Here is a 57,671-nt window from a genome sequence, read left to right as displayed (position 1 = left end):
TCGATTATAAACAGTCGATGCTCGGCGGCGGATTCACGATCACGAATCCGAATGCCATCGCAACATGCGGTTGCGGGACTTCATTCCGGACGGCAACGAATGCCGGGACACCGGGTGGCTGTTAATGAATCCAATCGTGGACATCGTCCACGATTTTTTTATTGTCCGCATACAGGAGACCTGTTCCGTTGACTCGAAATATTAAGAGAGTGAATGCTACTACGAACAGGGAGGGCTTCAGGATGAGAAAAGTATTGATCTTCGGGGGAACGCGCTATTTCGGACGCCGGCTTGCAATTCGCTTAGCCGATTCGGGGGATGACGTGACAATCGTCACACGCGGCGAGCATACGCCACCAGTCGCGAAGGGCTTGACATTTTTCAAAGGAGACCGGACGTCAAGTAGTACGATGAAGGACTTAAGCCAGCAGCACTGGGATGTCATCTATGACAACATCTGCTTCACGCCGTATCAAGCCAAACTTGCGATTGACGCGTTTGAAGGGAAAGTCGGACGCTACGTGTTGACGTCGACGATGTCTGTCTATGAAGACGGCGGTTCGAACATCACGGAGCGTTCCTATAATCCGTTTCCCGGGAAATATGAGCTTGAGAAGGAACATGGCTATGGCGAAGGGAAACGCCAAGCGGAGAGTTATTTCTTCCAACGGGCGACGTTCCCGGTCGTTGCCGTCCGCTTCCCAGTCGTTCTCGGACCAGATGATTATACGGAACGGCTCGTTTTCCATATTAAACGGGCGCTTGACGGACGCCCGATCGTTGCTGAAAACAGTTATGCGAAGATGGGCTATATCTCCAGTTATGAAGCCGCTGCCTTTCTTGAGTGGTGCGGTCGTTCGGAACTGACAGGACCGATCAACGCTGCGAGTGACGGTGTCTTATCGATTCAAGACCTTATGGATAAAATCGACCGCGTTGCGGGAACGACGAGCCAACTCGTCGCAAAAGGAGAGGATGAATCGCCTCTTGCGCCGGAACGTGATTTTTATATGGATACGACAGCCGCAAAACAAGCGGGCTATCTGTTCCAGCACATCGATGACTGGCTCGATCGCTTGATTGAAGAGGAGGTGCGCAATCACCAATGATGCAGTTGATGAAACCAACCCTCGCATGGGAGACAGAATACCGCGCCTTTTTAGAAGACTGGCGAGAGTCGGGCGAAACGATCGTGCCGGAAGCAGTCGGAGACACATATGAACCACTGGGCGCTTATTTTGCGGAACTGAAGGAAATGGAGACAACAGTCAGACCGGGTCTTGTCACCCATTCGACGTACTGGATGGTCGACGGGCAACGAATCGTCGGTGCGCTGAACTTCCGGCATGACTTGACGGAGAACTTAAAGTTGTACGGCGGACACATCGGATACGGCATCCGACCATCCGAGCGTCAGAGAGGGTATGCGACGACCGGGCTCCGTTTAGCGCTAGAAGAAGCACGGCAACGTGGACTCGATCAAGTGCTGTTGACGTGTGGCGTTGATAATGTAGCATCACGTCGTGTCATCTTAGCGAACGGCGGACGAGAAATTGAGCCGACTGTTCATAATGGACGCGAGACACGTCGCTTCATCATCCCATTATGAGAATTCGTGAAGCACGTCTTGAAGATGCGTCGACCATTGCGCGCGTTCATATCGATGTCTGGCGGGAGACCTATCAAGGGATCATCCCTGATTCTTATTTAGCACAGTTGTCTTACGCGAAACGGACGAAACAATGGGAGCAGGCGTTAATCGATCAGCGCGTGTATGTTGCCGTGTCAGGAGAAGGAGTCGTTGGCTTTGCGCAAGGTGGACCAAATCGAAGGGATGCGCGTGAAGGGGAGTTGTATGCGATTTATGTCTTGCAAGCGTCGCAAGGACAAGGACTCGGAAAAGCGTTGTTTCAACGCATCGCTGAGGACTTAGCGGAATATGAGGCAATGCAGGTTTCTGTCTTGCGAGATAATCCGGCGTGCCAGTTTTACGAACGATTCGGTGGTCAGGTCTTCAAAGAATCGATGATTGAGCGAGGTGGAGTGGAACTCGTGCAACGGGTTTACCGGATACCGGTTAAAAGATCATCTATATGAAATCGGACGTTTTCAACATCTTCGCTTTCCTCAGGCGGGATGTAAGCCGCGCCAGTTCCCATTCCATGTGATCTGTCGGGTCTTACCTATCTCTGACGGAAGCACACATCGTGCTTCCTTTTCCTGTAGGAGTCGAAGATGTGTGGTCACGTCCTATATGTGATGCCATCAAAATAAGAGGTCGGACTCCGGTATGTCATCCGGAATTCGACCTCTTATTTGTTTTCAGCATTCAGTTATCTCAAGAATGATTCGTTACTTTTTCGAACAGACTCGTCGAGTGTTGCGGGTGACGAGCAGATGGATCAACAAGAAGTTTCGCTTGGTTAACGGCGATTGGTGCTTCACCGAAGCCCGTTGCGATCAATTTGACGCGTCCTTCGTAAGTCGCGATATCACCACAAGCGAAGACGCCCGGAATCGCAGTCTCCATCTTCGAATTGACACGAATCGAATTGCGTTCGAATTCGACTTCCCATTCTTTGAGCGGTCCGAGTGACGAGACGAAGCCGAAGTTACAGACGACATCGTCCGCAGCGACGACGACGACTTCACCACTTTCAGCATGTTTGAACGTCAGCGTCTCGATGTGCGTCTCACCTGTAACTGATTCAAGTGTATACGGCGTCATGACGTTGACGGACGAATCGTGTAACAATTCGACCGAATGTTCATGGGCACGGAACTTATCACGACGGTGGACGAGCGTGACGGATTTTGCGATCGGCTCAAGCATCAATGACCAGTCAACTGCTGAGTCACCGCCACCAAGCAGGACGACTTGGCGATCCTTGAAACGTTCCATGTCGTTGACGAAATAGTGTAAGTTCGTTTCTTCGAAGCGTTCTGCGTCAGCGACGCCGAGTGGACGTGCCGCGAACGAGCCGTTTCCTGCCGTCAAGATGACGGTCTTTGTATAATGCTCGCCTTTGTTCGTGACGAGGCGGATGATCCCATCATCCATCCGTTCATAAGCGATGACGGTCTCACCGAGTACATAGGTCGGATCGAATTCGTTCGCTTGTTCAAGCAACCGATCGACCAGTTCCTGAGCTTTTACTTTCGGAAAACCGGCAATATCGTATATATATTTTTCAGGATAAAGCGTAGCGAGTTGACCACCTAATTGAGGTAGACTCTCGATGACCTTCGTCTTCATCTGGCGCATCCCTGAATAAAACGCGGTGAACAGTCCGACTGGACCGCCGCCGATGATCGTGACATCATATGGTTGGTGCATCTGATTCCCTCCTAGCATTGGATAGGTCTATTATATAGGAAGTAGGGGGTTCGGGTGCAAGTACGGAACATCTCACATTTTTTTAAGGGAAATTACATTTTTCTTTTGCAATCATTCTTAAAAAGTGTTTCAATAAGCTTATAGACATGTGAACATTATTTGAACAAAGTTTTTGAACATTCGTCTGTAATTGAATGTGAAGAAAATCACAACAAAACTACGATTCGTAAGGAGTATCAGAACATGAACACACCTAACATTGTTATTCTTGGAGCGGGCTACGGTGGATTGATCACAGCAGTCAACCTTCAAAAGAAACTCGGCGTCGATCAAGCGAACATCACGTTGATTAATAAACACGACTATCATTACCAAACAACTTGGTTGCATGAACCAGCTGCAGGTACGATGTCTGCGGAGCAAGCGCGCATCTACATCAATGATGTCATCAACCCGTCACGCGTCAAACTTGTCAAAGGTATCGTTGAGAAAGTCGACACGGCTGCTAAAACAGTTCTTTTACAAGATGGCGGAACAGTTCCTTACGATTACGTCGTCGTTGCTCTCGGTGGCGTTCCTGAAACATTCGGTATCAAAGGATTGAAGGAACACGCATTAACGATCAGCTCGTTGAACAGCGTCCGTAAAATCAAGGAACATATCGATTACTCATTCGCACAGTACAAAACAACAGGATCACAAGATCGTTCACTCTTGACGATCGTCGTCGGTGGTGCTGGATTCACAGGAATCGAGTTCATGGGTGAGCTCGTCAACCGTATTCCAGAACTGTGCAAACAATATGATATCCCACGCGAACTCGTTCGTGTCGTTAACATCGAGGCAGCGCCAACAGTCCTTCCAGGATTCGATGCTGATCTCGTCAACTACGCACACAAATGGCTTGAGCGCCAAGGCGTCGAGTTCAAACTCGGTAACGGCATCAAGGAATGTGGACCAGGAAGCGTCACATTCGGTCCGCTTCAAGGCGACACGACTGAGACGATCGAAGCGAACACGATCATCTGGACTGGTGGCGTCAGCGGTAACCCTGTCGTTGCAGCATCTGGTTTCGAAGCGATGCGTAACCGTGTCGTCGTCGAAGAAGATCTCCGTGTTCCAGGACACGACAATGTCTTCATGATCGGTGACTGTTCAGCAGTCATGGATCCAAGTTCGAACCGTCCGTACCCACCGACTGCACAAATCGCGACACAACAAGCACACAAAGTCGCTGAGAACATCGCAGCACTCATCGCGGGTCGTCAAACATCGACGTTCACGTACGAGAACAAAGGAACGGTCGCTTCGCTTGGTCACAAAGACGGCATCGGCATGGTCTTTGGTAAGAAGATTTACGGTCGTAATGCATCGTTCATGAAAAAAGTCATCGACAACAAGCACTTCTTCGAACTGAAAAAGCTTGGTCTTGCGATCAAAAAAGGGAAGTTCTAAGTTCACGTTTTAGGCAAATGTACACTCGTGCATTTGCCTTTTTTGTCGGTTATACTAGAAGAGATTCAAAGGGGGAACAGTATGCATATCATTCAAGCCGTGATCGGGAGTGTGCTTTATCTCGTCATGTTCTTTAGTATCGGATTCATTTTAAACATGTTGTTGCGGAGTACATGGGTGATGCTCGTACTCTATCCGATCATCCTCATCATGATGATCGACAATCAATCGACACTCGAATACTTCACGAACGCTCGTGAAGCGATTCCGAATCTCGGGGACCGGATTGCTGGTCTACAGGCAGCGGATATCACGATGTTCGCAGCTGGTTTTGCTGGAATCATCATCGCCGGTCTATCGATTCGATTCTTACGTAAGAGCGGTTACCAAATGTTTTAAAGTCTACTTGAGTAAGTAGGCTTTTTTCGTGCCTGAAAAACCGTTATAATAAAAACAATGTCTTTAAATAAATGTGTAAGAGCAGATTGGGTTGAGAGCGAATGGATAAACAAATGTACCACGTTATCAAGGTATTGAATAATAATGTCGTCATTTGTTCGACTGGTGCGAATCAGGAAGTCATTATCCTCGCGAAAGGGATTGGCTTCGGTCGGAAGCCAGGCGATCAACTGACAGATCTCGATAAGTTGGAAAAAGTCTACACGTTGAAGGATAAAGAAGAACAGGATCAATATAAGGCGCTCGTCGGTCACCTGGATGAAAACTTCATTGCGTTGATGAATGAAATCGTTTCGATGATCGAGACACGCTTCGGAAAAAAGGTCGACGAACATATCCATATCGGATTGACGGATCACTTGACGTTTACGTTCAAGCGACTAGAACAAGGAATGGAAGTCACGAATCCGTTTCTTGCCGAAACGGAAGCCTTGTATCCGGAAGAGTATGCTCTTGCAGAAGAAATCGTCGAGTTCATCAGTGCCGAAATGAATTTTTACCTGCCCCCAGCCGAGACAGGATTCATCGCACTTCATATTCATTCGGCGACGAACTTCAAAGACGTACTTGAAGTCAACCGCCATCATCAGCTCGTCGGTTTAATTGCTAGTCATATCGAACAGCGACTGGAAATTAAAATCGACCGAAAATCGCTTGATTACAAGCGTCTGATTCGGCACCTTCGTTCAGCGATTGAAAGGGTTTCCAATGGGGAGTATCTAGAGGCTCCAGAAAAAGTAGAAAAGCTATTGCGTGAAGAATATCCGCTATGCTATGATACTGCTTGGGAGCTGATGTCCATCATGGAACGTCAGTTGAAGAAAGCGGTACCGCGCGGTGAGGCGACGTATCTTACGATGCATCTGCAACGCTTAGTGCAGTACGATTCAGGTAAATGACCGCACGGACTACGTGTTACTGATACGATCAGGCATGAGTGGGATGTCGGGCAAGAAGCTTTATTTCCGTTATGCAACGGGATAAGTCTATTGTCTACAATCCGCTCGTGCCTGATTTTTTTCTGTAAAAAACGGTCAGATGTCTGACTTTTTTCGTCTCAATCATTGGCATTATTCATCATACTTCGCTCTTAACAGGAAAAGGAGGAAACACACATGTTCAAACAGATTTTTGCTGTTCTTCAACGTGTCGGTAAAGCGTTGATGCTTCCTGTAGCGATTTTGCCAGCTGCCGGTATCCTACTCGGATTCGGTAACGCGATGCAAAATCCGAACTTGACGTCAAAACTCGAGTTCTTGAAAAATGATGCAATCATCAAGGTTGCAAAATTGATGGAAGCAGCTGGGGATATCATCTTCGGTAACTTAGCACTCTTATTCGCGGTCGGTGTCGCGATTGGTCTTGCAGGGGACGGCGCAGCCGGACTTGCGGCAATCGTCGGATTCTTGATCATGAACAAAACAATGAGCGTTTGGCTCGGCGTTACACCAGAAATGGTTGCTAACGGTCAAGGATATGCAAACGTACTCGGTATCCCAACACTTCAAACTGGGGTATTCGGTGGTATCATCATCGGTTTGATCGCAGCTTGGGCGTACGGGAAGTACCATAATCTCGAATTGCCACAGTTCCTTGGATTCTTTGCTGGTAAACGTTTCGTTCCAATCGTCACAGCAGTTGTTTCATTGGTTGCAGGTCTTGTTCTCGTATTCGTCTGGCCGTTTGCGCAAGATGGCTTGAACTCGTTCTCGCACTTCATGATGGAGAAAAACCCAACACTCGCAGCATTCGTCTTCGGTCTCATCGAGCGTTCGTTGATTCCATTCGGTCTTCACCATATCTTCTATGCACCATTCTGGTTCGAATTCGGTTCGTACAAGAATGCAGCAGGAACAGTCGTTCATGGTGACCAAGCAATCTTCTTCGCACAATTGAAAGACAACGCAACATTAACAGCTGGTACGTTCATGACTGGTAAATTCCCGTTCATGATGTTCGGTCTTCCAGCAGCAGCACTCGCAATGTACCACGAAGCTCGCCCTGAGCGTCGTGCAGTCGTTGGTGGTCTTCTTGGATCAGCAGCACTTACAGCATTCTTGACAGGTATCACAGAGCCAATCGAATTCGCATTCTTGTTCGTAGCTCCAATCTTGTTCGCAGTTCACGCTGTCTTCGCAGGTCTCTCGTTCATGACGATGCAATTGTTGAACGTTAAGATCGGTATGACATTCTCTGGTGGTTTGATCGACTTCCTTCTGTTCGGTGTTCTTCCAGGGCGCACACAGTGGTGGCTCGTCATCGTCGTCGGTCTTGCACTTTCTGTCATCTACTATGCTGGATTCCGTTTCGCAATCCGCAAGTTCAACCTGAAAACTCCAGGTCGTGAAGATGCAGCTCAAGAGACTTCATCTGCTCAAGGTTCTGAACTCGCTGAAGGTATCCTTGATGCACTCGGTTCAGAGTCGAACATCAAACACTTGGATGCATGTATCACACGTCTTCGTGTCGAAGTTCTCGACAAATCGAAAGTCAACAAAGATGAGTTGAAAAAATTAGGTGCTGCTGGTGTCCTTGAAGTTGGTAACAACGTTCAAGCGATCTACGGACCGAAATCAGACAACATCAAGTCTGAAATCCAAGCTGTCATCACGTCACGTAAACAAGAAAAAACAGTCTAAAGTTTTTAGAGTGAGTCCTTCTGCGGAAGGGCTCATTTTTTTTGGAAAAATCTTTTAGAATCGTTTTGCGATAGAATATTTTAGGGTATGAATTAAGTAGTTTGTTTAAAAAAGGAGGGAATATGCGCATGTGGAAAAACGTGTTTGGTGTCTTACAGCGGATCGGTAAGGCCTTGATGTTACCGGTAGCGATTTTGCCGGCAGCGGGGCTATTGCTCGCGTTCGGGACAGCGTTTCAAAACCCGAACTTGACGCAATATTTACCGTTTCTCGAGAACGATTCGCTAGTCGTCATCTGGCGGGTCATGCAGGATGCGGGTGATATCATCTTTGCGAACCTCGGGTTACTGTTTGCTGTCGGGGTCGCGATTGGTCTTGCGAATGGGGAAGGGGTCGCCGGTCTAGCAGCGATCGTCGGTTTCTTGATCATGAACAAGGTCATCAGTTCTTTCTTACAGATTACACCAGAAAAAATCACGGAAGCACAGAAAGCGAGTGATTTGTCGTATGCGACGGTCCTCGGGATACCGACCTTGCAAATGGGGGTATTCGGAGGGATCATTGCCGGTTTGATAGCAGCGTACAGTTATAATAAATTCTTTAAAATCAAACTGCCTGATTTCCTCGGATTCTTCGCAGGGAAACGTTTTGTTCCGATTGCAACTGCCTTATTTAGTCTTGTCGCCGGGTTTGCCTTATCGTACATTTGGCCACCGATTGGAACAGGTATCAATACGTTCTCGAAAACGATCATCGAAGCGAACGAACCGTTGTCTGCCTTTATCTTTGGACTCGTCGAACGTTCATTGATTCCGTTTGGTCTTCACCATATCTGGTACTCAAGTTTCTGGTTCCAGTTCGGGGAATATACGGATAAAGCCGGAACGATCATTAACGGGGATCAGCGGATCTTCTTCGCACAGTTGAAGGACGGTGTACCATTTACGGCAGGGACATATATGACTGGGAAATATCCATTCATGATGTTCGGTTTGCCGGCAGCCTGTCTTGCAATGTACCATACTGTCGCAAAAGATCGTCGAAAAGCTGTTGAAGGTCTTTATTTTTCAGCAGCATTGACGTCTTTCCTAACTGGGATCACGGAGCCAGTCGAGTTCTCATTCGTATTCGTTGCACCGCTTTTGTTCGCTGTGCACGCTGTTTTCGCAGGTCTATCGTTCATGATTATGGACTTGCTAAACGTTAAGATTGGGATGACGTTCTCCGGTGGATTGATTGACTACACGTTGTTCGGGATTCTACCGAACCGAACCTCGTGGTGGCTCGTCATTCCAGTCGGTCTTGTCTTCGCCGTCATCTATTACTTCGGATTCCGCTTCGTCATCACGAAATTCGATCTGAAGATTCCAGGACGCGAAGCGATTAAAGAAGGTGCCGCTACCTCAACGGCACAAGCAGGCGATCTACCGTATGAAATTCTACAAGCATTCGGTGGTCCATCAAACATTAAACATTTAGATGCTTGTATCACGCGTCTGCGGATTACGGTCAATGATAAATCAGGCGTCAACAAGGATCGCTTGAAAGAACTAGGTGCTGCTGGTGTTCTTGAAGTCGGAGATAACGTCCAAGCCATCTTTGGACCGAAATCCGATGGGATCAAGTCAGAAATGGCAGATATCATGAAAGATCCAAATTATAAACCGAAAGAGACACCAGAAGCCGATCCGATCCCACAAGTTCCAACGGGAGACGAAGCGCGCACTTCTCGATCGGGTACAACCGATACGGGACCACTCGCTGGAGATCGTGGTGGTGCTTATGTGCCTGAAGATGGATACGTCGCACCACTGAGCGGTATCATTCGTTCTCTGGATGATGTACCGGATCAAGTATTCTCCGGTCGTATGATGGGTGACGGATATGCGATCGAACCGACGGAAGGATATGTCGTCTCTCCCGTCTCTGGTGAGATTACAACCTTCTTCCCGACGAAACACGCGATCGGTATTCTTGCGGATAACGGAGATGAGATCTTGATTCACATCGGTATTGATACGGTGTCACTTGAAGGAAAAGGGTTTGAGGCGTTAGCGAAAGCTGGAGATCGTGTCAAACCGGGGACACCACTTCTCAATGTCGATCTCGAGCAAGTACGACCACTCGTGCCATCGTTACTGACACCGATCATCGTCACGAACAGTGGCGATCGAAAAGTCGACGTCGATGTCGGACAGACGGTCGAAGCCGGAGAAGCGATTTCGTATCGTGTAGAGTAAAGGAAGAAAAGCGACGGATCGTCACGAACGGTCCGTCTTTTTTTGTGTGAAAATATTGTAGAACACATTTGATAGTGAGATTTTGCACATATGATGATACAATGAGCTAGCTATTATAAGAGTTAGCTAATTTTTTAGAAATGAGGTGTGTCGATGTCTTCGACTACAACAAAAACGAATACGACACCTGTCGTCATTGGACTATTGATTGGGATTTTAGTCGCAGCAATGGATAACACGATCGTTGCGACGGCGATGCCGACGATCGTCAGTGAACTGAATGGGTTTGATCAGTACGCTTGGGTCACGTCGGCTTACATGATCGCAACCGTTGCCGGGATGCCGATCTTCGGTAAATTGAGTGACATGTATGGAAGAAAACGCTTCTTCCTCTTTGGGATGCTTATCTTCATGATAGGGAGTATCTTGTGTGGAATGGCAGACTCAATCATTGAATTGTCTGCGTATCGTGCCTTACAAGGGCTTGGTGGCGGTGCGTTGATGCCGATCGCCTTTACGATTATCTTTGATATCTTCCCACCGGAGAAACGTGGGAAAGTCAGTGGATTGTTCGGAGCGGTCTTCGGGATCTCGAGTATTTTCGGACCGTTGCTTGGTGCCGTATTGACGGATTCCCTCGACTGGCGCTGGGTATTTTATATCAACATCCCACTCGGATTGATTGCCCTTGGTCTCGTGACAGTCTTCTATCAGGAATCACCGGTGCACCGGACACAGAAAATCGACTACGTCGGTGCCTTCACGCTTGTTGCAGGATTGGTTTTATTCTTACTCGCGCTTGAAATGGGTGGGAAAGAGTATGCATGGTCTTCACCACAAATTCTTGGTCTGTTCGGAGCAGCACTCGTCGCGTTCGTTGCCTTCGCATTCGCTGAACGACGTGCCGCGGATCCAGTCATTACATTCAGTCTGTTCCGTCGTCGTTTATTTGCGGCAACACAAGGCGTTGCGTTCTTTTATGGATTCGTCTTCATCTCGGCGAGTGTGTTCATTCCAATCTTCGTTCAAGGTGTCTTTGGTGGCAGTGCGACGAACTCCGGTCTGATCCTTATGCCGATGTTAATTGCCTCAGTCATCTCGGCGCAGCTCGGTGGCCAGTTGCCGAATAAGTTTGGTTTCCGAAATGTCATGATCGTCTCGGCTGTCTTTTTCCTACTCGGTGTGTATCTCCTCAGTACAATGACGCTTGAGACATCGCGTACAGCAGTAACAATCTATATGATCATTCTTGGGTTCGGTGTTGGATTTAGCTTCTCGTTGTTGAACCTAGCAAGCATCAATGGGATCGAGATGCAACGTCGTGGTGCTGCGACGTCGATGGGATCGACATTCCGGACGATCGGGATGACGCTTGGTGTCACGGTCCTCGGAATCATTCAATCACGGACGTTCACATCGGCTGTAGCGGATCGATTGCCGCAAGGTGGAGCGCCGTCAGGTGGGCAGTTCCCGACGGCAGCTGCCTTTGCGAAGATGCCACCAGAAGTCGCGACAGCAATCAAGACGTCGCTTGCAGAATCCATCTCTACCGTCTATTTCTGGGCCTTGATTCCAGCAGTACTCGGTGTCATCTTTATCTTCTTGATGGGGAACGAACGTCCGATTTTATCGGAACAAGCGACTCCAGCGAAGAAAAAACAAGCTCAATAATCACGTTTCAACAACGTCTTCTTTCTTATTAAGAGGGGGCGTTGTTTTTTTGTTAATCGGCACAAAAAAAGACGAACCTGGATTACTCCAGATTCGTCTAACAGAAATTACTTTTTGATATCGAATGTCGTGCTGAGGAAGTCGACGACTTCTTCTGCTGTATCCATATCAAGCACTTGCTCGACGATTGCTTCACATTCTGACTTGTTGAGGCGTGTCATCAAGCTACGTGCGCGAAGGACAGATGATGCTGACATCGAGAACTCATCGAGACCAAGACCGAGAAGGATTGGAAGTGCCAATTCTTCTCCTGCCATCTCACCACACATGCCGACCCATTTGCCTGCTTTGTGTGCTTCTGTGATGACGTTGTTCAAGAGGTTCAAGATGGCTGGGTTGAACGGCTGGTACAGGTATGATACTTTTTCGTTCATCCGGTCTGCCGCCATCGTGTATTGAATCAAATCGTTCGTTCCGACAGAGAAGAAGTCGACTTCTTTTGCAAACTGACGAGCCATGACCGCTGTTGCTGGGATCTCGACCATCATACCGACTTCGATGTCTTCTGATACAGTAACACCTTCAGCTTGGAGGTTTGCTTTCTCTTCAAGGAGAAGTGCTTTTGCGGCACGGAACTCTTCGATTGTTGCGATCATTGGGAACATGACAGCGAGTTTACCGTATGCACTCGCACGAAGAAGTGCGCGTAATTGTGTACGGAACAAGTCTGTTTGATCGAGACAGAGACGGATCGCACGGTAACCGAGGAACGGGTTCATCTCGTGTGGGAGATCAAGGTACGACAATTCTTTGTCGCCACCGATATCGAGCGTCCGAATGACGACTTTTTTATCGCCCATTGACTCGAGAACGGTTTTGTATGCTGTGAATTGCTCGTCTTCCGTTGGGAATGTCTCTGCATCCATGTAGAGGAATTCTGTCCGGTAGAGACCGACAGCTTCTGCTCCGTTTTCAAGCACGCCTTTGACATCGTTTGGTGTACCGATGTTTGCGGCGAGCTCGACGTGGTGACCGTCAGCTGTCATTGTTTTTTCGTTCTTAAGTTTTTTCCACTCTTCTTTTTGTGCGATGTATGCTGCACGTTTTGCTTCATACTCAGCGACTTGCTCTTCACTTGGGTTGACGATGACGTCACCTTCCGCACCGTCAAGGATGAGAAGATCGCCGTGTTTAACGTCCGTCAAGACAACTTTTGTTCCGACGACTGCTGGGATTTCGAGTGAACGAGACATAATGGCAGAGTGCGATGTCCGGCCACCAATGTTCGTTGCGAAACCTTTAGCATACTTACGGTTCAATTGTGCCGTATCTGAAGGAGTCAAGTCTTCCGCGATGATGATGACTTCTTCGTTAATTTGAGCTGGAGTGACGAACGTGATACCGAGAAGGTGAGCCATCGTCCGTTTCGTGACGTCGCGGACGTCCGCTGCACGTTCACGCATGTATTCGTTATCCATTGATTCGAAAATCATGACCATCATGTTCGCGACTTCATCGAGTGCTTTCGCAGCATTTGCTTGCTCGTCCTCGATTTTTGCGTTCACCTGACTAACGATTTCCGGATCTTCTAGGATGAGAAGGTGAGCCGAGAAGATCTCCGCTTTATCTGGACCTAATTCTTTTAAGGTATTTTCACGAATGACTTCGAGTTCCGTCTTCGATTTTGCGATCGCTGCTTGGAAACGTTCTTTTTCCGCAGCCGTATCCTCGATTTTGTGCGATGGAATCTCAAAGACCGGTGTTTCCATCACGAATGCCTTTGCAATCGCGATCCCTGCAGAAGCGCCAATTCCTTTGATGTGTTGTGCCATGTGCATTACCCTCTTTTCAGTAAGTTTTTTTAACGCGACGACTTCGTTTCTTAGCTATCTATAGATACCCATAAACGCCTCTCTCTTAACGAGCCTTCTGCGCACTCTCCCTTGAATGAAAACGTAGACATTTCCCGGAACAGCAAACGCATCGTTTCTTGAAGTGTCTCAATTTTTCACCTGTTTAATCCTATCATATTGTGAAACGGGCAACAATTGTTTGAAACCAAGCATTTCGACAAATTGGCAAACAAGAATCATGTAAGCGTTTGCAGTCCGCTGAGAGGCTATCAGTTGGAAAATGACTGAAAACACTTCATACTAGTAGGTATTAGATAAAGGGGGAATTTTTATGCAAACGAATCAACCCGTAGACGTACTGATCGTCGGGATATCAGGGAATCAACCGATTGATGAACGATTACAAGCAATGTATGGTGACAAACTAGATGAGTGGGTCCGTCAAGGTGATATCTCAACGAAACGGGGAGAACTTCGTCTGTTGCCGACGTTATCAGGAGACGTCGCACGTGTGCTGTTCGTCGGACTCGGGAAAGTCGATCAACTCTCGCAAGGCAACTTGCGCCGTTTGCTCGGAAAAGCCGCACAACATGTCAAAGCACGCCGCTTAGAACAGGTGACAGTCGACGCGACGACGTTTCCAGGTCAACCGGTCGAACTGATTGCTGAGACATTCACCCTCACTACATATGAGGTCAAACATTATAAAACATCTCCTTCTAAAGCGTACACGCTTCATCTGACGGTCTTACCTTCTGAAGACGAGGCAGTGCGTCGCGGAAAAGCCTTAGGGGAAGCAACGAACTTGGCGCGACGTCTCGTAACGATGCCGGGAAATCTTTTGACGGCGCCAGCGCTTGCGGACGAAGCACGCTTCATCGCGGAGCGTCATGGACATGATCTCCGAATCATCGATAAGGAAGAGATGGAAGCACTTGGCATGGGTGCCTTGCTTGCCGTCAATCAAGGATCGGTCATCCCGCCGAAGTTGATCGTCCTTGAATACAAAGGCTCAGTAGAAGCACCGATTGCTGTCGTCGGAAAAGGTGTCACGTTCGATACAGGTGGTTATTCGATCAAACCAAAAGACGGGATCGTCGGGATGAAAGGAGATATGGGAGGCGCAGCAGCAGTTCTTGGTCTGTTTGAAGCACTCGGTCAACTCAAACCTGATGTTCACGTCATTGGCGTCATTCCGGCAACGGATAACATGATTTCTGGGGATGCTTTCAAACCAGATGATGTCATCACGTCGATGGCAGGAAAAACGATTGAAGTCTTGAACACGGATGCAGAAGGACGACTTGTCCTCGCAGATGCAGTCACGTACGTGAAAGAGTACCAGCCGAAAGCCATCATCGACCTCGCAACATTGACAGGTGGTGTCCTTGTCGCCCTTGGAACAGAAATCACAGGTGCATTGACGAATGATGCGTCACTTTACGAACGCTTTGAACAGGTGACGAAAGAGACGAACGAGATGGTATGGCAAATGCCATATGTCGATGCGTTCATTAAACAAGTCCGCCGTTCGGATGTCGCAGATTTGAATAACTCACCGGGACGCATGGGACACATGATCTTCGGTGGTGCGTTCGTCGGGGAATTTGTAGGCGACACACCATGGTTGCACCTCGATATCGCGGGAACATCGGAACAGAATCAAGCGTCTGAGATTGGTCCAAAAGGAGCAACGGGTGTCATGGTTCGTAGTCTGTATCGATTCGTCGAGCAAGAAAAATGAGACGTTGGAATCTACTCGGCGTCTTGTTGACGATTCTTACCGTCGTCTGGTACTTGGATGCACGAGATCGTCTATCGCTCGGTCTTGCGACATTTATCGGTATCTTCACGGTCTTATCACTACTGCGTTCTTTCCGGGAGAAGACGAATGCACGTCATCGGGATTGATGCGGCAAAGGCAGGATGGGTCGTCGTCAGGTACGAAAATGAGACGTACTCAGGATCAATCGAACCGACGCTTGGACAGATCCCGCCAGCCGACCGAATTTGGATCGATATGCCGATCGGTTTGATGGAAGGACGACGCGAAACAGATCAGCTGTTACGACAGGCACTACGCCCCGGACGAACGAGTAGTGTCTTTAATGCACCGTTCCTCAGTGCGTTGACAACACCAAGTTATATGGAAGCAAATAATTTAGCGAAACAACATGCTGGTATCGGACTTTCGAAACAAGCGTGGTATCTATTACCGAAAATCCGAGAAGTCCGTCATGCACATCGATCTGAAATGATTGAATCACATCCAGAAGTCTGCTTTGCACGCCTCGCCGGTCATCCGGCACGTTTTTCTAAGAAAACAAGGGAAGGCATCGCGGAACGAATCGAATTACTTGAACAATATGATTGTCCCCCGTTATGGGAACAGCGTCAGCCGAACGTCGCGATTGATGATTGGCTTGATGCTTGTCTGCTTGCGACCGGTGCACGGTTTCCATGCGATTACTTGCCAGCAAGTCAACCAGTGGACACGGAAGGGTATCCTTTATATGCCGCTGTACCCAAAAAATCACCCTCACCGAAATGGTGTGGGTGATCCTTTCACGAAGTCCCAGATATAATGGAAAATCTGTGCATTGTAGAGTGCTTTTAAGATGACGGCAATCAATGGTCCAAGGATTAGCCCGAAGACGCCGAAGAATTTGATCCCGACGAACAACGCAATCAATGCCGTAATCGGTTGAATGCCGATGTTATCGCCGACGATCTTCGGTTCCATGATGTTGCGCTGGAGAATGACGATGGCATACAAAATGCCAAGTCCAATCGCAAGCGTCGTATCTCCGGTGATCACCGAGTAAGCGATCCAAGGCAGGAAGACGGAACCAGTACCGAGATACGGTAAGATGTCGAAGAAGGCAGCGATGAAAGCAACTGCGAATGGATGATCGACACCAATGATGATTAAACCAATCAAGACGATGAAAAACGTGATCGTGATCAACGTGAGTTGCGCTTTAAGATAACCAAATAAGGCAGATCGTAAGCTCAAGAAGACCGACTCGACACGAGCGAACCAAGGAAGCATCTCGTAGCGCTTCAATCGCATTTCGTACTGATGCCAATCCTTTGCGATGAAGAACCAAGCGAGTAAGACGATGACGAAAATCAACGCAATCGATGGTAAAGTCGCAAGAACAGATTGAAGCATCATCGCAACACTTTTTGAGCCTTCTCCAATCGCACTCGCAAGCGAACTACCGAGCGATTGAATACTGTTTTGGACCGTATTTTGTTGGGATGGTTCTAATGAACGTAATGCTTCAGAAGCATCGTTCCAAATCGGTGCCAGTTTTTCGTTATATAGCTTTTGGAAATACAGACTCAACTCCTGGATTTGTGCCGGTAATTGATTGGCGACAAATACGAGACCGCGAATCAACTGCATGATGATCAAGGCAAGCGAACCGATCAATAAACCACTGATCAAAATGATGGACAATAACGCACCCCATCCACGATTGATCCGTAACCGCTTTTGAAAGAAATCGACAAGCGGACGGCTGAAAAGAGCAAGCAGAAACGCAAAGACAAACGGGTACAAAATGGACGAGAGGCGGATGAATAACCATCCAACAGCTACGAAGGCGAAGATCACCGTCAAGAACCGGGCCATTTGCCAAAGACGTTCAGTCGACACAAGCAACACCTCTTACTGGATTATGTAGAATTGATATCATCATATCATGTTTAGGTAGGGAACGAGTCATTCAAAAGGAGGAGAAAACGATGCGTAAAAGAGAAATCGGATTATTTGCTGCATTGATTGCTGCGACATCCGTTGGAATCCGAGAATGGAAGAAAAATCAGGCGTTTGCCAAACGCGTCAAACAAGAGACGGAGGCGCAAGTACGTCAAGCAATCGTGGGGGATCAGACAGATGGAACAGATGAAGACACTGCAACAAAAGGTTGATGCGACGATTCGTTCACTCGGAGGTTATTTTCGACCACTCTCTGGTCTCGCACGCTTGACCGAAGAAATCGGTGAAGTCGGTGAAGCACTCGAACAAAGAGATCAAGAAGCTCTTCGTTCAGAACTTGTAGACGTTTTGATGATCTCGACGTGTCTTGCCAATCAATACGTGACGGATCTTGCGGTGCAACATGAGGCACTCGGAACGGTAAACGATGATCAGGACGGTTCCTTTTATCGACTTGTGCATGAAGCTGGTCAAGTCGCACGCGTCATGAATGGGTACGAAGGGGATAAACCGCCTAAAGCGAAGGATACAATTATTCCAATCGGTCATTCCATCGCACGTCTGCAACGGGAATTATTTCGTTTAGCACGACCGCTACAACTCGATTTACTGTCGGAAATCGATCGGACGAATGAAAAGAATCTCAAGCGGGATAAAACACGCTTTGCGTTGACACGTGACCCTATCACGGAAGAGACGATTGATCACTTCCGGAGTGCGACAGGAAGTGAGGCACGTCTCTGGGGAGCACCTATTTATGAGGATGATCAAACATTAGCGGGTAATATGGAGGCGGCCCTCCCGTCGCTTCGACGATTCCTCCGCTGTGCGCCGATTGAGGGAATCGAGGCGTTCGTCTTCGAGGCACCGATGGAACGATCGCGTAGTTTAGTCGAAGTGAAAGAATTAGCAGATGAAATGGGGCGCTTGATCAAAGAGCGGACACCACTTGATTTCAAGGACTCACCGTATCGGTTAGAAGTTTTTGCGCCACAACTCGGTCCAGTCTCACCGTATCATGCGGAAGACGACTATCGGATGTTTCTTGTCTTCTATGTCGATTAAAAAATAAGCCGCCTGCTCGTTTGAGCAAGCGGCTTATTTTTAGTGTGAGTGAGACGATGTTGTCTCATCCTGAGTCTGCCATTTTTTCATGAAGCGCTGAATGCGCGCGATGGCTTCTTGCAGTTGCTCGATTGAACTCGCGTAACTTGCCCGGACATAGCCTTCACCGCTTGCTCCGAAGACGGATCCTGGAACGACAGCGACGCGCTCAGCGAGCAACAATTGCTCGGCGAACTGCTCACTCGTCAGCCCAGTATGACCAATGTACGGAAAAGCATAAAAGGCACCGCCTGGTAAGTGCGTCGGAAGACCCGCATCATTTAACGCCTTGACGAAGTAATTCCGGCGTTGGCGATAACTTGTCACCATATCAGGGACTGTCTTATGACGAGAACGTAACGCTTCGATACCCGCGAATTGGACGAGTGTTGGTGCACACATCATTCCATATTGGTGGACCTTCAGCATCGATTGCGTGATCGCAGGTGGTGCGCAAGTAAAGCCGAGCCGCCAGCCCGTCATCGCGAAGGCTTTCGAGAAACCATTGATGATGATCGTCCGCTCCCGCATACCAGGAAGGGTCGCAAAACAAATCGCTTCTGTTTCGTAGGATAGCTCCGCATAGATTTCATCACTGATGACATATAAATCATGCTTTTGAACAAGTAACGCGAGGTCCGCTAACTGATCGCGTGTCATCGTCGAGCCTGTCGGATTCGATGGGAAACAGAAAATGATTGCTTTCGTTTTGTCCGTCAGCAACTGTTCGATCGTTTCCGGTTGAATCGCAAAACCGTCTTCTGCGTGACATGCAGCGGCGACAGGAATTCCTCCAGCAAGTTCGATCAAGGGGGCATATGAAACGAACGCCGGTTCAACGACGATGACTTCATCTCCCGGATTGATCAAACTACGAAACGCAAGGTCAAGTCCTTCCGAAGCTCCGGTCGTGACGATGATCTCTTCCGTCGTCGAATAGGAGATGGCGAACTTTTCTTGCATGTAAAGCGCGATTTCCTGACGTAACTCGAGTAAACCGGCGTTAGCGCTGTATGCTGTGTAGCCCTGTTCAAGTGCTGCAAAGCTTGCTTCTCGGACGTTCCATGGCGTGACGAAATCGGGTTCACCGACACCAAGTGAGATGACATCTTCCATCGATCCAGCTAAATCAAAGAAACGACGAATGCCGGATGGAGCTAGCTGTTCGACACGTGTTGATAAAGATTTCATGGAGACACCTTCAATCGTTTGTCGTCATCATCCTGACTGAAGAGAACGCCATCGTGCTTATACGTCTTTAAGCGGAAATGGGTCGTCGTCGAGATGACGGAGTCGAGTGTCGATAATTTTTCAGAAACGAATTGAGACACTTCTTGTAGCGATTTGCCATCAAGTACGACTTGTAAGTCATATGCGCCTGACATCAGATACAGAGATGTCACTTCCGGGAAACGATGGATTCGCTCTGCGACTTCATCAAAGCCGCGTCCCCGTTTTGGTGTGACCTTGACATCGATGAAAGCTGTCACGCCGTGATGGGCATGAATCTTTTGCCAGTCAATGACGGCGGTATAGCCGAGTAGGACACCGTCACGTTTGAATGTTTCAATCGAAGCAGCTACTTCTGACGCTTCCCAATCGAGCATCTGCGCAAGTAAGTTTACGTCCATCGGACCATTTTGTGTTAATAGTGCTAATAATTCGAGTTGTTTTTCGGTGTACATGGAATCACTCACTTTCTGTCAATTGACCATTGAAGGTACGACGTGTCTGTCGCAGTCGTGCGCGTCGTTCTTCCTGAACGATATGGAAGTTCTTCATTTCACGTGTCGGAAGTTGATGTTTTTCGACCAGGCGGTCAAAATAGACGCGTCGCGTTGCGTCTTGTCGTGCCGACTCATGATTGCCGGACGGGTTGAAGGCGTACAGGACGGTTGCTCGTGCCGGATGTAACACTAAATGATCCTTACCGACGCGTAAAATCCAGTCCCAGTCCCAGTAGTTGAAGACGTCTTCATCAAACAGACCGAGTTGATCGTGGAGCGATTTACGGTAGAGCGATCCGGATGGAATGTACGTCGAGTCTTCTCGCATCGTCTCCGGATCATACGGGTACGCGAACGGTTCGGAATGAAGTGCAATCCGGTGACCGTCTTCCCAGCGATACGTAAAGAGCTCCGCGTCCGTATACGTTAGATCCGCGCCGGCTTCGAGATCACCGACCGCTTCTTCGAGATGACTCGGTAATAAGAGGTCATCGTCATCATGAAGTAAGATATACCGACCGGAAGCGAGTATGACACCGTGATTTCGAGCACGGACGTGATGATTTTCAGGTAACTCGACATATGTGATCTGCAGACGATCCTGATAGGCAGAGGTCACTGCTGAGACATCGTCGCCATTATTGTTTAGAACGATGACATCGAAGTCCTGATAGTGTTGACGTGTCAACGCTTCTAGCGCTTCTGCTAGTTCGCGAGGACGATTGTATGTCGGGATGATGATGGATACGGTTGGCATCAGCGATCGCTCCTTGAACAAAGACACCTGTTCAGGAACAGGTGTCTTCTTGTTTTTTTACATGTTTGCTTCGATACGTGGTAGCAGCTCATTCCATTCTGCTTCTGGTTCTTTCGTGACCGTCACGAAGTCGCCGTAAGCGAATAGATTATCAATGCCATCGATAGCGATCAAAGATGCGAGCAACGTATCTTCCGGTGTATCTTCTTTTTTGACACTCGTACTTTTTGCACCGAAGCGCTGTTCCTCGAGCGTGATTTTGACGGAATTCGGGTTTGGTGTGTAATCGACTTGCATAGGTAAGCTCCTTTCAACGTACATACGTATATGCCATATGTCATCTTTTCGTGATAGTTGGATTCAATCCTTCTTCCTCCAAACGGAAGATCGATACGTTCAGTATATCAGAAAATTCGAAGAGAATATTTTTCTTCTGATAGGAGAAATGACTCATCTTTATTTTAAGAGTTCGCGTGAACTTATAATATGTTTTACTCGCTATCTCAATATATCTCAAAAGGCGTCATGATGCCTTTTTCAAATTGTTTGACCTGAATTTCAAAGCAAGGGGTTATTTTTTTAGATTTCAGTGATAACCTATATCTTGTACATTAACAGGTTTAAAAACGTCTAAAACGTCTATATATAGAGTGATACTTGTAGAGTTCTTTCTATATGTAGGACGTCTTTTTTTAGTTTAGCGTATTTCATAGTGTAATGCGAACCTGTTTAACGATAGAGAATGGGAGTGGTTCATAGTGGCATCTCCACTGAATACAGCACGCATCTTTAAGGGTGCAATGACAATAGAAGACGTATATGTCGTGATTCGACAAGCGACGGAAACGTATCCGGAACTTGATATCGACCGCTATACAGAACGTGCCATCCGAGCGCTTGAAGGAAAATCCCTACAAGCTGATCAAGTCTATGAACTGTTAACGATGCACGCACTCGATATGTTAAAGGCAGAAGAGCCGAACTGGACATTCGTAGCGACAGCGACTTACTTAAATCGGTTATATCTAGAAGCGGGTGAAAACCGCGGATATGCAGCGGAAGAACGATATGGTTCGCTGTATACATTGATTGAAAAGCTGACAGAAATCGGCATCTTCACGAAACATTTACTGGATGCGTATTCGAAAGAAGACATCAACGAACTGTCGGCAACGATTGATCCTTCCCGCGACCACCTGTTCACATACATTGGCCTTCGGACACTAGCAGACCGGTATCTTGCACGTGATCACGTTAAAAATTTGTACGAGCTACCGCAAGAACGATTCATGGTCATCGCGATGACGCTGATGCAGAACGAACCGAAGGAACGTCGTTTAGAGCTCGTCAAAGAAGCATACTGGGCATTGTCGAACCTCTACATGACGGTCGCGACACCGACGCTTTCGAACGCCGGTAAATCATATGGTCAACTCTCATCATGCTTCATCGATACAGTCGATGATTCGCTACGCGGCATCTATGACTCGAACACGGATGTAGCGACACTTTCTAAGGGTGGCGGCGGAATCGGTGTCTACATGGGGAAAATTCGCTCACGTGGATCAGACATCAAAGGCTTTAAAGGTGTTTCAAGTGGTGTCATCCCATGGATGAAACAATTGAACAACACGGCAGTCAGCGTCGATCAGCTCGGTATGCGCCAAGGATCAATCGCCGTGTATCTTGACATCTGGCATAAAGACATTCTCGAGTTCTTAGATGCGAAGCTCAACAATGGGGACGAGCGACTTCGGACACATGACTTGTTCACGGGCGTTAACTTACCAGACCGCTTCATGCGTGCTGTAGAAGCACGAGAAGACTGGCACCTGTTTGACCCACACGAAATTCGGACGATTATGGGCTTCAGCCTTGAAGATTATTTCGATGAGACAGAACAAGGCGGTAGCTTCACGGAAAGATACGAAGCATGTGTCAATGAACCGCGTCTCAGCAAAAAAACAGTTCCGGCAATCGATCTCGTCAAACGCTATATGCGTTCACAACTTGAGACAGGGACGCCATACATGTTCTTCCGTGACGCCGTTAACCGTGCGAATCCGAATAAACATGCTGGGATGATCTACTCATCAAACCTGTGCTCGGAAATCATGCAAAACATGAGCCCGACGACCGTGACAGAAGAGTACACGGAAGATGGTAAGATCATCGTCACGAAGACACCAGGGGACTTCGTCGTCTGTAACTTGTCATCGATCGCGCTTGCACGTGCGGTTCGCTCTGACGTCTTAGAACGATTGATTCCAATTCAAATGCGGATGCTTGATAACGTCATCGATCTGAATACGATCGATGTCCCGCAAGCGCAATTGACGAATCAAAAATACCGTGCCGTTGGTCTTGGAACATTCGGTTGGCACCATCTGCTCGCGCTTGAAGGTATCCGTTGGGAATCGGTCGAAGCGGTGCAATACGCAGACCGTCTCTACGAGAAAATCGCTTACTTGACGATCGATGCGTCGATGCAACTTGCGAAAGAGAAAGGCGCGTACCGTCTCTTTGAAGGTTCAGAATGGCAAACAGGAGAGTACATCAAACGTCGCCACTACAAAACGACGGATGAACTCGATTGGGATCGTCTCCAAGCCGACATCACGGAGCACGGGATGCGTAACGCTTACTTGATGGCAGTCGCACCGAACTCATCGACGGCAATCATTGCGGGAAGTACGGCATCGATTGATCCAATCTATAAAAAAGTCTACTCAGAAGAGAAGAAAAACTATAAGATCCCAGTTACCGTTCCGGATTTAACACCGGAAACGAACTGGTTCTATAAATCAGCGTTTGAGATTGACCAGTTATGGAGCATTCGTCAAAATGCTTCGCGCCAGCGTCACATCGACCAAGCGATCAGCTTCAATCTGTACGTGAAAAATAACGTCAAAGCAAAAGAATTACTCGAGATGCACATGGAAGCATGGCAACTTGGGATGAAGACGATCTACTACACGCGTTCGACGACGGTTGAGATCGACGAATGTGAATCGTGTTCATCATAATATAAGGAGGACGATATCATGAAGGCAGCAATCGTATACGCGTCATTGAGTGGAAACACGGAGGAGGTGGCAGAACTCGTCGCGAAGACGTGTTCTGAGATGGGAATCGAGCCGACGATGTTGTTTGCGGACGAAGTGACGACGTATCAGTTAATGCCTTATGATATCGTCTATTTTGGTTCGTATACGTGGGGAGATGGGCAATTACCCGACGATATGCGCGACTGTCTTAGAACGGTTTTGAAGGAGAGCACGCATGCGATTCCGCAGGCAGCTGTTTTTGGAACAGGGGATAAGATGTTCGTGAAATATTGTCGCGCCGTCGATGAGATGGCGTATCACCTCTCGAAATTCGGGATCCCGCTTGCCGGAGAACTGTTGAAAATCGAACAGTCGCCACGCAATCGCCCGCATCTCGTCAAGGAATGGACAAGACGGACCATTCTTCAATTACAGCATGAGGGGGTCGAAGCACATGGAACAGCTACAAAAAATCAAACTGCTTGATGCACGTCATCCAAACCGCGCGACAGCGATCATCGGTGGCGAAACAAGTGCCATCGTCAATTGGAATGATATTGCCTATCCACAGTTTTACTCGATCTACAAACAACTGTTATCGAACTTCTGGATTCCAGATGAGATTTCAATGTCAAAAGACATGCAACAATGGAATCAATTGAGTGAACGGGAACAAGATGCATTCAAACGAATCATTGGGCTACTCTCGATCCTTGACTCGGTTCAGACACGTTATATTTTGGAATCAGCGATGTTCACATCAGACTCATCCGTTCATGCGATTCTCGCCATCATCGCGCAACAGGAAGTCGTTCATAATCAATCGTATAGCTACGTCTTATCCAGCTTAGTTCCATTGGCTGAACAAAACCGGATTTTCGATATCGCAAAAGACGATGACATGGTCATGAAGCGTAATGCATTCATTCTTGATTTATACGAAGATTTCCAAAATAACCGGACTCCAGAGAACTTCGCGAAATCACTCGTTGCTTCAATCGTTCTTGAAGGGATCAACTTCTATTCTGGCTTTGCTTTCTTCTATAACCTAGCACGCCATCAGAAGATGGTCGGAACATCGACGATGATCAGCTATATTCAACGTGATGAATTGCAACACTCGTACTTCATCAGCCAGTTATTACGTGCTGTCTTGTCGGAGCATCCTGAAATTGATGCAGATGGCTCATTCACACAATTCGTCTACGACACGTTTAAGCGTGCCGTGGATCTTGAAATCGAATGGAGCGAATATGTCTTGCGTGATCTAGACGGTCTGGACGTCAGTGAAATGCGTGACTATGTCAAATATCTTGCGAATAAACGCCTTCGCGTCATCGGTTTGTCGGACCTCTACGAAGGACACGACGAAGACGTCATGCCATGGATTCGGGCATATTCAGATGATTCGATGAACGCGACGAAATCGGACTTCTTCGAACAAAAATCACGTTCATATGCGAAAGTAACGGATGCGAATGGATTCGACGATTTGTAAGTGAAATGAAAAGCATGTGGAAGGGACTAACTGATAAAGTTTTGTTTACACTATTCAGTTAGTCCTTTTTCTAATGGTTGAAATAATCGAAAATTCAGATATCAGAGGAGGTGGTCCGAAAAAGTGTACAAAAAAAAGCAGCTGCGAAATCGCAACTGCTTAGTACGGCAGTGAAGAATGACCTTCAACTGCGCGTTGCACTCATGCTGTACGCCAATACAACATGAATAGAGGTAGTGTTTAAATACTTAATTTATACGATACTACATATGCGTATTCGGGTAAAACTTTATTTGATTGATGTTGCGAGTCATTCTTCCCTGCTAAAAGGGAAGGAGGTAACTACAAATGTGTATCCTTACTTCGCATCAACGAGCGGCTCATTTGGTACGTGGACATTTTCGTCGCGATAAATGGATTGAAGAACACTTTCGTTCAGGTTCGTTTGTGAACGGTCATTGTCAATTACGATTTGATTTTTGAGTAATTAATCAACCGTCTTAAATTGTGATTGCTTCACAAAGAGAATTCATATAACCTAGGACAGGTGAGGTTCTGCTCGACTCCTGCGGAAAAACAAGTCATCATGACCCTGGAAGATGCGACGCATCTGAAGCGGCATGAGGGCTTGTCCGCGGAAAGCGAGCAGACCGAGACTGTCCGTTTTTTTTGATAGTCTTATCTGTTATTCGTCTTTCTCGTTTCAAGCATTACTTTTCTTTGTCACTTAGGTCAATTGAGTAAAAGAACAAAAAAAGGGCCGAACTCGGAAAGTTCGGCAGAATCAGGGGGAATACTTGAAGTCTTGCTACTAAAATGTTCCCTTGTGAAATAAAAAATAAACAAATTCCAAAAATATTTTTTACGATACAAGAAAAGTGTGTTATTATAAGTTGATGAATTTAGTTAGGGAGTGTATACATTATGGCAAACTTTGAAAAAGACCAAGTCGTTACTGGTAAAGTAACTGGTATTCAAAACTTCGGTGCTTTCGTAGCACTTGACGAGCAAACACAAGGTCTCGTCCACATTTCAGAAATCTCACACGATTACGTAAAAGACATCAACGATTACGTAAAAGTTGGCGATGAAGTAACTGTTAAAGTTCTCGACATCGACGAAGCTAACAAAAAAATGAAGCTTTCGATCAAAGCAACTCAGGAAGCTCCAAAACGTGAAGCACGCGCGAAAGGTCCACGCAAAAACGCTGGACGTCGCGATGCAGGTCCTGCTTTCAAACAAGAAGAAGCACCTGGATTCAACGTTCTTAAAGGTAAATTGGAAGAATGGATTGAAAAATCAAACTTCCAAAAATAAGCCACATGAGAGAATCGACATCGGTCGGTTCTCTTTTTTTTTGCGATTGTTACATGCAATAAGCATTAAATTAGATGCGAAAGGGGAATGTGTGGATAATGTAAGGTGTTCATTACTTAATGAGGAGGCAACACAGATGGAAAACTTTGAATATCGCAATCCAACAAGACTTATTTTTGGTGACGGTCAAGTCAGCCAACTGAAACCACAACTCGAATCACTTGGTGCGAAGAAAGTCATGCTTGTGTTTGGCGGCGGAAGTATTAAACGTAACGGCGTCTATGATGATGTCACACGTGAACTCAATGCGGCAGGAATCGAGTACGTCGAATGCGACGGTGTCGAACCGAACCCGCGCATCGAAACTGCAGAACGCGGAATTAAAATTGCACGTGAAGTAGGCGTTGACGCACTACTTGCACTTGGTGGCGGTTCTGTCATCGACTGCACGAAATTGATCGCAGCAGGTATCCCGTATGAAGGCGAAGCATGGGATCTCGTCATCGGTAAAGCGACACCAAAAACAGTCATTCCATTCGGAACAGTCTTGACGCTTGCAGCGACAGGTTCTGAGATGAACTCAGGATCGGTCATCACGAACTGGAAAACACAAGAGAAATATGGTTGGGGTAGTCCGCTTACGTACCCAACATTCTCAATTCTTGATCCAAAATACACAGTCAGCGTACCGAAAGATCAAACGATCTACGGTATCGTCGATATGATGAGTCACTGTCTCGAACAATACTTCCATCCTGCACATGCACCGGTTCAAGAACGCATGACAGAAGGTGTCATGAAAGCAGTCGTCGAAGCAGCACCAAAACTCGTTAACGATCTCGAAAACGTGGAACTTCGTGGAACGATTCTCTTCGCTGGTACGATGGCGCTCAACGGTGTTCTTCAAATGGGAGCACGCGGCGACTGGGCATCACACAACATCGAACATGCTGTCTCGGCTGTTCATGACATCCCACATGCAGGTGGACTCGCCATTCTCTTCCCGAACTGGATGCGCCACGTACTCGATGAATCAAACGCACATCGTTTCGTCACACTCGGTGAGAACGTCTTTAACGTCGACACGGAAGGTAAATCAGAGATGGAAGCAGCACATGCGACAATCGACGCGATTAGTGCTTTCTGGACATCACTCGGCGCACCAAACCGCCTTGCGGATTACGACATCAAAGAAGATACAGTCGATTCAATCGTCAAGTCAGCAATGACTCGTGGTGACTTCGGAAACTTCAAATCACTCGGAAACGAGGATGTTCGTCAAATCGTGACAGCTGCCCTATAACAACTCGTAACATTTGCTAATCTTTTCACAAAAGACTTGAACGACCTTCCTTCTTGCGTTTTAATGAAAAGGAAGGTCGCATTTCGTTGCGAATGAATAAGGAGGACGATGGCATGTCAACAGTACGTTTTGATTATTCGAAAGCCCTACAATTCGTAGGTCAACATGAAGTAGAACACATGACGGAGACCGTAAAGACGCTCCACCATGCGATTCATGCAGGAACAGGTGCAGGAAGTGATTTCTTAGGATGGGTAGATCTTCCGACGAACTACGATCAAGCGGAGTTTGCACGTATCCAAGCGTCTGCAGAAAAAATCAAGTCGGATTCTGATGTGTTGCTAGTCGTCGGAATCGGCGGTTCGTATCTCGGTGCACGTGCGGCAATCGAGATGCTTGGACACTCATTCCATAACTTGTTATCAAAAGACGAGCGTAAAGCACCACAAATCATCTATGCAGGGCATAATATCTCATCAACGTATCTGCATGATTTATTTGAAGTACTTGAAGGAAAAGATGTATCGGTCAACATTATCTCAAAATCAGGTACGACGACAGAACCGGCAATCTCGTTCCGTCTCTTGAAAGCATTCATGGAAGAAAAGTACGGTAAAGCAGAAGCGAAACACCGGATTTACGCAACAACGGACAAAGCCCGCGGTGCATTAAAAACACTCGCAGATTCTGAAGGATACGAAACATTCGTTATTCCAGATGATGTCGGCGGACGTTTCTCTGTGTTAACGCCAGTTGGTCTATTACCGATCGCAGCAGCAGGAATTTCGATCGAAGAGTTAATGCAAGGGGCACGTGACGCACAAGAGCGCTACGCGAGCGAAAACCTAGCTGACAACGAAGCGTACCAATACGCAGTCGTCCGAAATGCATTGTATGCGAAAGGGAAAACGATCGAGCTACTCGTCAACTACGAACCAGCACTTCATTACGTATCAGAGTGGTGGAAGCAATTGTACGGCGAATCTGAAGGAAAAGACTTCAAAGGTATTTTCCCAGCAGCAGTTGATTTCTCGACTGATCTTCATTCAATGGGACAATATGTCCAAGAAGGTCGTCGTGATCTGTTTGAGACAGTCATTAAAGTCGGACAAGCGCGTCACGCGTTGACGATTGAAGAAGACGCTCAGGACCTTGATGGATTGAACTTCCTCGCAGGACAGTCGATTCAGTTCGTCAACGATAAGGCAGCAGAAGGCACATTGCTTGCACACACGGACGGACAAGTTCCGAACCTGACAGTCGAACTTCCAGAGATGACACCGTATCACCTCGGATTCCTGTTCTACTTCTTCGAAAAAGCATGTGCGATGAGTGGTTACCTCCTTGGAGTAAACCCATTCGATCAGCCAGGCGTCGAAGCGTACAAGAAAAACATGTTCGCTCTTCTTGGGAAACCAGGATTCGAAGCAGAAAAAGCAGAACTCGAAGCACGTTTGAAATAATACAAAACGACAGTCGATTGTTCCTTAGTGGAACATCGGCTGTTTTTTTACGTTCACGAGATGAGGACGAGTAATCATTTTCCAGATTTATAGGCAATCCTAGCGTTTTCACTTTTAGAATACCCGTGAAACAGGTAAAGTGAAGTTAGAAGAAGAAATGAGGTGCACGTACGTGATTACATTCTTGGATTATTATCAAAATCAAGTGGAGTTAAGTTTTGAGGACCATCCGTTCTCGGATCGTCCTCTACATGTGTGGGTCATTGCCGTGTACGAAGGGAAATGGTTGCTGACCCATCATAAGCAACGCGGATATGAATTTCCTGGTGGGAAGGTTGAACCGGGTGAAACGGCAGAAGAAGCCGCACGTCGTGAAGTGATGGAAGAGACAGGCGGGAAAATCGATTCCTTGAAGTATATCGGGCAATATCGTGTTGCCGGAAAAGGGGATACGATCATCAAAAATATCTACTTCGCACAAATCGAATCGCTGTCATCCCATTTGGCTGTAGATGAAACAGATGGTGCTTTTCTGTTCGAGGAACTCCCTGATCGTCTCGATACGAACCGACAATACAGTTTCATGATGAAGGACCGCGTCCTTCCGGAGACACTCCGTGTACTTAGCGAACGCCGATTGGTTTGAACTTCCGCGGCAAGGTCCGTTTCGGACGTTTCGGATGTTCTATACGACGGCAGACGGGGAGCGCGTCGGTGCCTATATCGTACTTCCGCAAGTCGCGAACGGACAGGGGATTCTCTACTTGCGAGGTGGCACACGATCTATCGGAATGGTTCGACCGACACGGCTGCTCGCGTTCGCGCAGGCTGGTTTTTTCGTCATGGCACCTTTCTATCGGGGAAACTTAGGCGGAACAGGAAAAGAAGATTTCGGATATCGGGATGTCGAAGACGCATGCAGTGCTTTCGATTGGTTGCAACAACGTGTCTCGCATGTTCATGCATTCGGATTTTCTCGTGGGGGGCAAATGGCATTACTTCTGGCTCATCATCGTCCAGTTTCGCGGACGGTGTCGTGGGCAGGCGTGACCGAGTTGACATGGACCTACGAGGAGCAGAAGACGATGCAAAAGATGTTGCGTCGCTATACGGGGGGGACACCAGACACCGTACCTGAGGCGTATAAGGTGCGCTCGCCGCTTCATATTGCTCCTCAAGGTGAAGTATTATTGATTCACGGTGCGTATGATGAGAACGTTCAGTTACGACATGCGACGGCTTATGCTGCACGTCATCCCGACCAAACCCTGCTTCAGACTTATGCGTATGCACATCAATTCCCGATCCATGAAAAATTACGTGTGACGCGTGATATTTTGACTTGGTTCGAGACAGGCATTTGGAACCGATATGATACATGATTTAAGCAATACGATGTTTGTCGTATTGCTTTTTGTATTTTGGAAGATGAAGCATAGAGATTGAAAAAACAGACCATTGATACATTGTAAAAAACAATAATCTCCTAAAAAGTAAACTTTGATATAATAGAAACCATCTGAGGACAATGGAGGGGGCAGGAGAACGATGGATATCTTATTAGCACGTCAACCCATCGTTAATCGAGTTGGATCAATTGACGCATTTGAATTATTGTATCGTTCGATTAAGCAAATGACTATTTTTGATGGAGATTTAGCGACGATGGATGTATTGACGAATACACTCGTCCATATGGGGGTGGAACATGTCGCGGAAGGAAAAAAACTTTTCGTCAACTTTACGTCAGATTTGTTGAAAAGTGATCTGATTCATTATTTAGATCCTAACCGATTCGTCATTGAAATTTTAGAGACAGTTGATATTGATACTGAAATGTTGTCTGTTCTGCATACTTGGAAAGAAGCAGGCTTCACATTAGCACTTGATGATTTTGTGACAGATTTACTTCGACAGTACGGAGCGGAATTGTTTGCATTGATCGATTTAATTAAAATCGACATCGAGGCAATTTCCCCTCGCGAGCAAAGTGCCATTTTGCATATCGTTCGACGTAATTATCCTCATATTAAGATGCTTGCTGAACGTGTCGAGACGCACGAGGATCATACACGTTGTCTTGAGATGGGGTATGACTGGTTCCAAGGCTATTTTTATGCTAAACCGATGCTGATGAAGGGGAAAGCTGTCCCACCACAATTGCCGGTGTTGTTAAAGATGCTGAAATGGCTTGATACGGATGAGAAGTACGATGAAGTCATTGACGAAATCGAAGCCAATCCGTATATCAGCATCCAGGTATTACAACTGATCAATTCTCCGGGAGTGGGATTACGCAATACGGTTAGTTCCGTTCGTCAAGCGATCTCACTACTTGGCTTTGCTCAACTTAAAAGCTGGATTTCGTTGATTGTCTTACGTGAAATGAAGCTCGCAAGTCCTTATGAATGGTCGAATGAGTTGCTGCGATCTTCCTTACATTGCGCAAAGCTCTGTGAGTTGTTTGCAACAGAAACAAGGACGCTGCAACAAGAGAGTGCCTATATGATCGGCTTGTTATCGCATATCGATGCGTTATTGTCCGTTGATATTGACGACATCATCGATCAATTGCCAATCGAGGAATCCTTGAAGATTGTCCTCCAAGGAAAAGACCATCCGTTCCGGGATTGTCTAGTGCTTGCGATCAGCGCAGATCGCGGTGATTTCGAACAGTTCGAATTGCTCAGTCAACGGTTAGGTGTATCACTTCCGCGAGCATATGCGTTACTGACGGAAAGTCAGGAGTGGCTTATGCAAAAAGAGATGCATCTTCAAGAAGAGACAGATGCCATTCTATAAAAAAAAAGAGCCCTGAGGCTCTTTTTTTATAGACATGGACCTGCTGACTTGATCGCATCCGTCGCACTTTCGAAACGAAGGAAATTATGTTGGAATTTCTCAGCAAGCGAACGCGCTTGTGTGTTGTATTCGTCAGGATTTGACCAGACGCGTACCGGATTGAGTAATTCACTTGGAACACCAGGAACTTCAAGTGGCATATGAAGTCCGAAAATTGGGTGCTCTTCTGTTGGAATCGTTGCAAGTGTTCCGTTGACGGCAGCGTTGACCATCGTCCGTGTATACGATAGCTTCATTCGACTACCTGTCCCGTAAGCACCGCCTGTCCAGCCTGTGTTGACGAGATAAACGGTCACACCGTGACGATCAATCAGTTCTCCGAGCATCGTCGCATACTTTTCAGGTATCAGTGGAAGAAACGGTGAACCGAAGCATGTCGAGAACGTTGCTTCCGGTTCCGTGATACCACGCTCTGTTCCAGCAAGTTTTGATGTATAACCTGATAGGAAATGATACATCGCTTGTTCTTTCGTCAACTTACTGATCGGAGGCAAGACGCCATACGCATCAGCCGTCAAGAAGACAATCGTCTTCGGATGACCAGCCCGTGATGGGACAGCGATGTTATCGATCGCTGTGATCGGATAAGCAGCACGTGTATTTTCAGTCAACGATGTGTCATCGTAATCAGGATGACGAGATTCATCGAGCACGACGTTTTCAAGGACAGTTCCGAAACGGATCGCATCAAAAATTTGCGGTTCTTTTTCGCGTGACAGATTGACCGTCTTCGCATAACATCCACCTTCAATGTTGAAGACGCCGTCATGCGACCAACCATGCTCATCGTCACCGATCAATTGACGGCTATCGTCTGCTGACAGGGTGGTCTTACCAGTACCGGATAGACCGAAGAACAAGGCGACGTCGCCTTCGTGTCCGACGTTTGCTGAACAGTGCATCGAAAGGACATTTTCTTGTGGTAAGAGGTAGTTCATGACGGAAAAAATCGATTTTTTGATTTCGCCCGCATATTCGGTTCCGCCGATCAAGACGATCCGGTGTTCAAACGACATGGCGATGAATGTCTCGGAATTCGTTCCGTCAACGGTAGGATCTGCTTTGAAATGTGGCGCGTAGACGACCGTGAACGGTTCGAAGGCAGCCACTTCAGGATACTCGCGTAAAAAGAGTTGTTTGGCAAACAGGTTATGCCAAGCGTATTGTGTGAGCACACGAACCGGAAGGGTGAAGTGCGTATCTGCCCCAGCAGCAGCTTCTGTGTAGTAGAGCTGATCGGCTTCGTTCATGTAACGAAGAACCTTTTGTAACAATTGTTCAAATTTGTCTCCATCCATCGGTTGGTTAACATGACCCCAATCAATGTGAGACTCGCAGGAAGAATCACGGACGATGAACTTATCTTTTGGTGAACGACCTGTAAATTTCCCCGTTTCTACAGATAGTGCGCCGTTCTCAGTAAGGACACCTTCTTCGTTTCGAATCGCATGTTCGACAAGTTCAGCAACAGATAGTTGTTTGAACACATGCTCTTTCTTGAGTAGTTCTTCGATATTCAGGACCGTCATCGGCATCCTGACCCCACCTTTCCCCTACGTTGGTTTTGGCTCACTGAATTTAGTATGACACATTTATTATATATGACATACTAAAGAGAGCGCAATCATTTTCTGGTGCTGATTTCTATTTATCTGGAAACGCTTTCAGCATTAATAGTTTAACATCTCTTTTAAAAAGTTTCGACTAGAATTTGAAACCTTGCTTGACAGAGTAGGTACAACTTTATATCATGTAATTCGTAACGGATACTCTTATTCTGAGCAGGTGGAGGGAACAAGGCCCGAAGAAACCCGGCAACCGTCCTACATTAATTCATATATTAATGAGGGAAAAGGTGCTCTCCTGAAGCGAAGTAAACACTTCGAACGATAAGAGGGTAAAGGAAGAACGCACAACCTTTCCCTGACCATTTTTTGGACTTGGAAAGGTTTTTTTCATTTTACCGTCCCACTCAACTAGGGGAAATGAGTACACCGTCAAATTCTTTTTTGGGAGGGTCATACATGACAAACCTTAATCGCCGACTATTCACGTCGGAGTCAGTCACTGAAGGTCATCCAGATAAAATCTGTGACCAAATTTCGGATTCAATCCTCGATGCGATTCTTGCAGCGGATCCAAACGCACGTGTTGCGGCAGAAACTTCTGTTACAACAGGTCTCGTTCTCGTTGCAGGTGAGATCACGACATCCACTTACGTCGACATTCCAAAAGTCGTTCGTGAAACGATTCGTGAAATCGGCTACACACGCGCGAAATACGGTTTCGATGCGGATACATGTGCTGTATTGACATCGATCGATGAGCAATCAGCAGATATCGCTCTTGGTGTCGACCAAGCGCTTGAAGCACGTGAAGGTAGCATGTCTGATGCAGAAATCGATGCAATCGGTGCAGGAGACCAAGGTCTTATGTTCGGTTACGCAACGAAAGAAACACCAGAACTCATGCCACTTCCAATTTCGCTTTCGCACCGTCTCGCACGCCGTTTGGCAGAAGTGCGTAAAAACGGTCAACTCGACTACCTTCGTCCGGACGGAAAAACACAAGTCACGGTCGAATACAACGAGAACAACGAGCCGGTTCGTGTCGATACGATCGTCATCTCGACACAACATGCGGAAGAAGTTACGCTTGAGCAAATCCAAGCTGATTTAAAAGAACACGTCATCACACCAGTCATCCCGGCTGAATACATCGACGCAGCAACGAAATTCTTCATCAACCCAACTGGTCGTTTCGTCATTGGCGGACCACAAGGAGATGCTGGATTGACTGGTCGTAAGATCATCGTTGATACGTATGGTGGATACGCACGCCACGGCGGTGGAGCATTCTCAGGTAAAGATCCAACAAAAGTCGACCGTTCAGCTGCATACGCAGCACGTTACGTCGCGAAGAACCTCGTTGCTGCAGGTCTTGCAGACAAAGCAGAAGTTCAACTCGCTTACGCAATCGGTGTCGCACACCCAGTATCAATCGCGGTTGATACATTCGGCACAGGAAAACTTCCTGAAACACAACTCGTCGAATTGGTTGCTGAAAACTTCGATCTTCGTCCGGCTGGAATCATCAACATGCTTGATCTCCGTCGTCCGATCTATCGTCAAACAGCTGCATACGGTCACTTCGGTCGTACAGATGTTGAGCTTCCATGGGAGCAAACAGATAAAGCAGCAGTTCTTGAAGAACAAGCAAAACGTTTCGCATAATCAAAAAGTCCGGAAATCCTACTTGGGTTTTCGGGCTTTTTTGTTTCCGCGGAACTTTGCAGGAAACGAATGTTTTTTCTAGAAAAGGGTAAAAGTACATGAGTCGATTTGTATGAGTATAAAGGGGGGTTCCGATTATGGAAATACGCGAAGCTATTCCAGCTGATGCAGGACGTATTCATGACATTGCTATCACATCTTGGATGGATACGTATGAAGAAATCTATTCCGAACGTTCGAAAGCGCATTTCGTGCAGGAGGCGTATCCGCAAGAAGAAGTCGTTCGTGCGATCCTGACAGCGGAAGAAGCACGGGGAGAGTATTTTTATGTCGGAATCATCGACGAGGAAATCGTCGGTTTCATTCATGCTGTTGATGTCGAAGGAACATGGGAGATCATTCGGCTTTACGTCCTGCCGGAATATCAGCAAAACGGAATCGGAAGACGTCTGATTCGTGAACTCGAACGACAAGGAGCCGTCCCACTCGAAGTCTACGTGGAAGCACGTAACTATAAAGCGCGTCAATTCCTGACCTCATTTGGTTTTGAAGAACTTAGTGAGATGACGGAAGAAGTGTTTGGGCAAGCGGAATCAGTCGTTCGTCTTCGCCATGTTGCCTCGTGAAATCCGTCTCGGGACGGTTTCGTTTGCGTTTGAAATAAGGTATCGTGAAAAGGAATTATGAAGTGAAGAGGTGAGTTTGTGGTTGAACAACCAACAGGAATCATCGTATTAGTCTATCCGTTACAACTGCGTGCCCGTCCGAGTGAAGCTTTGATTCGAGTACTCGAAAGAGAGTATGAAGTGTTACTCGTCGACGCACCACGTCGCATTTCGTTTGAAGAGCACGGTCAACTGTTAAAAGAAGCATTACGCGAAGCAGGAAAACGAAAGCTACCGATTCATATCATCGCCTGTAGCATGGGCGCACTCGTCGTCAATCGTCTATTGCAAGAATATGAACTACCAGTCGCAAGTCTTGCATTCGTTTCACCATTGTTTGATTGGCATCCGTCGAAACAACTCGGAGGTGTCAAACAAGTCTTCGCGAGTGCGTTTGATCGTTTCCGTCCCGATGCGCCACTCGGTACGTTGCCGTTTGGTCAAAGTACGGAAGATACCGTTCGCATCGGTGAACTGACGTATGCGCAGTACCGGGAAATCGAAGAAGAGATCGTCGTACATGACGAGGAACGAAAAAAACTGCCTCGTGTGAACTTGGCTTGTTTTTATGCACCGGACGATCAGTTCGCAGACGTCAAACTGACACTCGAAGTATGTCGGAAAATGGGTGGCGATCAGATTTACTTACAACGTTTACACGGTTTCCCGCATTTCAGCTTTGAACGGTTGAATACACGGTTTGCGGAAAAATTATTGTTGTTTTTTAAATTAGTCGAAGAGTGAAAAAAGTGATGGTTTCCATAGCGGAAGCCATCACTTTTTCATTTCTACTGTCAGCGCACTTTTTTCTCGATCGCGATGATGAACGGTGGATGATTCTGTTGATTCAAGAAGCGGTACTGAAGAACGGCGTAATCTTGCTGATCAAGGGCTGTGACGTAATCGAGGACAGCATCGCGTTCTCGTTTTCCTTCAAGATGACCGTGATAGACGACAAGGACGACAAGACCACCAAGTGCAAGGACCGGGAGGAGAGCGTCGAGTGCTTCGAGCGTCTCTTCACCTGTCGTCGTGATCGATTTATCACTTCCGGGCAAGTATCCGAGATTGAAGACGCCGGCACGAACAGGGCGTCGTTCGTTCGAAAGACGTGCACCAACATGGATATGACTTTCGTGATAAAGATCGACACGTTCTAACATTCCGGCTTCGTCGAGACGTCGTGTCGATTCCTCGATGGCTTGAGCTTGGACGTCGAACGCCAGGACTCTACCTTCTGGACCGACGCATTCTGCTAAGAACTGCGTATCATGTCCATTTCCGGCAGTCATATCGACGACGCAGTCACCAGGTTCGATGACGGACTCCAGTAATTGTTTCGTATAAGGTAGTACACGGGCAAGTGACATGGCATAGACTCCTGTTCCTATGGGCTGTTTTTCTCTTTATACATGATCATCGTATGTATGATTCCTCCTGCATTATACCATCTTTTGAGTCATTGACGAAAAGTGAAGTGGCTTGACAGGCGGGGGAGGGATTGCGTAAAGTGGCAAGGTTGAGAATGAAATAGGAGGACCACAGGTATGCCAAAATTACCAAAAGCGGTCTGGATCCTTGTCCTTGCGATGGCCATCAATACGACGGGATCCTCTTTTTTATGGCCGTTCAATACATTATATATTCATGAATATTTAAGGGAGTCGATGACGAAAGCCGGAATGGCGTTATTCGTCAACTCAGCCTTAGCAATCGTTGGGAACTACTTAGGTGGAAAAGCGTTTGACCGACTCGGCGGAAAGAAGACGCTTGTCATCAGTGTCATCGGACTTGTCCTGTCTTCCGTCGGCTTGTTGCTATTTCATCAGACGTATATTGGATACGTCGCGATGCTTGGATTGATTGGATTCGTCGGTGGGATGGTTTTCCCGACGATCTACGCAATGACGGGCGTCATCTGGCCGGAAGGCGGACGCCGCGCCTTTAATGCGATCTATGTCGCGCAAAACGTCGGTGTAGCCCTCGGGACAGCTGTTAGTGGTCAAATTGCTGCTTTTTCGATTCAGTACATCTTCATCGCCAATCTCGTTCTCTATATCGTCTTTGCCATCATTTTGTTTGTCGGTTTGTCCTGGATTCAGGCGCCAGCGCGGATGCATGCGGCACATGACGAGATCGAAACGACACGCACACCACTTTCGCGCGGATCCGCACGGACGATGTTGCTCGTTTCGATCGGTTATGCCTTACTTTGGTTCGTTTATGTGCAATGGCAAGGGACCTTTGCTGTCCATACGAAATCGCTCGGTGTCACGATTTCCGAGTACTCGATTCTTTGGACAATCAATGGAGCGCTTATCGTGTTCGCACAACCTTTATTAACACCAATTCTTCGTTGGTTTGGAGATGATTTGAAACGCCAACTGATGACCGGGACAGGGATATTCCTTCTCTCTTATCTGATTGTTCCGTTTGCAGGCGGCTTCAAGATGTTCCTCGTGGCGATGATCATTCTGACAATCGGTGAGATGTTCATCTGGCCAGCGGTTCCTGCAATGGCGGCGCGACTTGCACCAATCGGAAAAGAAGGAGAATTCCAAGGATATGTTAATATCGCTGCTTCAGCAGGGCGGATGATCAGTCCGACAGTTGGAGGTTTGATCTACGATTTATCAGGTATGTCAGCAGTTTTCTTGACCTTAATTGGATTGATCCTGTTAGCAGGAGTTGTCTTCCTTCGTGCTATTCCTAAAACCACATCATGAGCTTTATCTTGTGAGACAGCGGACGATAGATCAGCTGTCTTTTGTTACATCATTCGTTCGAAAATTATAAAACAAACATTTAATAATATGGAATATTTCGGCAAAGAAACGGGTACTTTCTAATCAAGAACTTGAAAAGAAAGGTCATATGAACGTTGCTTCTTTTTGATTGGAGGTGCACGGATGGAAAGGTGTCAATTCATCACAGATGCCGCAACTTGGACGACACACGTACAGAAACAGCCTCTTGATATCTTCTATAGTCACCAATACGTCACTCTCAACGCTAGACCGTCTGAGCAAGCGGTATTATTTCTTTATGAAGGTCATGCAGGAACACTGTTTTATCCCTTTTTGAAGCGTCGTATTTTTGATACGCCTTATTCAGATCTCATTACACCGTACGGCTATGGTGGACCGGAAATCATCGGTCAACTGACTGCGTCTGAGATTCAGCAGGCTCGTTTATCCTTTGAGAGGTGGGCGGAGCAAGAATCGATCGTCTCGGAAATGATCCGCTTTAATCCGTTAACAGGTAATGAACGGTTTATGCAGGACTGGACAAAAGTTTCCTTCATCCGTCATACGACGAGTATTGATTTGCGTCCTTCACTTGAAGATATCATGCAGACATTTCATAAGAAGACGAGAAGCATGATTCGTAAATCGCTTGCTTCACCCTTAACCGTCAGAACAGGAACACAGGACGATCTACCTGTTTTTTTAGCGTTGTATCATAAAACGATGGACCGGAAGAATGCCTCGGCTCATTATTATTTTACCGCGACGTATTTTGAGCAATTGATGGAGACGACCCCACTTTGTGAGCCCTTATTACTGATGGCGGAAATCGACGGAAAAGCGGTTGGGGGATACTTCGTATTGCTTGGAAAAGAATACGCCCACGGTCATTTGATCGGCTGTAAGCGGGATGAAGCGAAGATGTTCCCGAATCAGCGACTTGAGTACGAAGCAATTCTTCAGGCAAAAGCACGGGGACTCGTCGAACAACATCTTGGGGGCGGGTATCAAGAACGGGATAGTCTTTTTGAGAGTAAATGCCGTTATACTGGATATCGACTATTTGAGTATCATCAAGGAAAATCCATCCTGCAACCATCACTATATGATTTGCTCTGTATACGATACGGATCAAATGCTGATTCAGATTATTTTCCGGCGTATCGACAAGCTGGTATTCAGGTGGCAACTAGTTAAATAGATAATGAGAGTATGAAAACGACTACATCGTGTAGTCGTTTTTTTTGATATGCTGAAGTCAGGATCGATCAATAAAGGGGGAGTTATCATGAAAAAACGCGGTCTGATTTTTGATATGGACGGGGTTATCTTAGATAGTGAGATTCGCTACTTTGAAGTGCATCAACAGATGTTCAAAAGGTTATCGATTCCGCTTGATCCGGTTCAGTATGCGACGTTCATGGGAAAAACAGGAGATGAAATGTGGGAAGAACTCGTCGCCCAGCATCAGCTGAAAGAAACAGCTAGTGCGTTGCTTGAGGAAGAACATCGCTTGTTTCAAATTCATGCAAAGCCGGAGGAGTGTGGATTAAAAAAAGGCGTCACACAAGTCATCGAACAAGCGTCGACTCTTGGTTACGATATCGGCATTGCTTCTTCGAGTTCACTTCAGAAAATCGAACGTGTCATCCTTCATTATGGGCTTCCGATCACGCACTACGTCAGTGGAGAAGAAGTCATCCGTTCGAAACCGGATCCCGCGATTTTTCGACTTGCGGCAGAGCGGATTGGACACGCACCCGAGAACTGTCTCGTCATTGAAGACGCTGCGAACGGGATGATTGGCGCGAAAGCAGCAGGTATGGAAGTGATTGCGCTTCTTGATGACCGGATGCCGACGCAACGCTTAGAGCAAGCGGATCATGTCGCACAATCACACGCAGAAATCGAGGAAATTTTACGGAAGCGTTGACGCTTGAGGAAGAAACAGATTACACTAGAAAAAGATAGTCAAATGCATGGAACTGAAGTAGTAGGGGAAAGGTGCCGTCAAGAGAGCTGGTGGAAGGTGCGAACCAGTCGGTAACAACCGTGAACTCGTCAGGGAGCACGATTCGTGAAGTCGTAGTAGCGAATCCGGTCTTTCACACCGTTATCCGTGAATCAAGCGGTCTGTCATAGACAGACAACGTGGGTGGTACCGCGGAAGCCAAACCGGTCTTTCGTCCCTTTTCTTAGGGGCGGAAGACCGGTTTTTTTAGATTAGAGGAGGAAAAGACATGCCGTACAATCATCGCGAAATTGAACCAAAATGGCAGGCGCGTTGGGATCAAGACAACGCCTTCGTCACGACAGAAGATCCAGAAAAAGAAGGGTTCTATGCCCTTGATATGTTCCCGTATCCGTCAGGTGCTGGACTCCACGTTGGTCATCCGGAAGGTTACACAGCAACGGATATCCTCGCACGGATGAAGCGGATGCAAGGATACAATGTCCTTCACCCAATGGGATGGGATGCGTTCGGATTACCAGCAGAACAATACGCGCTCGATACAGGAAACGATCCACGCGAATTCACAGCGAAAAACATCGAGACGTTCAAGCGTCAGCTTAAAGAACTTGGATTCTCGTATGACTGGGATCGTGAAATCAACACAACGGATCCAAAATACTATAAATGGACGCAGTGGATCTTTACGAAGTTGTATGAAAAAGGACTTGCCTTCGTAGACGAAGTCGCAGTCAACTGGTGCCCGGCACTTGGAACCGTCCTTGCGAATGAAGAGGTCATCGACGGATTATCCGAACGCGGAAATCATCCGGTTGTGCGTGTTCCGATGCGTCAATGGGTCTTGAAAATCACGGAATATGCGGATCGCCTTCTTGAAGATCTGGATGATCTCGATTGGCCGGATTCTGTCAAAGAGATGCAACGCAACTGGATCGGGAAATCTGAGGGTGCTGAGATTGATTTCACGATTGATGGACATAAAAAACAAGTCACGGTCTTTACGACACGTCCGGACACGATCTTCGGTGCGACGTATCTAGTACTTGCACCGGAGCATCCATTCGTAGCTGACATCACGACAGCGGATCACAAGGAAGCCGTCGATGCGTACATTTCGCAAGTCCAAACGAAGTCAGATCTCGAGCGAACGGATTTAGCGAAGGAAAAAACAGGTGTCTTCACGGGTGCTTTTGCGGTCAATCCGATCTCAGGCGATCGTCTTCCAATCTGGATCGCTGATTATGTCCTTGCTTCTTACGGAACAGGTGCGATCATGGCTGTCCCAGGACACGATGAGCGCGACCACGAATTCGCGAAGCAGTTCGACTTACCGATCGTTGAAGTCGTCGCGGGTGGAAATGTCGACGAAGCAGCCTACACGGGAGAGGGCGAACACGTCAACTCGCATATGCTTGATGGACTTGGGAAACAAGAAGCAATCGAGACGATGATCGCTGAACTCGAAACGAATCAAGTCGGTCGTAAAAAAATCACGTATCGACTCCGAGACTGGTTGTTCAGTCGTCAACGGTATTGGGGCGAGCCGATTCCAGTCGTTCATATGGAAGATGGTTCGATGAAAACACTCAATCAAGAGGAATTACCACTTGAGCTTCCAATCATTCCAGAAATCAAACCGTCTGGTACAGGCGAATCACCACTTGCGCTTGCTGAAGACTGGTTGGATTACACGGATCCTGAAACAGGAATGAAAGGCCGTCGCGAGACGAATACGATGCCACAATGGGGAGGAAGCTGCTGGTATTACCTTCGTTTCATCGATCCACACAATGAAGAAGCGATTGCGGATCCGGAAAAATTAAAATACTGGCTTCCAGTCGATATTTACATCGGTGGAGCAGAACATGCTGTTCTCCACTTGTTGTATGCGCGCTTCTGGCATAAAGTCTTGTATGATGCAGGCGTCGTACCAACAAAAGAACCATTCCAGAAGTTATACAACCAAGGAATGATCCTTGGAGAGAACAACGAGAAAATGTCAAAATCTCGCGGTAACGTCATCAACCCAGATGAAATCGTCAAGTCGCATGGTGCTGATACGTTACGTTTATACGAAATGTTCATGGGACCACTCGATGCATCGGTTGCCTGGTCTGAGAACGGTCTTGACGGGGCGCGTCGTTTCCTCGACCGTGTCTGGCGCTTGTTCGAACGGACAGCAGACATTCAAGACGTCACGGAAGTCGATGCTGACTTCGAACGGATATACCACCAGACCGTCAAGAAGGTCACGGAAGACTTCGCGAACATTCAGTTCAACACCGGGATTTCGCAACTCATGGTCTTCGTCAACGAAGCGAATAAACAGCCGGTTCTCCCGCGTCACTTCCTTCGTGGATTCATTCAATTGTTAACACCAGTCGCGCCGCACCTTGGTGAGGAACTCTGGGAACAACTTGGCTTTGAAGAGACATTGACGTATGCGGCATGGCCAACATTCGATGAATCAAAACTTGTCAGCGATACGATGGAATTCGTCATTCAAGTGAACGGTAAAGTTCGCTCGAAAATCGAAATCAACATCGATGCGACAAAAGAAGAAATCGAAGCACTTGCCTTTGCTGATGAAAAGACACAAGAATGGATTGGCGACAAGACGGTTCGGAAAGTCATCGTCGTACCGAAAAAATTGATCAATATCGTGGCGAACTAAGCCATAACCCCTTTCATTCACTTGATGCGAATGGAGGGGGTTTCTTCATTTCCGTCGCAAGTCCGCTTTTTTTTTGAACGTCCTTCTGCTACACTGAATCAGAAACCGAGAAAGAAAGGCGAGTACCATCAATGAAACGATCTTATATAGTCTATACAACGATTTTTGCTGTCGTTTCGGGGTTGATCCTTTGTATACTGCTCGTCTTCTCAAAGCCAGAGACGTTGTCACGTATTCAGGAAACGTTCGCGAAAATCGAGACGCAATCGAAGCATCAGGCAGCTGTCAAACAGGTGCCACCGAAAACGCCTTCAGCCATTCCGAATCCAGAAGAACCGTTGATTAAAAATGTTCAACAGATGTTATATGATGATTCCATCGGTTCGTACCTCGTCGTAACAGAGGACTATCGTTTCTTTGAAATCAGTGGAACTGGAGAACGCATCAATGCGACGTTTCAGTTGGAAGAAGGGAATCTCTTATTGTCTGGTCTTGACGGGATGACACTCGTTGACGGAGAGACAGTCGCTTTATTGACGTCGAATCAAATTCTAGTCACGATTAAACGAAAAGATGGCGTCTGGAGTGAAGAAAAACGCGAAAAAGTACAAGGGACGACGATTCGAGACAGTTTCCATGGTCTTGGATATGATGCGAAGAAAAAAGAATTCTATACAATCAATCAAATTCGCTCGATTGGTCGTGTTGAATTGACTTACTTTGCAATGAAAGAGGACAAAATCAAGATTGATCCAGATGCTTCGGAAAAGAAGAAGCGTGCCTTAAAGAAAAAGCAAAAACCACCGTACTTGTCGATCATCAAACGAGAGAAAATCGAAGCGGCGAGCGGAATGCGAAGTGATGCGAAAAAAGCATTTGAATCCAGATTCCGTCCGATTGGTCTTGCAGAACGGCAAGGTCGGATCTACACGTTAGACTCAGAAGCACTTTATCTTTATTCGATTGATCAGAAAGAGAAAACGATTACGGGGGAGACAGCGAGTCCGAAAGTGTATGGATCAAAAGGAATCTTTGTACAAGATAATGAATTGTTCGCCTTAGTCGTCACGGATAAATTCTCAAGTCGATCGTTCACACCGATTGACTGATGTAGAAAAAAGACCCGATTTCTCTGATTATACAGAGACGAATCGGGTCTTTTTTGTATTAAGAGACAGTGTCACGTGCCATCTCTGCAGCGTGACTACCGGCACAATGACCCGTCACGAACGCAGCTGTGATATTGTATCCACCTGTATAGCCATGGATATCAAGAATTTCGCCAGCGAAGAATAATCGCTCCGCCTTTTTCGACATCATCGTTTTGGGATCAATCTCTTTAATCGAGACACCGCCACCAGTGACGAAGGCCTTATCGAAATCGAGCGTTCCTGTTGCTTTGAGTGGGAATCGTTTCAATTGTTGCAGGAAGTCCGTCCAGTCCTGTTTCTTTACTTGTGTACACACTTCATCGCCAAAGCCGATTCGAGCGAACAGGAGTTCAAGCAATCGTTCTGGTACAAAACCACGAAGGGCATTCCGAACCGATTTCTTCGGATTTGCCGCAAGTGCTGCCTGGAAGCGTTCTGTTAATGCACCGAGTGACTCATCCGGGAAGAGGTCGATCGATAGATGAACGATCGTCTCTTTCGATCGTTTGCGCTCTTTGATCGTATATTGGCTACACCGTAAAGCGATCGGACCACTTAAACCGAAGTGTGTGAACAGTAGATCACCCGTATGTGTCTTGATTGCTTTGTCCTTTTTACCGTGAACCGTTAAGGCAACGTCACGCAACGACAGTCCTTGTAATGTTTTTTCATGAATGAACGTATCACCTAACAAAATCGGGACTTCCGTTGGGAAAAGTTCCGTGATCGTATGACCCGCTTTTTCAGCCCACGGATAGCCGTCACCCGTCGAACCCGTGTGCGGAACAGATTGTCCGCCGACCGCTACGATACAACTTTTTGCTTCAAGACGCATGCCGTTTTCTAAGATGACAGCTGCAAAAGAACCATCTGGATGAAAGTCGAGCGTAGCGACTTGCGCGTCTGTTTGAATCTCGGCGCCATGTGCACGGATTTGATCAATCAATACACGAACGACGTCTGCCGCCTTATCCGAGACCGGGAACATCCGACCGTTATCCTCTTCTTTGAGTGCGACACCAAATCCTTCGAACAAATCGATGATCGATTCATTATTAAATTGAGAAAAGGCGCTATAAAGGAAACGTCCGTTTCCTGGAATCGACTGGACGAGCTCATCGAGTGGCTTTCGGTTCGTGACGTTACACCGTCCGCCGCCAGAGATTGCGAGCTTTCGTCCTAATTTATTTCCTTTATCGAGCAGGAGCGTCCGGGCTCCGGCTTGTAAAGAGGCGAGCGTCGCCATCAAACCGCTCGGTCCGCCTCCGATTACGATTACATCGTACATAAGGTCACCTCATTCATAGAATTCTGCTTGTTTCACTTTAGCAGAAGTTGCGACTGTAAACAAACCGTCTCTTTCAATTCAAGATAGACAGCGGTATAATGATTTGCAATTGTGTACGAGAGAACTTGTATAATGAGACAATCACGATTAGAGTGTCGATTTAAAAATTAGAAAGCGTGAGGGATGTTACCATGTCCACAGTCAGTAATAAGCAGTCTACTTCTTCCGGCAATGCAGGATTCGTTCGTGGAACGATGCTCCTGTCCGGTGCGTCGCTGATTTCCCGCGCACTGGGTTTGATTTATCTCTTTCCGTTTCAGTTCATGGTCGGTGCGACAGGTATCATGTTCTATACCTATGCCTACAACTACTATGCGATCATGATTGGTGTCGCGACAGCGGGGATTCCTGTTGCCGTCTCAAAATTCGTCGCCAAATACAATGCGTTAGGAGAATATGATACGAGTGAACGATTGTATCGATCTGGTCTAAAGATCATGTCCTTGACCGGGGTTGTCTCTTTTCTCGCCTTATTCTTCCTTGCACCGTATTTAGCGCACCGGGCGATTCCAGGCGGTGACGTTGATTCAGCCTCGTACGTCGATGCCGTCACGATGACGATTCGAGGGGTTAGTTTTGCGTTACTCTTGATTCCACCGATGAGTATGACGCGTGGATATTTCCAAGGATATCAATCGATGGGACCGACAGCGATTTCGCAAATCTTGGAACAAATCGTCCGCATCATCTTCTTACTCGTAGGAGTCAGCATCGCTATCTATGTATTTGATTCAGGTGTAGCCTTTGCAGCGACGATTGCAACGTTCAGTGCATTCATTGGTGCAATCGGTAGTGTCGCGGTTCTCATCTATTACTTCCGCAAACGATCCAGTGGGCTGCAGGAGCTTCGTGCTACTCAAACCGTCCGTTCGCCGGATCGCCCGTTAACGGATTTGTATAAGGAATTATTGACGTACGCGATTCCGATCGTCATGGTCGGTCTTTCGACGCCGCTTTACCAAGTCATTGATCAGAACACGATGAATGCCGCGTTACAAAGTATCGGCTATACGCTCGAAGCTGCCGGAAATGCGACGGCTTATCTGATTGCGGATAGTCATAAGATCGTCTTGATTCCGGTCTCTGTCGCAACGGGCTTATCTTTGTCTGCGACGCCACTATTGACAGCCTCATTTACGCAGGGGGATATGCGAAAGGTACGGGCTCAAATTTCACAGATTTATCAACTCGTCTTCTTCGTGACGATTCCTGCAGTTGTCGGAATGATTCTCCTCAGTGAAGAAACGTTCCACGTCCTGTTCCCGAAAGATCAAGCAGCATGGGTCTATCTGTTGAGTTATGCACCAAGTGCCTTGTTCCTTGCTCTTTATTCAGTCACGGCAGCGGTCCTTCAAGGGATTAACCGTCAATACTTTACGATCATCGCAACACTTGCTGGATTACTTGCGAAGTATCTCTTGAATGCACCGTTGATTCATTTGACGGGTGATGGAACAGGTGCTGGATATGCGACGATCATCGGCTATCTCGTTGCGACCGGTTTAATGTTCTTCCGGATCACACAAACGGTGAAGTTCCCATTCAATACGGTCTTACGCCGGACGTCGTTGATCTTGATCATCAGCGCCTTGATGGGAGCGGGTGTCGCGCTCGTCAAGTGGGGAATGGTATCCATCTTGCCAGAGACGACATGGGCGTCTCTATTGATTCTGATCGTAGGTGCAGCAGTCGGAATCGTGATTTTTGCAGGACTCTCGATTTGGAGTGGCTTAGCAGAAGTCGTATTAGGACGTAAAATTTCATTGAAACGAGGACGAGGTCATGCGTCTAGATAAATTGTTATCCAACATGGGAGCAGGCTCCCGAAAAGAAGTGAAGCTGCTGCTGAAGGCAGGGGCAATTCAAGTCGATGGTGAGATCGTGCGTGATCCGAAACAACATGTCGATGTCGAGACGCAACAAGTTCTGATGTACGGCGAACCGGTCACGTATCAAAAATACATCTACTTGATGATGAATAAACCACCGGGTGTCATTAGTGCAACAGAAGATAAACGAGATGAGACCGTCATTGATCTGTTGTTTGAAGACGTGACGTATTTCAAACCGTTCCCGGTCGGACGACTCGATAAAGATACAGAGGGTCTATTGCTGTTGACGAATGATGGGTCGTTTAATCACGCTTTAATGTCTCCAAAGAAACACGTCGAAAAAACGTATTACGCAGAAGTGACAGGAGTGTTGACGCAAGAAGACATCGAAGCGGTTGCGGCAGGCGTCACGTTAGAAGACGGTTACCGAGCAAAGCCGGGAAAACTTGTCATCTTATCGACGACAGAAACAGATTCAACGCTTGAGTTGACGATCACGGAAGGGAAGTTCCATCAAGTCAAACGGATGATGCTTGCGCTCGGGAAAGAGGTCACTTTTTTAAAGCGCCGCTCGATTGGGCGCTTGGAACTTGATCCGGCACTTGCGCTAGGGGATTATCGTGAACTGACGCCAGCGGAACTGTCTTTGTTTGATTGGCAACCTGAATAAGCAAAACGAAAAGGCGGTGGAATGAGCGTACATTCCATCGCCTTTTGTTATGGGTTTCGATTATTGATTACGCAATGCTTCTGCGATTGGATAAGGACCACTGAGTACTTCGAATACACGAGATTGTGTCGGATGATCGATCAAGTGAACGAACAATGCTGCGACATCATCACGCGATATCTTACGATCTTCGTATGAATCAAAATGCTCTTTCGTTTCAACGGTGCCTGCCGGGTCGTCGTAGCTGAGCGGACCAGGACGTACGATCGTATAATTGAGTCCGCTTTCCTGTAGGTGTGCGTCTGCTGTTGCTTTAGATTCGAGATATACTTTCAATTCACCTTTTGGTTCTTCCGTACCTACTGAACTGAGCATCAGGAAACGATCGATACCGTTAGCTTTTGCTGCATCGATGACTTTAATTGCGCCTTCTTGATCGACGGCGCGCGTCAATTCGTCTGATGCGCCACCAGCACCCGCTGCAAAGATGACGACGTCCGCATTACTGATGACACCACTGACATCCTTCGTCAAATCCCCAAGTCTGACTTCAGATGCACCGAGTGCAATCAAATCGTTGATTTGATTTTCTTCCCGTACAACCGCGATTGCTTGATGATCACCTTGTTTAGCGATCAATTCGACCATCTTGCGTCCAGTCGTTCCGTTTGCTCCAATGATTAAAATATTCATTCTTCTCAACTCCTTCTCCCAATAGCTATACCCCACGTTTTAAAAAAGATAACAAAAAAAGACGCGAAGAATCGCGTCATCGAAAGATATACATAATGAAACAGTGGATCAACCCGCTTGCTTTTGTTTCTTGCTCGACGTCCATGTACCGCGTCGAGGGCTCACAATGAGATTGTTGTATTCGAGCACGTTCAAATCCCGCTGAACGGTCCTTGAAGTGATGCCAAACTCTTCAACCAACTCTGCTGTCGTAGTAGCTCCGTTCTCTTGGATGTAGAGATAAATCGATTTAATCCGGGTCAACATACGGTCTGTAGAATCTTTCATTGGTATAACCACTCCCCCAATGGATAGAATAGTGTTCTAAAGCTTCGGGTGACAAAAGACAATGCAATATCCAGTTGTTTCGCCTTTAGTATAACGTTTTGATGTTAAATTGCAAGTGATTTAACCGAACGTTTGCATAAAAAACATATTCAAACAGATTGTAAAGTCGATAGTTGGAGTTTTAACATCGTTGAATGTTCGTTATTTAAACAAATAAAAAAGAAAACAGAATTTGGATGTTCGTATCTGAACGAATATTCGCTATACTAGAAAGGTGTATAGGAAACGAATTCAACCCAGAATGAAGGAGCGAAATCAGATGGTGAATTGGAAAGAAGAAGTACTCGCGCGTCGCGAGGACTTATTAGAGGATTTAAAAGAACTACTGCGGATTCCGAGTATACTTGATGAATCAACAATCGAAGCAGGTGCACCGTTTGGTCAAGAAGTCAAACGAGCCCTTGATTGGATGCTCGCGACAGGGGAACGAGACGGATTCAAGACAAAAAATGTTGATGGATACGCCGGACATTTGGAATATGGTCAAGGGGAGGAATTACTCGGTATTCTTTGTCACTTAGACGTCGTACCAGCTGGTGGCGATCACTGGACATACGGTCCATTTAACCCAACGCTTGTCGATGGGAAACTGTATGCGCGCGGTGCAATCGATGATAAAGGACCGACGATGGCAGCTTATTATGCCTTGAAGATCGTCAAAGAACTCGGATTACCGCTCTCAAAACGTATTCGTTTGATTGCTGGAGGAGATGAAGAGAGTGAATGGCGTTGTGTGAATCATTACTTCAAACATGAAGAGATGCCGACTCTCGGCTTTGCACCAGATGCCGACTTCCCGATCATCAATGCGGAAAAAGGACTGTATGATGGGTTATTGATTCAAGGAAAACCAGCGCAAGCATCTGATACAGGCTACCATCTCGTTCGTTTTGAAGGTGGCGAACGTCCGAACATGGTTCCGGGTCATGCCCAAGCACTTCTTCGTGTCGTCGAAGTGGGGACGCTTGAAACGGATTTCCATACGTATCTTGAAGAACAAGGCTTGTCTGGGACGGTCAAGCAAGAAACGGAAGGTCTCGTTCTTGATGTGAACGGTGTCGCAGCCCATGCCATGGAGCCGGATAACGGTAAAAATGCTGCCTTACATTTAGCACGTTTCCTCAATACGCTTCACTTGGATTATAACGGTCGTCGTTATATTCAGCTTGTCACGCACATGTTCCGTGATTCTCGCGGTGTAGCGATTGGTGTCGCTGCTTCAGACGAGACAGGTGACTTAACGATCAACGGTGGTGTATTCCGGTATGCAGAAGAGCAAGGAACAGCGTCGATCAACATCCGTTATCCTTATTCAGCAGATTTCACGGAACGCTTGCAAATCATCAAGGAAGCGGCAGCGGGATATGGCTTCGAGTTACAGACTCGAACACATATGACACCACACCATGTCGATCCGGATCATGAATTGATTCAGACACTGAGTGCCGTGTATGAACGTCATACGAACCAACCAGCTGATCTGATTGCTATCGGTGGTGGTACATATGCACGTTCGTTGACGGCAGGGGTTGCATTTGGACCAGTCTTCCCAGGTGGTCCTGAAGTTGCCCACCAAGTCGATGAATATGTTGATTTTGAAGAACTCTTGCTTGCTGTCGCGATTTATGCAGAAGCAATTTATGAACTCGCAAAATAATGACTGATGATCCCCCGCATCGTGGAGATGGGGGGATTGCTTCTTGAAAGGAAGTTCCGTGTGAAAAATCGTCAAACTTATCATTTCCAAGCGTTATATTTCTTTATTTTCTTTGGACAAGGTGCACTCATTCCGTATCTTGCGCTTTATTTTTCAAGCGATGCGTTCGGTCTGTCCGCTTCAGAGATTGGTACAATCGTTGCGATCGGACCGATTCTCTCTATTTTCTTACAGCCCGTTTGGGGCATCGCGGCAGATCGACTCGGAAAGCCGAAACGTCTCTTACTCGTTGCCATGCTCGCCGCTGGAGTATTTACATTAAGTTACTTACTGACGTCCGCTTATCTACTTTTACTGTTGATTTCATGTGTCTGGGCATTGTTCCAGTGCGCGCATATTCCACTCGTTGATACATTAGCGATCGAATATACACGAAAACGTAAGGTAGATTATGGCGCCTTGCGTCTTTTTGGATCAGCTGGTTTTGCTTTAGCCGTCTTCATCCTTGGACAAATCACTGAGGAGGGTGGACTTGGTCTGATTTTTTATGCGACCGGTGCAGCGTGGGTTCTTGGTTTTCTTGTGTTGATCGGTATTGAAGAAACGGGGAGCGTACACATTTCACATCAACAACAGGTACCGTTGAAACAACTTTTTTCGAATCGACGCTTCTTGTTATTCTTAGCGGGAGGGAGTTTGATCTTCGGACCGATCTTCGCCAATAACTATTACTTTGGCAGCTACGTCACGATTCGTGGAGAGACGACCGCGCTCGTCGGGACCTTGTTCTTCGTCGCCGTTCTGTGCGAAATCCCGTTCATGCGCATCGCTTCGCGTCTATTGTTACGATTCGGAGCGATTCCAGTTCTTGTCTTCATTTCCTTGCTGTCAGCTGCTCGTACGGCGATGATCGCATTAGAGCTTCCGATCGTCATGCTTTGGGTATTGTCTGCGATGCAAGGAATGATCGTCGGATTGTTGATCCCTGTTGCGTTAGACTATGTTCGGTCACTCGTTCCAGAGACGATGGTCGCAACAGCTGTCAGTACATATATGGCAACGACGACAGGGCTAGCGACAGCACTGTTTAACTTGATGAGTGGGTTTGTGCTAGACCAAAGTACAATCTATACCGTCTTTTGGGTATATACAATTAGCAGTATTCTTGGTGCCGTCTTGTACAGTGTCAGTGGTCGAATGAAGGAGTGAAGATACGATGAGACAGGAACGACACTTTTTCGTTGCCTTACCGATTCCTTCTGAAGATTTAGCGAATATCGCTAATCGTTTATCTCTATCTGATTACTTTCGAAATGTCTATACGTTAGAAGAGTACCATTTGACGCTTCGTTTTTTTGGTCCATTGGGTGAAAAAGAACAACAATCGTGGAAACAGCAACTGCAGGAGATTGCGCGCACGATCGAACCTTTCGTACTTCGATTGGATCGTCTAATTACCTTTGGACAAAACGAGCGACCACGTGTCGTCGGATTCGGAACAGAAGCAGAGGAATTGTTTCGATTAGTGCGTCTGATTGATCCAAGTGCGACTAAACCATTCGTTCCGCATGTCACGATCGCGAAGAAGTGGCGCACGGAGGCGGAAGAATGGACGACGAATCCGATACAACCGGTGGAATGGACTGTTCGTGAACTTATTCTGTTTGAAGTACGACTAGGCGTTTCGCCGCGATATGAACCGGTTTACCGGATTCATCTAGGTAAAGAGGAATGAGGTGATCCCCATCGCAATCTTGATGAAACTATATGACTTAGATAGTCGATTTGAAAAAAATCCGCTTGAGATGACAAAACGGTTCGGTGAACATCAGGCACTTGATTACGCTCATGTCTATCGTAGATGGGAGGCTGGAGAATTATTTCCCGGGGAAACGCTCATCCGTCCGAAGAAGTGGTGGCAAGTGATGAAAAAAAGCGAAGTCATTCAACTTCCGGGTAAACAATTATCTCGAAGAGCGTTTGATAAATGGTACAAAAAACGTCTCGAGTTACAAAAATTATTAAACGTTACTGGTGGAGCGGGCGAAGAGGACATTTGGCGGATTCCGTTAAAACGTCATTTAGACTTTTATCAGATGTTACATCTCTTGAATGAACAGTATGCAATGTTTTATCGCGCCGTCATTCAATATCAAGTCGGGGAAGTCGAATTGAGTCCGTTCGTCGTCGGTCCATCCGCGATTTATATCATGGAATGGCTTGACGGTGACGAAAGTATCTATCATATCCGGCGAGATAAGTTGTGGCGGGAACAACCGTTCAAGGCATCCGCAAAACAAATTTTGAATCCGAACATCGGTTTAAAACGGACGGAAGATATTCTACGAGTCGTACTTGGGCGAGATTATGTCTTGCCGATCGAACGAGTCATTTTAGCACCTTCAGGTTATTTTGATCAGATTCCAAAAGAAACGACGACGACTTACGTCAATAAAGTCGAGTTTCCAAACTGGCTACAACGAATGAATGCAAGTGCGCCGCATACAAAAGCGTTTCAGATGCGGGTGTGTGAAAAAATCCTGAAAGAGACCGTATCGATTCCGTTTCAAATGGCAATTCTAAGTGAAGGGCAGTCACGAATTCAAGAGTAGGGGAGGAAGCGACGGCATTGTCGTTGCGAAAGACATGACGAACCAAGAGGTGGTAATACCGGTGATCCGGGCAGAGTTCTCATCGTTTCGAAGCATCCGAGTCGAGGTCGAAGGCAATCCGTCAATCCACTGGTCGCTTGAATGTGATGGGAAACCGCTTGAAATTCAACAGACCGAAACGCATCGAGAGGAACAGTTCGTGATTTATGAGTTAACGGTTCTTGAACCAGTCGAGTTAGAATGCCGCTATGAGGTGTTCGGAGCAGGCAGGTCAATCCGTGTCGTTCCTGATCGATTAGTTCGGACGGAAGCGTTCGAGCGAAAGTACCGTTACGAAGAGAAACTCGGTGTCTGGGAAGAAGACGATACGTATCATTTTGCTGTCTGGTCGCCTGTCGCAGAGCAAATCGTGTGTATCGTATACGATCAAGATGAACAGGTACTCGGAAGACACAAGATGGAGCGACAAGAGCAAGGTACCTATCACCTTCGACTTGGGCAAGAATCAGCAGAACGATGGTACCGCTATGAAGTGACGACTTACGTTGGCACACATGAAGTCGTCGATCCATACGCTCATGCGATATCGGTAAACGGTCGTTACGGTGTCATCGCCGACGTTGAACAGACGATTTCCGAGTGGTTTCCAAAGCGAGTCGCGCGTCCTCTGTTCGTCAAACCGTCGGACGCTGTCATCTATGAAGCAAATATTCGCGATTTTACGATTGATCGTTCCGCTGGTTCAAGTCATCCGGGACAATATGCAGGGGTGGCGGAACGTGGAACAGTTTCTTCTCGTGGACATGCGACAGGTCTTGATTATCTTCTTGATCTCGGGATTACGCATCTGCAGCTGTTACCGGTCCACTTCTTCGAAACGACCGATGAACGAACAAGGTCGCCATATAACTGGGGATACGATCCGATGCTTTGGTTCGGATTAGCTGGGAGCTACGCGAGTTCGGTCGCACCGCTCGTTCGCGTCCGAGAATACGCGGATATGGTGGAGCGACTCCATGAAGCAGGGATTCGTGTTACGTTCGATGTCGTCATGAACCACGTTTTTGTTCGGGAGCGTTCCTCTCTTGAACAGCTCGTTCCGGGTTATTATTTCCGTTATGAAGTAGACGGCACACTTTCAAACGGAACGGGTGTTGGAAACGATACCGCATCCGAACGATTCATGATGCGTCGACTCATCGTTGATTGCTTGACGTACTTTGCTCGTGTCTACCGCATTGATGCGTTTCGATTTGATTTAATGGGCATTCATGACATTGAGACGATGAATGAAGTACGTGCAGCACTCGATGCGATTGATCCTACGATTCTTGTGTATGGAGAGGGCTGGGATCTTGCGACGGCATTGCCGGAACGATTCAAAGCGATGAGCGCCTCGGCTGCGCAAATGCCGCGAATCGCTCATTTTAATGACGTGTTCCGTGATGCCTTGAAAGGATCGACGTTCAGTGCATACGATCGAGGATTCGTTGCCGGAGACGGATGGAAAGAAGGAGAGGTCCGAAACGGGATTGCGGGTAGTGTTCATATCAATAACCAAACGTATGGACGTTTTCCGGAACCGACTTATTCGATCAACTATGTCGAGGCGCACGATAACCATACGCTGTACGACAAATTGAAGATCTCCTGTCCGGAAGCGGACGAACTTCAGTTATTACGGATGAGTCGATTAGCTCAAACGATCGCTTTGCTTGCGCAAGGCATTCCGTTTCTGCATGCGGGTCAAGAGTTCTTGCGTACGAAACAAGGTGTCGAAAACAGTTATAATGCATCGGACGAAATCAACCGAATGGACTGGGAACGCCGGGATGATCATCTCTCCCTCGTTACGTATATCAAGACGATTTTACAAATTCGCAGAATGCATGGCGGATTCCGTCTACACCGGGCGAATCAGGTTCGAGAACTGCTTCGTTTCATCAACTTACGTCCGGGTGTCATCGCCTACGAAGTCGAAGCGATCCATTCGTACGATGCGTGGCAACGCACGCTCGTTGTCTACAATACGACGCACGAAATCGTGGAAGTCTCACTCGATCACTCGCGCTGGAATGTACATGTCCAAGGGGATGATGCCTCGGTCGACCCGCTTCTGAAAGGTGTCGATAGGATTCAAGTCCTTCCGTTGTCAACGACGATTGCGACGTGTTAAGATAAGCATTGTGCCTTAGGCAAATCTACTAAAAAAGTTGAGCGGATTATAATGGAAATAGATATTTTAGATGCGCTTGGCGAAGGCTGGACCCTTACGCCAGCAGGTGGAATCACAGGAGAAGCGTACATCGCTTCAACCGGACAATCAAAATTGTTCTTAAAACGAAATTCATCGCCGTTCTTGGCGATTTTATCCGCGGACGGAATCGTCCCGAAATTATTATGGACGAAACGAATCTATAGCGGGGATGTCATCAGTGCGCAACAATTCATTGAAGGCGACGAGTTGGAGCCGGAAATGATGGAACGTCCGGAAGTGGCGCGTTTGCTTGGGAAAATCCATGATTCGAAGGAATTGCTGTTCATGCTACAACAGCTTGACCAACGTCCGATCGAGCCTGATGAGTTATTGCGCCAATGTCACTTATATTTTCAACCAGAAGACTTAGAGAATCCAGAACTGGTAGAACTTGCGATGGATTATCTCGAACGAAATCTGGAGCAAGTAAGAACGGATGAACAAGTCGTCTGTCATTCAGATCTAAATCATAATAATTGGTTAACGGGAGCGGACGGTCAACTCTACCTGAACGACTGGGATGATGCGATCATTGCCGACCGTGCGTATGACCTCGGGATGATGTTATACAGTTATGTCGATGAAGCGGCTTGGCCCGAATGGTTTGAGCATTATGGTCATCCGTTGACGAATGATCTGAAACAACGAATGCATTGGTATGTCGTAGCGCAAGCTGTATTATCCTTGTATTGGTATGAAGATATGCGTCATCCGGATGTCGAGGACAGTTATCATTTTCTAGAACAGTTACTTGAATACTCGAACGACTAAAAAGCGTGTCATTCCGAAAAGGAACGACACGCTTTTTTGATTAACCTTCTGCGATTTTAATCTCTTTTTCAATATCATGACTTTCAAGATCCGCCGACCGATACGCTTCAGTCGTTGGTAAACGTAAATCAAGCTGCGGTTTTTCTTCGAATGTGACGGTGACGTTCTTGACCGTGTAGTCAAAGACATGGCCTCCGCCCGCGCGTTCAGCATCGATGAAATGAAGATGATATCCAGCGACGGCGATACCGTGACCGAACCGTGGTGTGTAGTAACCGGCGAGTGTTCCTTCCGTTTGTTCGAAAGTACGCGCGCTTTGAGAGGCGACAGCTTCCGTGATTGGAACGAACGGTTTCTCTTGACGTGCGACGGTACGTGTCTGCACCTCTGTGAACGTTCCATCAATTCGAACGGCATAAAAACTATTGATCGTCGGTAGTTGTTCATTTAACCAGTGTTCGAATTCCGATTTTGACATCTCTTCTGTCACGGAGAGCGTTTGCTCTGGCACGAAACGGGTCAATGTCGCAAACGGCGTTGTCG

Annotated in this window: 53 protein-coding genes, 1 riboswitch and 1 other annotated feature (2 of these 55 running past the window's edge); of the genes, 40 read left to right on the top strand and 13 right to left on the bottom strand. The window is 47.0% G+C overall.

The genetic code is table 11. The features are described from left to right. The 4 genes from B3M90_RS07905 to B3M90_RS07890 all read left to right on the top strand — a co-directional run. Positions 1-125 carry the final stretch of a HesB/IscA family protein gene (locus tag B3M90_RS07905; protein WP_029342414.1) on the top strand. It extends 226 nt beyond the left edge of the window, so 125 of the gene's 351 nt are visible here — the last part of the coding sequence; the start codon falls outside the window, past its left edge; the stop codon is at positions 123-125. Between the two features lie 117 nt (positions 126-242). After that, positions 243-1,109, top strand: coding sequence for an NAD-dependent epimerase/dehydratase family protein (locus tag B3M90_RS07900; protein ID WP_290783263.1), 867 nt, complete (start codon positions 243-245; stop codon positions 1,107-1,109). A gap of 8 nt (positions 1,110-1,117) precedes the next feature. After that, entirely contained in the window at positions 1,118-1,609 is a 492-nt protein-coding gene (locus B3M90_RS07895) for a GNAT family N-acetyltransferase (protein WP_290783260.1), read from the top strand. Further along, positions 1,606-2,097: a GNAT family N-acetyltransferase gene (locus B3M90_RS07890; RefSeq protein ID WP_290783259.1), complete on the top strand. Its 492-nt coding sequence runs from the start codon at positions 1,606-1,608 to the stop codon at positions 2,095-2,097. Before B3M90_RS07895 ends, B3M90_RS07890 begins: the two co-directional genes overlap by 4 nt. 241 nt (positions 2,098-2,338) lie before the next feature. Here the strand turns inward: B3M90_RS07890 and B3M90_RS07885 are convergent, their stop codons facing one another. After that, on the bottom strand, positions 2,339-3,337 hold the full coding sequence (locus tag B3M90_RS07885) for an NAD(P)/FAD-dependent oxidoreductase (protein ID WP_023469135.1): 999 nt from the start codon (positions 3,335-3,337) through the stop codon (positions 2,339-2,341). A 243-nt stretch (positions 3,338-3,580) separates the two neighbouring features. Between B3M90_RS07885 and B3M90_RS07880 the strand changes: the two genes are divergently transcribed. From B3M90_RS07880 to B3M90_RS07855, 6 genes are all read left to right on the top strand, one after another. Beyond that, positions 3,581-4,792: an NAD(P)/FAD-dependent oxidoreductase gene (locus B3M90_RS07880; RefSeq protein ID WP_290783257.1), complete on the top strand. Its 1,212-nt coding sequence runs from the start codon at positions 3,581-3,583 to the stop codon at positions 4,790-4,792. A gap of 81 nt (positions 4,793-4,873) precedes the next feature. Then, a complete protein-coding gene (locus B3M90_RS07875; RefSeq protein ID WP_035406048.1) occupies positions 4,874-5,191 on the top strand; it encodes a YuiB family protein in 318 nt (105 codons plus the stop codon). Between the two features lie 101 nt (positions 5,192-5,292). After that, positions 5,293-6,150: a glucose PTS transporter transcription antiterminator GlcT gene (gene glcT, locus B3M90_RS07870; protein WP_023469132.1), complete on the top strand. Its 858-nt coding sequence runs from the start codon at positions 5,293-5,295 to the stop codon at positions 6,148-6,150. Between the two features lie 216 nt (positions 6,151-6,366). Then, a complete protein-coding gene (gene ptsG / locus B3M90_RS07865; protein WP_214852671.1) occupies positions 6,367-7,890 on the top strand; it encodes a glucose-specific PTS transporter subunit IIBC in 1,524 nt (507 codons plus the stop codon). 128 nt (positions 7,891-8,018) lie between these two features. Beyond that, positions 8,019-10,130, top strand: coding sequence for a glucose-specific PTS transporter subunit IIBC (ptsG, locus tag B3M90_RS07860; protein WP_290783255.1), 2,112 nt, complete (start codon positions 8,019-8,021; stop codon positions 10,128-10,130). Positions 10,131-10,283: 153 nt separating this feature from the next. Next, on the top strand, positions 10,284-11,801 hold the full coding sequence (locus B3M90_RS07855; RefSeq protein WP_290783253.1) for an MDR family MFS transporter: 1,518 nt from the start codon (positions 10,284-10,286) through the stop codon (positions 11,799-11,801). A gap of 107 nt (positions 11,802-11,908) precedes the next feature. On the opposite strand, the gene ptsP is transcribed toward B3M90_RS07855, so the two are convergent. Beyond that, the gene (gene ptsP, locus B3M90_RS07850; protein WP_290757690.1) at positions 11,909-13,633 is read right to left on the bottom strand and encodes a phosphoenolpyruvate--protein phosphotransferase; all 1,725 of its coding nucleotides are present in this window, start codon (positions 13,631-13,633) and stop codon (positions 11,909-11,911) included. A 352-nt stretch (positions 13,634-13,985) separates the two neighbouring features. Here ptsP and B3M90_RS07845 point away from each other — a divergent pair, with 352 nt between their 5' ends. Genes B3M90_RS07845 through B3M90_RS07835 form a run of 3 tightly spaced genes read left to right on the top strand, consistent with a single transcriptional unit; the run spans position 13,986 to position 16,214 of the window. Then, on the top strand, positions 13,986-15,398 hold the full coding sequence (locus B3M90_RS07845) for a leucyl aminopeptidase (protein ID WP_290783251.1): 1,413 nt from the start codon (positions 13,986-13,988) through the stop codon (positions 15,396-15,398). After that, positions 15,395-15,565, top strand: coding sequence for a hypothetical protein (locus B3M90_RS07840; protein WP_156358998.1), 171 nt, complete (start codon positions 15,395-15,397; stop codon positions 15,563-15,565). The genes B3M90_RS07845 and B3M90_RS07840 overlap by 4 nt, the downstream gene beginning before the upstream one ends. Continuing rightward, entirely contained in the window at positions 15,546-16,214 is a 669-nt protein-coding gene (locus tag B3M90_RS07835; protein ID WP_290757694.1) for a DUF429 domain-containing protein, read from the top strand. Before B3M90_RS07840 ends, B3M90_RS07835 begins: the two co-directional genes overlap by 20 nt. On the opposite strand, the gene ytvI is transcribed toward B3M90_RS07835, so the two are convergent. After that, positions 16,194-17,318 (bottom strand): sporulation integral membrane protein YtvI, encoded by a 1,125-nt coding sequence (gene ytvI, locus B3M90_RS07830; RefSeq protein WP_214852692.1) that lies wholly within the window; start codon positions 17,316-17,318, stop codon positions 16,194-16,196. The genes B3M90_RS07835 and ytvI overlap by 21 nt on opposite strands. 89 nt (positions 17,319-17,407) lie before the next feature. Here ytvI and B3M90_RS07825 point away from each other — a divergent pair, with 89 nt between their 5' ends. Next, complete coding sequence (locus tag B3M90_RS07825; protein WP_214852695.1) at positions 17,408-17,593, top strand: hypothetical protein; 186 nt, start codon at positions 17,408-17,410, stop codon at positions 17,591-17,593. After that, on the top strand, positions 17,559-18,446 hold the full coding sequence (locus tag B3M90_RS07820; RefSeq protein ID WP_290783249.1) for a MazG nucleotide pyrophosphohydrolase domain-containing protein: 888 nt from the start codon (positions 17,559-17,561) through the stop codon (positions 18,444-18,446). Before B3M90_RS07825 ends, B3M90_RS07820 begins: the two co-directional genes overlap by 35 nt. Positions 18,447-18,485: 39 nt before the next feature. Here B3M90_RS07820 and B3M90_RS07815 read toward each other — a convergent pair whose 3' ends face one another. Genes B3M90_RS07815 through B3M90_RS07800 form a run of 4 tightly spaced genes read right to left on the bottom strand, consistent with a single transcriptional unit; the run spans position 18,486 to position 21,266 of the window. Then, a complete protein-coding gene (locus B3M90_RS07815) occupies positions 18,486-19,676 on the bottom strand; it encodes an aminotransferase (protein WP_035406082.1) in 1,191 nt (396 codons plus the stop codon). Beyond that, positions 19,673-20,170: an Lrp/AsnC family transcriptional regulator gene (locus tag B3M90_RS07810; protein WP_035406085.1), complete on the bottom strand. Its 498-nt coding sequence runs from the start codon at positions 20,168-20,170 to the stop codon at positions 19,673-19,675. Before B3M90_RS07810 ends, B3M90_RS07815 begins: the two co-directional genes overlap by 4 nt. Before the next feature lie 4 nt (positions 20,171-20,174). Beyond that, positions 20,175-20,969 carry a glycosyltransferase family 2 protein gene (locus B3M90_RS07805; RefSeq protein ID WP_214852701.1) on the bottom strand — a complete coding sequence of 265 codons (795 nt, stop codon included), beginning with the start codon at positions 20,967-20,969 and terminating at the stop codon, positions 20,175-20,177. Positions 20,970-21,026: 57 nt separating this feature from the next. Further along, a complete protein-coding gene (locus tag B3M90_RS07800) occupies positions 21,027-21,266 on the bottom strand; it encodes a NifU N-terminal domain-containing protein (RefSeq protein WP_035406091.1) in 240 nt (79 codons plus the stop codon). Positions 21,267-21,727: 461 nt separating this feature from the next. Between B3M90_RS07800 and B3M90_RS07795 the strand changes: the two genes are divergently transcribed. The 9 genes from B3M90_RS07795 (at position 21,728) to B3M90_RS07755 (ending at position 32,399) form a co-directional block, all read left to right on the top strand. Next, positions 21,728-23,995, top strand: a complete 2,268-nt coding sequence (locus tag B3M90_RS07795) for a ribonucleoside-diphosphate reductase subunit alpha (RefSeq protein WP_290783247.1) — start codon at positions 21,728-21,730, stop codon at positions 23,993-23,995. A gap of 18 nt (positions 23,996-24,013) precedes the next feature. Then, a complete protein-coding gene (locus B3M90_RS07790; protein ID WP_290783245.1) occupies positions 24,014-24,502 on the top strand; it encodes a flavodoxin domain-containing protein in 489 nt (162 codons plus the stop codon). Then, positions 24,471-25,514: a ribonucleotide-diphosphate reductase subunit beta gene (locus tag B3M90_RS07785; RefSeq protein ID WP_214852703.1), complete on the top strand. Its 1,044-nt coding sequence runs from the start codon at positions 24,471-24,473 to the stop codon at positions 25,512-25,514. The genes B3M90_RS07790 and B3M90_RS07785 overlap by 32 nt, the downstream gene beginning before the upstream one ends. 924 nt (positions 25,515-26,438) lie before the next feature. Next, a complete protein-coding gene (gene yugI, locus B3M90_RS07780; protein ID WP_012371159.1) occupies positions 26,439-26,831 on the top strand; it encodes a S1 domain-containing post-transcriptional regulator GSP13 in 393 nt (130 codons plus the stop codon). A gap of 136 nt (positions 26,832-26,967) precedes the next feature. Next, complete coding sequence (locus tag B3M90_RS07775; protein WP_290783242.1) at positions 26,968-28,134, top strand: iron-containing alcohol dehydrogenase; 1,167 nt, start codon at positions 26,968-26,970, stop codon at positions 28,132-28,134. Positions 28,135-28,247: 113 nt separating this feature from the next. Beyond that, positions 28,248-29,597 (top strand): glucose-6-phosphate isomerase, encoded by a 1,350-nt coding sequence (locus B3M90_RS07770; RefSeq protein WP_035406105.1) that lies wholly within the window; start codon positions 28,248-28,250, stop codon positions 29,595-29,597. Between the two features lie 172 nt (positions 29,598-29,769). Next, positions 29,770-30,243: an RNA deprotection pyrophosphohydrolase gene (gene ytkD, locus B3M90_RS07765; RefSeq protein ID WP_035406108.1), complete on the top strand. Its 474-nt coding sequence runs from the start codon at positions 29,770-29,772 to the stop codon at positions 30,241-30,243. Continuing rightward, positions 30,215-30,979, top strand: coding sequence for an alpha/beta hydrolase family protein (locus B3M90_RS07760; RefSeq protein ID WP_290783240.1), 765 nt, complete (start codon positions 30,215-30,217; stop codon positions 30,977-30,979). The genes ytkD and B3M90_RS07760 overlap by 29 nt, the downstream gene beginning before the upstream one ends. Positions 30,980-31,145: 166 nt before the next feature. Further along, positions 31,146-32,399 (top strand): EAL and HDOD domain-containing protein, encoded by a 1,254-nt coding sequence (locus B3M90_RS07755; RefSeq protein ID WP_214852709.1) that lies wholly within the window; start codon positions 31,146-31,148, stop codon positions 32,397-32,399. A 26-nt stretch (positions 32,400-32,425) separates the two neighbouring features. Here the strand turns inward: B3M90_RS07755 and pckA are convergent, their stop codons facing one another. Then, complete coding sequence (gene pckA, locus B3M90_RS07750) at positions 32,426-33,994, bottom strand: phosphoenolpyruvate carboxykinase (ATP) (RefSeq protein ID WP_214852712.1); 1,569 nt, start codon at positions 33,992-33,994, stop codon at positions 32,426-32,428. Positions 33,995-34,228: 234 nt separating this feature from the next. Beyond that, a riboswitch (SAM riboswitch) is annotated at positions 34,229-34,355 on the top strand. 128 nt (positions 34,356-34,483) lie between these two features. On the opposite strand from pckA, the gene metK reads away from it, so the two are divergent. From metK to B3M90_RS07735, 3 genes are all read left to right on the top strand, one after another. Continuing rightward, on the top strand, positions 34,484-35,692 hold the full coding sequence (gene metK / locus B3M90_RS07745) for a methionine adenosyltransferase (RefSeq protein WP_214852715.1): 1,209 nt from the start codon (positions 34,484-34,486) through the stop codon (positions 35,690-35,692). A gap of 137 nt (positions 35,693-35,829) precedes the next feature. After that, positions 35,830-36,318, top strand: coding sequence for a GNAT family N-acetyltransferase (locus tag B3M90_RS07740; RefSeq protein ID WP_214852718.1), 489 nt, complete (start codon positions 35,830-35,832; stop codon positions 36,316-36,318). Between the two features lie 78 nt (positions 36,319-36,396). After that, positions 36,397-37,101 carry a serine aminopeptidase domain-containing protein gene (locus B3M90_RS07735; RefSeq protein ID WP_035406117.1) on the top strand — a complete coding sequence of 235 codons (705 nt, stop codon included), beginning with the start codon at positions 36,397-36,399 and terminating at the stop codon, positions 37,099-37,101. 50 nt (positions 37,102-37,151) lie between these two features. Here B3M90_RS07735 and B3M90_RS07730 read toward each other — a convergent pair whose 3' ends face one another. Beyond that, positions 37,152-37,748, bottom strand: coding sequence for a class I SAM-dependent methyltransferase (locus B3M90_RS07730; protein WP_290783422.1), 597 nt, complete (start codon positions 37,746-37,748; stop codon positions 37,152-37,154). A gap of 156 nt (positions 37,749-37,904) precedes the next feature. On the opposite strand from B3M90_RS07730, the gene B3M90_RS07725 reads away from it, so the two are divergent. From B3M90_RS07725 to B3M90_RS07705, 5 genes are all read left to right on the top strand, one after another. Beyond that, on the top strand, positions 37,905-39,083 hold the full coding sequence (locus B3M90_RS07725; protein ID WP_290783237.1) for an MDR family MFS transporter: 1,179 nt from the start codon (positions 37,905-37,907) through the stop codon (positions 39,081-39,083). Between the two features lie 183 nt (positions 39,084-39,266). Further along, positions 39,267-40,301: a peptidoglycan bridge formation glycyltransferase FemA/FemB family protein gene (locus B3M90_RS07720; RefSeq protein WP_290783235.1), complete on the top strand. Its 1,035-nt coding sequence runs from the start codon at positions 39,267-39,269 to the stop codon at positions 40,299-40,301. 91 nt (positions 40,302-40,392) lie between these two features. After that, positions 40,393-41,037: an HAD family hydrolase gene (locus B3M90_RS07715; RefSeq protein ID WP_290783233.1), complete on the top strand. Its 645-nt coding sequence runs from the start codon at positions 40,393-40,395 to the stop codon at positions 41,035-41,037. 38 nt (positions 41,038-41,075) lie between these two features. Next, positions 41,076-41,298 (top strand) — a binding site (T-box leader). A 46-nt stretch (positions 41,299-41,344) separates the two neighbouring features. Next, the gene (gene leuS / locus B3M90_RS07710; RefSeq protein WP_290757734.1) at positions 41,345-43,750 is read left to right on the top strand and encodes a leucine--tRNA ligase; all 2,406 of its coding nucleotides are present in this window, start codon (positions 41,345-41,347) and stop codon (positions 43,748-43,750) included. A 131-nt stretch (positions 43,751-43,881) separates the two neighbouring features. Continuing rightward, on the top strand, positions 43,882-44,859 hold the full coding sequence (locus B3M90_RS07705) for a hypothetical protein (RefSeq protein WP_290757737.1): 978 nt from the start codon (positions 43,882-43,884) through the stop codon (positions 44,857-44,859). 58 nt (positions 44,860-44,917) lie between these two features. Here B3M90_RS07705 and B3M90_RS07700 read toward each other — a convergent pair whose 3' ends face one another. Next, on the bottom strand, positions 44,918-46,189 hold the full coding sequence (locus B3M90_RS07700) for an NAD(P)/FAD-dependent oxidoreductase (RefSeq protein ID WP_035406136.1): 1,272 nt from the start codon (positions 46,187-46,189) through the stop codon (positions 44,918-44,920). A gap of 191 nt (positions 46,190-46,380) precedes the next feature. Between B3M90_RS07700 and B3M90_RS07695 the strand changes: the two genes are divergently transcribed. Both B3M90_RS07695 and B3M90_RS07690 read left to right on the top strand, forming a co-directional pair. Continuing rightward, positions 46,381-48,045 (top strand): putative polysaccharide biosynthesis protein, encoded by a 1,665-nt coding sequence (locus tag B3M90_RS07695; protein WP_214852737.1) that lies wholly within the window; start codon positions 46,381-46,383, stop codon positions 48,043-48,045. Beyond that, positions 48,032-48,751, top strand: coding sequence for a pseudouridine synthase (locus B3M90_RS07690; RefSeq protein ID WP_290757743.1), 720 nt, complete (start codon positions 48,032-48,034; stop codon positions 48,749-48,751). The genes B3M90_RS07695 and B3M90_RS07690 overlap by 14 nt, the downstream gene beginning before the upstream one ends. A gap of 60 nt (positions 48,752-48,811) precedes the next feature. Here the strand turns inward: B3M90_RS07690 and B3M90_RS07685 are convergent, their stop codons facing one another. Next, a complete protein-coding gene (locus B3M90_RS07685; protein ID WP_290783231.1) occupies positions 48,812-49,444 on the bottom strand; it encodes an SDR family oxidoreductase in 633 nt (210 codons plus the stop codon). 108 nt (positions 49,445-49,552) lie between these two features. Further along, positions 49,553-49,771: a DeoR family transcriptional regulator gene (locus tag B3M90_RS07680; RefSeq protein WP_023469095.1), complete on the bottom strand. Its 219-nt coding sequence runs from the start codon at positions 49,769-49,771 to the stop codon at positions 49,553-49,555. Positions 49,772-50,090: 319 nt separating this feature from the next. Between B3M90_RS07680 and pepV the strand changes: the two genes are divergently transcribed. From pepV to B3M90_RS07650, 6 genes are read left to right on the top strand one after another with little or no spacing between them, the layout of a single operon-like run. Then, positions 50,091-51,488 carry a dipeptidase PepV gene (pepV, locus tag B3M90_RS07675; protein ID WP_214852744.1) on the top strand — a complete coding sequence of 466 codons (1,398 nt, stop codon included), beginning with the start codon at positions 50,091-50,093 and terminating at the stop codon, positions 51,486-51,488. Positions 51,489-51,548: 60 nt separating this feature from the next. Beyond that, positions 51,549-52,697, top strand: coding sequence for an MFS transporter (locus tag B3M90_RS07670; protein WP_056062742.1), 1,149 nt, complete (start codon positions 51,549-51,551; stop codon positions 52,695-52,697). A gap of 7 nt (positions 52,698-52,704) precedes the next feature. Then, positions 52,705-53,223, top strand: a complete 519-nt coding sequence (thpR, locus tag B3M90_RS07665; RefSeq protein ID WP_290757758.1) for an RNA 2',3'-cyclic phosphodiesterase — start codon at positions 52,705-52,707, stop codon at positions 53,221-53,223. Position 53,224: 1 nt separating this feature from the next. Further along, entirely contained in the window at positions 53,225-54,100 is an 876-nt protein-coding gene (locus B3M90_RS07660; RefSeq protein WP_290757761.1) for a hypothetical protein, read from the top strand. 34 nt (positions 54,101-54,134) lie between these two features. Next, positions 54,135-56,276: a type I pullulanase gene (gene pulA, locus B3M90_RS07655; protein ID WP_290783228.1), complete on the top strand. Its 2,142-nt coding sequence runs from the start codon at positions 54,135-54,137 to the stop codon at positions 56,274-56,276. Positions 56,277-56,327: 51 nt separating this feature from the next. Further along, a complete protein-coding gene (locus B3M90_RS07650; RefSeq protein ID WP_056062733.1) occupies positions 56,328-57,128 on the top strand; it encodes a phosphotransferase family protein in 801 nt (266 codons plus the stop codon). Positions 57,129-57,168: 40 nt separating this feature from the next. Here B3M90_RS07650 and budA read toward each other — a convergent pair whose 3' ends face one another. Further along, positions 57,169-57,671, bottom strand: the 3' portion of a protein-coding gene (gene budA, locus B3M90_RS07645; protein ID WP_214852765.1) for an acetolactate decarboxylase. It continues 211 nt past the right edge of the window; the window shows 503 of its 714 coding nt (coding positions 212-714); its start codon lies beyond the right edge, outside the window — the gene reads right to left on this strand; its stop codon occupies positions 57,169-57,171.

Source organism: Exiguobacterium sp. UBA6309, assembly GCF_002439205.1.
In the GTDB taxonomy this organism is placed as follows: domain Bacteria; phylum Bacillota; class Bacilli; order Exiguobacteriales; family Exiguobacteriaceae; genus Exiguobacterium_A.
Note: the sequence above shows the minus strand (reverse complement) of the source record. Positions and strands in the feature narration are given on the sequence as shown.

Excerpts from the sequence above, each read along its gene's own strand:
- B3M90_RS07900 (WP_290783263.1), top strand. The coding sequence starts at position 243 with ATGAGAAAAGTATTGATCTTCGGGGGAACGCGCTATTTCGGACGCCGG.
- B3M90_RS07685 (WP_290783231.1), bottom strand. The coding sequence starts at position 49,444 with ATGAATATTTTAATCATTGGAGCAAACGGAACGACTGGACGCAAGATG.
- B3M90_RS07820 (WP_290783249.1), top strand. The coding sequence starts at position 17,559 with ATGGAACAGATGAAGACACTGCAACAAAAGGTTGATGCGACGATTCGT.
- B3M90_RS07890 (WP_290783259.1), top strand. The coding sequence starts at position 1,606 with ATGAGAATTCGTGAAGCACGTCTTGAAGATGCGTCGACCATTGCGCGC.
- B3M90_RS07700 (WP_035406136.1), bottom strand. The coding sequence starts at position 46,189 with ATGTACGATGTAATCGTAATCGGAGGCGGACCGAGCGGTTTGATGGCG.
- B3M90_RS07855 (WP_290783253.1), top strand. The coding sequence starts at position 10,284 with ATGTCTTCGACTACAACAAAAACGAATACGACACCTGTCGTCATTGGA.
- B3M90_RS07785 (WP_214852703.1), top strand. The coding sequence starts at position 24,471 with ATGGAACAGCTACAAAAAATCAAACTGCTTGATGCACGTCATCCAAAC.
- ptsP (WP_290757690.1), bottom strand. The coding sequence starts at position 13,633 with ATGGCACAACACATCAAAGGAATTGGCGCTTCTGCAGGGATCGCGATT.
- B3M90_RS07695 (WP_214852737.1), top strand. The coding sequence starts at position 46,381 with ATGTCCACAGTCAGTAATAAGCAGTCTACTTCTTCCGGCAATGCAGGA.
- metK (WP_214852715.1), top strand. The coding sequence starts at position 34,484 with ATGACAAACCTTAATCGCCGACTATTCACGTCGGAGTCAGTCACTGAA.
- B3M90_RS07845 (WP_290783251.1), top strand. The coding sequence starts at position 13,986 with ATGCAAACGAATCAACCCGTAGACGTACTGATCGTCGGGATATCAGGG.
- yugI (WP_012371159.1), top strand. The coding sequence starts at position 26,439 with ATGGCAAACTTTGAAAAAGACCAAGTCGTTACTGGTAAAGTAACTGGT.
- B3M90_RS07740 (WP_214852718.1), top strand. The coding sequence starts at position 35,830 with ATGGAAATACGCGAAGCTATTCCAGCTGATGCAGGACGTATTCATGAC.
- B3M90_RS07840 (WP_156358998.1), top strand. The coding sequence starts at position 15,395 with ATGAGACGTTGGAATCTACTCGGCGTCTTGTTGACGATTCTTACCGTC.
- B3M90_RS07705 (WP_290757737.1), top strand. The coding sequence starts at position 43,882 with ATGAAACGATCTTATATAGTCTATACAACGATTTTTGCTGTCGTTTCG.
- glcT (WP_023469132.1), top strand. The coding sequence starts at position 5,293 with ATGGATAAACAAATGTACCACGTTATCAAGGTATTGAATAATAATGTC.
- B3M90_RS07895 (WP_290783260.1), top strand. The coding sequence starts at position 1,118 with ATGAAACCAACCCTCGCATGGGAGACAGAATACCGCGCCTTTTTAGAA.
- pepV (WP_214852744.1), top strand. The coding sequence starts at position 50,091 with ATGGTGAATTGGAAAGAAGAAGTACTCGCGCGTCGCGAGGACTTATTA.
- B3M90_RS07790 (WP_290783245.1), top strand. The coding sequence starts at position 24,014 with ATGAAGGCAGCAATCGTATACGCGTCATTGAGTGGAAACACGGAGGAG.
- ptsG (WP_290783255.1), top strand. The coding sequence starts at position 8,019 with ATGTGGAAAAACGTGTTTGGTGTCTTACAGCGGATCGGTAAGGCCTTG.
- B3M90_RS07880 (WP_290783257.1), top strand. The coding sequence starts at position 3,581 with ATGAACACACCTAACATTGTTATTCTTGGAGCGGGCTACGGTGGATTG.
- B3M90_RS07770 (WP_035406105.1), top strand. The coding sequence starts at position 28,248 with ATGTCAACAGTACGTTTTGATTATTCGAAAGCCCTACAATTCGTAGGT.
- B3M90_RS07805 (WP_214852701.1), bottom strand. The coding sequence starts at position 20,969 with ATGCCAACCGTATCCATCATCATCCCGACATACAATCGTCCTCGCGAA.
- B3M90_RS07825 (WP_214852695.1), top strand. The coding sequence starts at position 17,408 with ATGCGTAAAAGAGAAATCGGATTATTTGCTGCATTGATTGCTGCGACA.
- B3M90_RS07875 (WP_035406048.1), top strand. The coding sequence starts at position 4,874 with ATGCATATCATTCAAGCCGTGATCGGGAGTGTGCTTTATCTCGTCATG.
- B3M90_RS07815 (WP_035406082.1), bottom strand. The coding sequence starts at position 19,676 with ATGAAATCTTTATCAACACGTGTCGAACAGCTAGCTCCATCCGGCATT.
- leuS (WP_290757734.1), top strand. The coding sequence starts at position 41,345 with ATGCCGTACAATCATCGCGAAATTGAACCAAAATGGCAGGCGCGTTGG.
- ptsG (WP_214852671.1), top strand. The coding sequence starts at position 6,367 with ATGTTCAAACAGATTTTTGCTGTTCTTCAACGTGTCGGTAAAGCGTTG.
- B3M90_RS07725 (WP_290783237.1), top strand. The coding sequence starts at position 37,905 with ATGCCAAAATTACCAAAAGCGGTCTGGATCCTTGTCCTTGCGATGGCC.
- B3M90_RS07775 (WP_290783242.1), top strand. The coding sequence starts at position 26,968 with ATGGAAAACTTTGAATATCGCAATCCAACAAGACTTATTTTTGGTGAC.
- thpR (WP_290757758.1), top strand. The coding sequence starts at position 52,705 with ATGAGACAGGAACGACACTTTTTCGTTGCCTTACCGATTCCTTCTGAA.
- B3M90_RS07885 (WP_023469135.1), bottom strand. The coding sequence starts at position 3,337 with ATGCACCAACCATATGATGTCACGATCATCGGCGGCGGTCCAGTCGGA.
- pckA (WP_214852712.1), bottom strand. The coding sequence starts at position 33,994 with ATGCCGATGACGGTCCTGAATATCGAAGAACTACTCAAGAAAGAGCAT.
- B3M90_RS07810 (WP_035406085.1), bottom strand. The coding sequence starts at position 20,170 with ATGTACACCGAAAAACAACTCGAATTATTAGCACTATTAACACAAAAT.
- B3M90_RS07650 (WP_056062733.1), top strand. The coding sequence starts at position 56,328 with ATGGAAATAGATATTTTAGATGCGCTTGGCGAAGGCTGGACCCTTACG.
- B3M90_RS07690 (WP_290757743.1), top strand. The coding sequence starts at position 48,032 with ATGCGTCTAGATAAATTGTTATCCAACATGGGAGCAGGCTCCCGAAAA.
- B3M90_RS07755 (WP_214852709.1), top strand. The coding sequence starts at position 31,146 with ATGGATATCTTATTAGCACGTCAACCCATCGTTAATCGAGTTGGATCA.
- B3M90_RS07715 (WP_290783233.1), top strand. The coding sequence starts at position 40,393 with ATGAAAAAACGCGGTCTGATTTTTGATATGGACGGGGTTATCTTAGAT.
- B3M90_RS07720 (WP_290783235.1), top strand. The coding sequence starts at position 39,267 with ATGGAAAGGTGTCAATTCATCACAGATGCCGCAACTTGGACGACACAC.
- B3M90_RS07835 (WP_290757694.1), top strand. The coding sequence starts at position 15,546 with ATGCACGTCATCGGGATTGATGCGGCAAAGGCAGGATGGGTCGTCGTC.
- B3M90_RS07680 (WP_023469095.1), bottom strand. The coding sequence starts at position 49,771 with ATGAAAGATTCTACAGACCGTATGTTGACCCGGATTAAATCGATTTAT.
- pulA (WP_290783228.1), top strand. The coding sequence starts at position 54,135 with ATGACGAACCAAGAGGTGGTAATACCGGTGATCCGGGCAGAGTTCTCA.
- B3M90_RS07800 (WP_035406091.1), bottom strand. The coding sequence starts at position 21,266 with ATGCAAGTCGATTACACACCAAACCCGAATTCCGTCAAAATCACGCTC.